Origin of the sequence: Pseudomonas brassicacearum, assembly GCF_003732175.1 — a bacterium.
GTDB lineage: Bacteria > Pseudomonadota > Gammaproteobacteria > Pseudomonadales > Pseudomonadaceae > Aquipseudomonas > Aquipseudomonas brassicacearum_G.
This window is the reverse complement of sequence record NZ_MOBI01000024.1, coordinates 115,344-159,863: the sequence shown is the minus strand read 5'-3', so window position 1 is coordinate 159,863 and position 44,520 is coordinate 115,344. Positions and strand designations below refer to the sequence as shown.

Annotated in this window: 38 protein-coding genes (1 of these 38 cut by a window edge); 19 read left to right on the top strand and 19 right to left on the bottom strand. The window is 59.3% G+C overall.

The annotated features are described in order from the left end of the window. The 3 genes from BK658_RS23765 to BK658_RS23755 all read left to right on the top strand — a co-directional run. Positions 1-2,154, top strand: a 2,154-nt coding sequence (locus tag BK658_RS23765; RefSeq protein ID WP_148049741.1) for an RHS repeat-associated core domain-containing protein, incomplete at its 5' end; no start/stop codon positions are given. 5 nt (positions 2,155-2,159) lie between these two features. Next, positions 2,160-2,789, top strand: a complete 630-nt coding sequence (locus BK658_RS23760; protein WP_123584434.1) for a hypothetical protein — start codon at positions 2,160-2,162, stop codon at positions 2,787-2,789. A 191-nt stretch (positions 2,790-2,980) separates the two neighbouring features. Continuing rightward, positions 2,981-3,427: a hypothetical protein gene (locus BK658_RS23755; RefSeq protein WP_123584433.1), complete on the top strand. Its 447-nt coding sequence runs from the start codon at positions 2,981-2,983 to the stop codon at positions 3,425-3,427. Positions 3,428-3,797: 370 nt separating this feature from the next. Here BK658_RS23755 and BK658_RS23750 read toward each other — a convergent pair whose 3' ends face one another. The 3 genes from BK658_RS23750 to BK658_RS23740 all read right to left on the bottom strand — a co-directional run bounded on the left by BK658_RS23750 (position 3,798) and on the right by BK658_RS23740 (position 5,615). Next, positions 3,798-4,073, bottom strand: a complete 276-nt coding sequence (locus tag BK658_RS23750) for an HU family DNA-binding protein (protein WP_003195589.1) — start codon at positions 4,071-4,073, stop codon at positions 3,798-3,800. A 188-nt stretch (positions 4,074-4,261) separates the two neighbouring features. After that, on the bottom strand, positions 4,262-5,410 hold the full coding sequence (locus tag BK658_RS23745) for an NAD(P)/FAD-dependent oxidoreductase (protein WP_123584432.1): 1,149 nt from the start codon (positions 5,408-5,410) through the stop codon (positions 4,262-4,264). A gap of 34 nt (positions 5,411-5,444) precedes the next feature. Beyond that, complete coding sequence (locus tag BK658_RS23740) at positions 5,445-5,615, bottom strand: rubredoxin (protein ID WP_019694300.1); 171 nt, start codon at positions 5,613-5,615, stop codon at positions 5,445-5,447. A gap of 201 nt (positions 5,616-5,816) precedes the next feature. Between BK658_RS23740 and BK658_RS23735 the strand changes: the two genes are divergently transcribed. Together BK658_RS23735 and ubiA are read left to right on the top strand one after the other, a co-directional pair. Next, positions 5,817-6,380: a chorismate--pyruvate lyase family protein gene (locus BK658_RS23735; protein ID WP_123584431.1), complete on the top strand. Its 564-nt coding sequence runs from the start codon at positions 5,817-5,819 to the stop codon at positions 6,378-6,380. Next, positions 6,380-7,270: a 4-hydroxybenzoate octaprenyltransferase gene (gene ubiA / locus BK658_RS23730; protein ID WP_123584430.1), complete on the top strand. Its 891-nt coding sequence runs from the start codon at positions 6,380-6,382 to the stop codon at positions 7,268-7,270. The genes BK658_RS23735 and ubiA overlap by 1 nt, the downstream gene beginning before the upstream one ends. An 83-nt stretch (positions 7,271-7,353) precedes the next feature. Here the strand turns inward: ubiA and BK658_RS23725 are convergent, their stop codons facing one another. Beyond that, on the bottom strand, positions 7,354-7,737 hold the full coding sequence (locus BK658_RS23725) for a COG4315 family predicted lipoprotein (protein WP_123584429.1): 384 nt from the start codon (positions 7,735-7,737) through the stop codon (positions 7,354-7,356). Positions 7,738-7,888: 151 nt separating this feature from the next. On the opposite strand from BK658_RS23725, the gene phoB reads away from it, so the two are divergent. The 3 genes from phoB (at position 7,889) to BK658_RS23710 (ending at position 11,411) form a co-directional block, all read left to right on the top strand. After that, positions 7,889-8,578 carry a phosphate regulon transcriptional regulator PhoB gene (phoB, locus tag BK658_RS23720; protein WP_007896474.1) on the top strand — a complete coding sequence of 230 codons (690 nt, stop codon included), beginning with the start codon at positions 7,889-7,891 and terminating at the stop codon, positions 8,576-8,578. A gap of 81 nt (positions 8,579-8,659) precedes the next feature. Next, positions 8,660-9,946 carry a phosphate regulon sensor histidine kinase PhoR gene (gene phoR / locus BK658_RS23715; protein ID WP_259740126.1) on the top strand — a complete coding sequence of 429 codons (1,287 nt, stop codon included), beginning with the start codon at positions 8,660-8,662 and terminating at the stop codon, positions 9,944-9,946. 124 nt (positions 9,947-10,070) lie between these two features. After that, complete coding sequence (locus BK658_RS23710; RefSeq protein ID WP_123584427.1) at positions 10,071-11,411, top strand: hemolysin family protein; 1,341 nt, start codon at positions 10,071-10,073, stop codon at positions 11,409-11,411. 196 nt (positions 11,412-11,607) lie between these two features. Here BK658_RS23710 and BK658_RS23705 read toward each other — a convergent pair whose 3' ends face one another. The 9 genes from BK658_RS23705 to BK658_RS23665 form a co-directional block, all read right to left on the bottom strand. After that, positions 11,608-12,504 carry a M23 family metallopeptidase gene (locus BK658_RS23705; RefSeq protein WP_123584426.1) on the bottom strand — a complete coding sequence of 299 codons (897 nt, stop codon included), beginning with the start codon at positions 12,502-12,504 and terminating at the stop codon, positions 11,608-11,610. A 221-nt stretch (positions 12,505-12,725) separates the two neighbouring features. Further along, a complete protein-coding gene (locus tag BK658_RS23700) occupies positions 12,726-13,115 on the bottom strand; it encodes a DUF6124 family protein (protein WP_123584425.1) in 390 nt (129 codons plus the stop codon). Between the two features lie 447 nt (positions 13,116-13,562). Continuing rightward, positions 13,563-14,477, bottom strand: coding sequence for a response regulator (locus tag BK658_RS23695; protein ID WP_123584424.1), 915 nt, complete (start codon positions 14,475-14,477; stop codon positions 13,563-13,565). A 180-nt stretch (positions 14,478-14,657) separates the two neighbouring features. Beyond that, positions 14,658-15,419, bottom strand: coding sequence for a phosphate signaling complex protein PhoU (phoU, locus tag BK658_RS23690; RefSeq protein ID WP_054594760.1), 762 nt, complete (start codon positions 15,417-15,419; stop codon positions 14,658-14,660). Between the two features lie 74 nt (positions 15,420-15,493). After that, on the bottom strand, positions 15,494-16,327 hold the full coding sequence (gene pstB / locus BK658_RS23685; RefSeq protein ID WP_054594761.1) for a phosphate ABC transporter ATP-binding protein PstB: 834 nt from the start codon (positions 16,325-16,327) through the stop codon (positions 15,494-15,496). Between the two features lie 130 nt (positions 16,328-16,457). After that, complete coding sequence (gene pstA, locus BK658_RS23680; RefSeq protein WP_123584423.1) at positions 16,458-18,128, bottom strand: phosphate ABC transporter permease PstA; 1,671 nt, start codon at positions 18,126-18,128, stop codon at positions 16,458-16,460. A 15-nt stretch (positions 18,129-18,143) separates the two neighbouring features. Continuing rightward, positions 18,144-20,177 carry an ABC transporter permease subunit gene (locus BK658_RS23675; RefSeq protein ID WP_185019887.1) on the bottom strand — a complete coding sequence of 678 codons (2,034 nt, stop codon included), beginning with the start codon at positions 20,175-20,177 and terminating at the stop codon, positions 18,144-18,146. Between the two features lie 544 nt (positions 20,178-20,721). Continuing rightward, positions 20,722-21,726, bottom strand: a complete 1,005-nt coding sequence (locus tag BK658_RS23670; protein ID WP_054594764.1) for a phosphate ABC transporter substrate-binding protein PstS — start codon at positions 21,724-21,726, stop codon at positions 20,722-20,724. A gap of 194 nt (positions 21,727-21,920) precedes the next feature. Next, positions 21,921-23,219 carry an MFS transporter gene (locus tag BK658_RS23665; RefSeq protein ID WP_123584421.1) on the bottom strand — a complete coding sequence of 433 codons (1,299 nt, stop codon included), beginning with the start codon at positions 23,217-23,219 and terminating at the stop codon, positions 21,921-21,923. Between the two features lie 366 nt (positions 23,220-23,585). Between BK658_RS23665 and BK658_RS23660 the strand changes: the two genes are divergently transcribed. Both BK658_RS23660 and BK658_RS23655 read left to right on the top strand, forming a co-directional pair. Then, positions 23,586-23,990, top strand: coding sequence for an acyl-CoA thioesterase (locus BK658_RS23660; protein ID WP_019694314.1), 405 nt, complete (start codon positions 23,586-23,588; stop codon positions 23,988-23,990). 73 nt (positions 23,991-24,063) lie between these two features. Then, positions 24,064-24,963, top strand: coding sequence for a D-hexose-6-phosphate mutarotase (locus BK658_RS23655; RefSeq protein ID WP_123584436.1), 900 nt, complete (start codon positions 24,064-24,066; stop codon positions 24,961-24,963). Positions 24,964-25,112: 149 nt separating this feature from the next. On the opposite strand, the gene BK658_RS23650 is transcribed toward BK658_RS23655, so the two are convergent. The 5 genes from BK658_RS23650 to BK658_RS23625 form a co-directional block, all read right to left on the bottom strand. Then, on the bottom strand, positions 25,113-25,649 hold the full coding sequence (locus BK658_RS23650) for a DUF3299 domain-containing protein (protein WP_019694316.1): 537 nt from the start codon (positions 25,647-25,649) through the stop codon (positions 25,113-25,115). Between the two features lie 88 nt (positions 25,650-25,737). Next, complete coding sequence (locus BK658_RS23645) at positions 25,738-25,986, bottom strand: GlsB/YeaQ/YmgE family stress response membrane protein (protein WP_123584420.1); 249 nt, start codon at positions 25,984-25,986, stop codon at positions 25,738-25,740. 106 nt (positions 25,987-26,092) lie between these two features. Next, positions 26,093-27,175 carry a 5-(carboxyamino)imidazole ribonucleotide synthase gene (locus BK658_RS23640; protein ID WP_123584419.1) on the bottom strand — a complete coding sequence of 361 codons (1,083 nt, stop codon included), beginning with the start codon at positions 27,173-27,175 and terminating at the stop codon, positions 26,093-26,095. A gap of 11 nt (positions 27,176-27,186) precedes the next feature. Next, positions 27,187-27,678 (bottom strand): 5-(carboxyamino)imidazole ribonucleotide mutase, encoded by a 492-nt coding sequence (gene purE / locus BK658_RS23635; protein ID WP_019694319.1) that lies wholly within the window; start codon positions 27,676-27,678, stop codon positions 27,187-27,189. A gap of 321 nt (positions 27,679-27,999) precedes the next feature. Beyond that, positions 28,000-28,926 carry a LysR substrate-binding domain-containing protein gene (locus BK658_RS23625; protein ID WP_123584418.1) on the bottom strand — a complete coding sequence of 309 codons (927 nt, stop codon included), beginning with the start codon at positions 28,924-28,926 and terminating at the stop codon, positions 28,000-28,002. A 180-nt stretch (positions 28,927-29,106) separates the two neighbouring features. Here BK658_RS23625 and BK658_RS23620 point away from each other — a divergent pair, with 180 nt between their 5' ends. The 7 genes from BK658_RS23620 (at position 29,107) to BK658_RS23585 (ending at position 42,017) form a co-directional block, all read left to right on the top strand. Next, positions 29,107-30,531 (top strand): aspartate ammonia-lyase, encoded by a 1,425-nt coding sequence (locus BK658_RS23620; RefSeq protein ID WP_123584417.1) that lies wholly within the window; start codon positions 29,107-29,109, stop codon positions 30,529-30,531. Positions 30,532-31,003: 472 nt separating this feature from the next. Then, positions 31,004-32,455 (top strand): alanine/glycine:cation symporter family protein, encoded by a 1,452-nt coding sequence (locus BK658_RS23615; protein ID WP_123584416.1) that lies wholly within the window; start codon positions 31,004-31,006, stop codon positions 32,453-32,455. Between the two features lie 164 nt (positions 32,456-32,619). Beyond that, positions 32,620-33,624: an asparaginase gene (locus BK658_RS23610; protein WP_123584415.1), complete on the top strand. Its 1,005-nt coding sequence runs from the start codon at positions 32,620-32,622 to the stop codon at positions 33,622-33,624. A 164-nt stretch (positions 33,625-33,788) separates the two neighbouring features. Beyond that, positions 33,789-34,784, top strand: coding sequence for an AraC family transcriptional regulator (locus tag BK658_RS23605; RefSeq protein WP_123584414.1), 996 nt, complete (start codon positions 33,789-33,791; stop codon positions 34,782-34,784). Between the two features lie 302 nt (positions 34,785-35,086). Continuing rightward, positions 35,087-36,118, top strand: a complete 1,032-nt coding sequence (locus tag BK658_RS23595; protein ID WP_123584412.1) for a histone deacetylase family protein — start codon at positions 35,087-35,089, stop codon at positions 36,116-36,118. A 12-nt stretch (positions 36,119-36,130) separates the two neighbouring features. Next, complete coding sequence (locus tag BK658_RS23590; protein WP_123584411.1) at positions 36,131-37,231, top strand: polyamine ABC transporter substrate-binding protein; 1,101 nt, start codon at positions 36,131-36,133, stop codon at positions 37,229-37,231. A 160-nt stretch (positions 37,232-37,391) separates the two neighbouring features. Beyond that, a complete protein-coding gene (locus BK658_RS23585) occupies positions 37,392-42,017 on the top strand; it encodes a coiled-coil domain-containing protein (RefSeq protein WP_123584410.1) in 4,626 nt (1,541 codons plus the stop codon). A gap of 126 nt (positions 42,018-42,143) precedes the next feature. Here BK658_RS23585 and pdxR read toward each other — a convergent pair whose 3' ends face one another. Next, a complete protein-coding gene (gene pdxR, locus BK658_RS23580) occupies positions 42,144-43,688 on the bottom strand; it encodes a MocR-like pyridoxine biosynthesis transcription factor PdxR (protein WP_123584409.1) in 1,545 nt (514 codons plus the stop codon). Positions 43,689-43,793: 105 nt separating this feature from the next. On the opposite strand from pdxR, the gene BK658_RS23575 reads away from it, so the two are divergent. Continuing rightward, entirely contained in the window at positions 43,794-44,423 is a 630-nt protein-coding gene (locus BK658_RS23575; RefSeq protein WP_123584408.1) for an FMN-binding negative transcriptional regulator, read from the top strand. Between the two features lie 2 nt (positions 44,424-44,425). Continuing rightward, positions 44,426-44,520, top strand: partial view of a GNAT family N-acetyltransferase gene (locus tag BK658_RS23570; protein ID WP_123584407.1) — the start only. Its footprint extends 352 nt past the window's final position; 95 of the gene's 447 nt are visible here — the first part of the coding sequence; the start codon lies at positions 44,426-44,428; its stop codon lies beyond the right edge, outside the window.

The following is a 44,520-nucleotide window of genomic DNA, read 5'->3' as shown; positions in this document are numbered from 1 at the left end:
CGGTTGATCAGCAGCCAGTTGCCGGACGGCCGCACCGAGCAGTATCAGCGCGATGTCGCCGGCCAGTTGATCGGCTACACCGACCCGGCCGGGCATACCACCCTGTATCAACATAACCGTCGCGGCCAGGTACGCCAGCGCACCGACGCCCATGGCCGGCAGGTGCAGTTCGGGTATGACAGCTACGGGCGGCTGCAAGCGCTGACCAATGAGAACGGCGAAAGTTATCGGTTTGCCTGGGACGCAGGGGATCGGCTGACCGAACAACAGGATCTGGATGGCAGCGCCAAACGCTACACCTATGACCTGCTGGATAACGTCGCGGCGGTCACGGCTGTTCCGGCGCCTTACGGCAACGGCCTGGCCGTGGTCCCCGAGACGCCCCCCGCTCCCATCGTTCATCAACTGGAACGCGACGCCGTTGGCCGGCTGATCGCCAAAGTCACCGACGATGGCCGCACCGACTACAGCTACGACCCGCTGGACCAGCTCACCGCCGTCACCTTCACCGACCACCACGGCAACGCACAAACCCTGAGCTTCGCCTACGACGCTCTCGGCCAGTTGCTCGCAGAACAAAGCACGGCCGGCAATCTGCACCACCACTACGACGAACTCGGCAACCTGATCCAGACCCAACTGCCTGATGGCCGCTGGCTCAATCGCCTGTACTACGGCAGCGGCCACCTGCACCAGATCAACCTCGACGGCCAGGTCATCAGCGACTTCGAACGCGACCGCCTGCACCGCGAAGTGCTGCGCACACAGGGCCAAATCAGCACCCGCAGCGAATACGACCGTAGCGGGCGTTTACGCTCACGCCAACGCCGTCACACCAACCAGCCATCGCTGATGCCGGCCGCAGTGCAGAAACATTTCGAGTACGACCCCGCCGACAACCTGATCGGCAAACTCGACCAGCAACCCGCCGCGCAACACCGCCAACTGCTGCACTACGACGCCACCGGCCGCATCATCGCCAGCCAGGACAGCCTGCACGGCCAGCGCGAAACCTTCGCCTACGACGCCGCTGCCAACCTGCTGGACGGCCCACAACCCGGCGCCGGGCTGGTGGTGCACAACAAACTGCTGACCTATCAGGACAAGCGTTATCGCTATGACGCGTTTGGTCGGCTGATCGAAAAACGCAGCGCTAAACGGGGCCTGCAGCGCTTCGGTTACGACGCTGAGAGCCGATTGATTGAAGTGCGCAACGAAAACGGCAGCGTGGTCAGGATGACCTACGACCCGCTGGGCCGACGCATCGAAAAAACCGAGCACGACACCCACGGCTACCCGCTGGGCGAAACCCGCTTCACCTGGGACGGCCTGCGCCTGTTGCAGGAACATCACCATCAGCAGACCAGCCTCTACCTCTACGAAGACGAAGGTTACGACCCCCTGGCCCGCGTCGACGGCACCGGCCCGCTGCAAAAAATCCGCTACTACCACAACGACCTCAACGGCCTGCCGGAACAGCTCACCGAGGCAGACGGCCACAACGTCTGGCAGGCGACTTATCGGGTGTGGGGCAACACGTTAGAAGAGGGGCGCGAGCCGTACTACATTGAAGAGCAGAACCTGCGATTCCAGGGACAGTACCTGGACCGGGAGACGGGGCTGCATTTCAATACGTTCAGGTTTTATGATCCGGATGTGGGGCGGTTTACGACGCCGGATCCGATTGGGTTGGTGGGGGGAATCAACCTCTATCAATATGCGCCAAACCCTCTGACGTGGATGGACCCATGGGGATGGGCATGCAAAAGCGCAGTCAGTGGCAATAAAGGCCGAACCAAGGCGATCCATGACCTTAAGCGAAATGGGTTTAAGGTCGTCGCTGAAGAAGTCACCATGAAGGTCAATGGGAAACGTATTCGGGCTGACTTCGTGGCCAAAGACCGAAACGGAAAACTGCACGTATTTGAAGTGAAGCACGGCACCGGGAAGTTGACCCCCAACCAAACCGACTCCAAAGTCTTCGACATGACTAAGCCGGCCAACACCACACAACATTTGGGAGGGGGCACGATAAAACCTTCAGCCGGCACGCAGGGTACCTTCAAGGTTGATACCAAAGGAAAGCCGGGGGTGCCGCTGGGTGGGAAAGGCACACAGCACAATGCAACCTTCAATCTCTTAATCTACAAGTGAACATAATGAGCATAGAAACTCGTAAAAGCTTGGAAGTAGAATTACTGGCGGAGCTAAAAAAGATAACGTCGTCCCACTTGGACCTGAAAGCGAGCAAAAACAAACTTGGCCTACTTATCTCCAAGGAAAAGCTCGGAGAGATTTACATACAACACTTGACCAAGGCCGACGGCTACTATGCGGGCCTGGAGATTTATACATGCGAGGCATTTAGCTTCTGCATAAACAAATCACCGCCCTATCAGAGCCGACTATTGAACTCATCTTTTTTGTCGAAAAGTTCATTATCGGAAGAAACAAAACAGTTTGGTGACGAGCTGGGCGGCATCATTAGAACCCCATCGCCTGATGAAGTAAGCGCAACAGTCAAAAAAATAAACGAACGTCTGATAAAATTTTACTTATCAAAGGCAGAGAACGGCATTCTTGGTACGCCCTCATTAATTGATGACGTACTAGCTGAACCTGACAACTATGCGTACCCCTTTCTAACCGCATTATTTGCAGCGCAAAAAAATGACCTGAGCCTGGACTCAGACGTCTTCAAAAAAGTCCTCGCAACCAAATCAATATTTGGAAACAAACAATTTGATCTGGCTTTGGCAAATAAAATTCTGGGGGTAGGCAAAAAGTAAACCGCATCAGCCGGTTTACGACGGCTGCGCCGCCGAGCGGGAGTAAGCTCCCTCGCCACGAACCGCAGGGCTGACCAAAGCAACACCTTGGGGGCATGAGTCAATGGACAAGTACCGCCATACAGGATGGGACTTGGTAAACGTTATAAAAACCACCGGACAATGGTAAAGCAAGCTTTACAGGAGAGGACATGAGCGGGTTGACCGATTTCCACATTTTCTGGGGCGCTGCGATGGAGATCGCAGAAAAGCAATCCGCGTCGATGGAAGCCGAAGGTGCAGAAGATTTTGCAGGGAACCTTTACAACGAATACGTCGAGCAAGGCGCCCCAAAAAATAAAAATAAATGGTTAACAGAACGTCTAGAAAATGAGTTCCTGTGTTTGAATGAAAAACCTGTATGGGTGGGCGAACCAGCCTGGTTGTATCATCAGGGCCTACCCATGGTCTTCTTACATCAATTTTTAGTCTCGCCCTCAGCACAGCATATAAAAGAAAAAATTTCACTTGGCGACACCATATACGTGTTTAGCTCAAAACATATTCTTAAAAGATCGTCAGGGGACAGTTGGACGGTCATTTATCGAACGGCCGTCCAAACCGTTGAAGGAGAGACTGCAGTGGAAACCTTAGAGTAGGCTGTTATAAATCTGACGCCACTTATAGCGATCGAGTATCAAGCCGTACGTCTACCATAAATGCAGAACTATCATATGAAAGACTTAGCCAATGAAAATCCTAAACTGGCAGACGAGATAACGGCCATCATGGCCTCGGGCAATGAGCTCGATGAGCAAAAAAATCCGCTACTACCACAACGACCTCAACGGCCTACCGGAACAGCTAGGCTTCTACACCGTTAACCACTCATTCTCCCCCTATAAAAACCAAGCGTGATCTACCAGTGGAAGGCATTCGTTAAAATGCGCCAATCAGCGCAAACAAAAAATGGGCACCCGACCCAGTCGGCGTGCCCATTTTTTTACCGCCCCGAGACGGTGCTACCTGTTACGGGTTGACGCTGTCTTTCAACGACTTGCCCGGCTTGAACGCAACAGTGTTGCTGGCCTTGATTTTCACTGGCTCACCGGTTTGCGGGTTCTTGCCGGTGCGAGCGCCACGGTGGCGTTGCAGGAAAGTACCGAAGCCCACCAGGGTGACGCTGTCTTTACGGTGCAGAGCGCCGGTGATTTCTTCGAGGACGGCGTTGAGTACGCGGTTAGCCTGTTCTTTGGTGAGGTCAGCCTTTTCAGCGATTGCTGCGGCGAGATCTGGTTTACGCATGAGTGAAGCCTCTTTGACGGTTTTTTGTTGTTATGTCCGTGCTGTTCTTCCGGAACAGCGCCCAAGGCGCCGCAGGCTCTACTCTGCGGCAGACGGAGTGAGGATGGCATGCGGTTACGAGCGGCGCCAGTCTCGGGGCGACCTTTGTAGAGGCAAAAGCGGGATGATTCCGACAGAACGACCGGTATTTACGCCAAAAGCGCCGGAAGCTCCTTGTTTAGAGCCAGTTTCTCCATCACTGCCGCCCCGGTGAGCGCGTAACCCAGTAGTTTTCCGCTGGCATCACGGCACAGCGCCTTGATGTCGGCGCCCTGCCCTTCGACGGTCCAGACACCTTCAAAACCCCGTGGTGGCGGGGAAACCACCAATGGGCAGACCGGTGTTTTCACGGTAATCGGCATCGCACCGTAGCTGACCGCCGTCGGGTTGCCGGCCAGGGTTTGCGCCAGCGCACGCGCACAACTCATCAGGGGCATCACGTACAGCAAATTCAGCCCATCGACCTCGGCGCAGTCGCCCAAGGCGTAGATATTGGCGTGAGAGGTCTTCAGATGACGGTCAACGACCACACCGCGGTTGATCTGCAAACCGGCAGCGGCCGCCAGATCGATGCGCGGGCGCAGGCCAATGGCGGAAACCACTACGTCGCAGGGGATCACCTGGCCATCGGACAAATGCCCTTCGAGCCCGTCATCGGTACGTTGCAAGCTATTGAGTACCGGGCCGAGGTGGAACTGCGCGCCCAGGCTTTCCAGCCCGGCCTGCACGGCTGCGGCGGCCGCCGGGTGAAGCAGCGTCGGCATGACTTGTTCGCACGGCGCGACCAGTTGCACCTCATAACCACCGAGGATCAGGTCGTTGGCGAACTCACAGCCGATCAGGCCAGCGCCGAGCAACAACACCCGACGCTTGCCGGCAGCCGCCGCCCGAAAGCGCGCGTAGTCTTCGAGGTCGTTGATCGGGAAAATCGCCTCGGGCGCATCGCCCTGCACCGGCACGCGCACGGTTTCAGCGCCCCAGGCGAGGATCAGGTCGCGATAGGCCACGGCTTCTTCGCCGATCCACAGGCGTTTGTGGCCCGGGTCGATGCCGCTGATGCGCGTGTGGGTCCGCACTTCAGCTTTTAGTTGTTCGGCCATGGCGCCGGGCTCGGCCATGCTCAGGCCATCGGCGTCCTTGTTCTTGCCGAAACCGGTGGAGAGCATCGGTTTGGAGTAAGAGCGTCCATCATCTGCGGTAATCAGCAGCAGCGGTGTTTCGCCATCGAGTTTGCGAAACTCCCGGGCCAGGTTGTAGCCAGCCAGCCCAGTGCCGACGATCACGACAGGTGCGTTCATTCGTTACTCCTCTTCAATTCATGAAAATCTGTGATCAGGCAGCGATTTCGATCATTTCGAAATCCATTTTGCCGACGCCACAGTCTGGACACAGCCAGTCTTCCGGTACGTCCTGCCACAAGGTTCCGGCCGCGATGCCGTCATCCGGCCAGCCGTCGGCTTCGTTGTAGATCAGCCCACAGACCACGCATTGCCACTTTTTCATTACTTGTTTCCTCAGGTTCTCAGGCTTTTACTGGCGCGAATGGTCACCCGATAAGGGGCTGCCGTCCGGCTCAAGGCGTTTTGTACTGATCGGGCGCAACAGATGCAAGTCTGTTCGCGGCCATTACCCGGTCTGATCAGTCAATATCACCGACCGACATGGTAAGCTCGCCGCCTCATTTGCTGCCAATACTGACTCACTGTGCCGCACTCAAAACCCCTCGCCCCTGCTCTGTTCTGGCTGCCACAAAGCCAGCTGACCCCACTACCCGACGCGCAAACCCTCGACTGGCTATTCGATGAGGGCTCGCTCACCCGCCGCCTGACCCGTTTGTCGGATGACGGCTTCAGCGTGACGCCGCTGTTCGAAGGCTGGCAGCCTTTGCGTGCAGACGAATGCACTGCACTGGAATTGCCCGAAGGCAGCGAAGGCTGGGTTCGCGAGGTGTATTTGCGCGGTCATGGCGAAGCCTGGGTGTTTGCCCGCAGTGTGGCGGCACGCAGTTCGTTGCAGGATGGCGGGTTGAATATGGATGAGTTGGGCAGCCGCTCCCTGGGCGAGCTGTTGTTTTGCGATCAGGCGTTCCAGCGCCGCGCCATCGAGGTTTGTCACTATCCCGTCGAGTGGTTGCCGAGTGAGTCTCAAGCACCGGAACTGTGGGGCCGGCGCTCGCGTTTCGACCGGGGGAACCTGAGCGTGCTGGTTGCAGAAATATTCCTGCCAGCCCTGTGGCGCGCTGCCGGCGCGAATACGGAGAACTGCTGATGTACCAAAGCCTGCTCAAGTCATTGAATCGCGTGAACCCGCGCGCCTGGGACTTCATCCAGTTGACGCGCATGGACAAGCCAATCGGCATTTACCTGCTGCTGTGGCCAACGCTGTGGGCACTGTGGATTGCCGGCAAAGGCTCGCCGTCATTGGCCAACATTGCGATTTTCGTCCTTGGCGTGGTGCTGACCCGCGCAGGTGGCTGCGTGATCAATGACTGGGCCGACCGGAAAGTCGACGGTCACGTGAAACGTACCGAACAACGGCCGTTGGTCAGCGGCAAGATCAGCTCCAAAGAAGCACTGGTGTTCTTCGCATTGCTGATGGGCGCGAGCTTCCTGTTGGTGCTGTGCACCAACGCGGCCACGGTCTGGCTGTCGTTCGGCGGTCTGGCGCTGGCCGCCACTTACCCGTTCATGAAGCGCTACACCTATTATCCGCAAGTGGTACTGGGCGCGGCGTTCTCGTGGGGCATGCCGATGGCATTCACCGCCGAAACCGGTGAACTGCCGGCCATCGCCTGGTTGCTATGGATCGCCAACCTGCTGTGGACCGTGGGTTATGACACCTATTACGCGATGACCGACCGCGACGACGATTTGAAGATTGGGGTGAAATCCACGGCGATTCTGTTTGGCGATGCCGATCGGGTGATCATTCTCACCCTGCAAGGCCTGGCCCTGGGGTGCCTGCTGCTGGCCGGATCGAAATTCGAGCTGGGCGGCTGGTTCCACCTCGGGCTGCTGGCCGCGGCCGCGTGCTTTGCCTGGGAGTTCTGGTACACCCGCGACAGGGACCGATTGAAGTGTTTCCGGGCCTTCCTGCATAATCATTGGGCCGGGTTGGCGATTTTCGTCGGGATCGTGCTGGATTACGCGTTGCGTTGACCGGTTTGAAAGATCGCAGCCTCCGGCAGCTCCTACGGGGCGTCGCGTGCAGGAGTTGCCGAAGGCTGCGATCTTTTACCAGGTTACATAGGCTTGGCGACGTGCCAGGTGCCATCCATTTTCCCTTCACCGGTCATGTCACCGGCCTTCTTGTCCATCACAAAGGTGTACAGCGGCTTGCCGTAGTAGGCCCATTGCATCTTGCCGTCGTCGCGTTTGATCACCGTCCAGTCGCCCATGGACTTGGCGCCGCTTGCAGCCGCGAGCGGCGGCCAGTTGGCGGCGCACTTGTCATTGCACATGGACTTGCCAGCAGCATCCTTGTCAAAGGTATACAAGGTCATGCCCTTGCTATCGACCAGCGTGCCATTCTTTACCATCGCCGGATCAGCGGCGAAGGCCATTGCCGGTAATGCCAGGGCAGCGGCCAACATCAGGGCTTTAAACGATTGAGCGTAGTGAGTCATAGAAACCTTCCTTTGTGGTTGTCAGGATCCGGATTTAAAGCGTAGCTCAGGATTGCGCTGCTTGCCGCACGACTAAAATACTGTCACACGACTGCAATAATTCCGTTATCTAATGCGGCGCAAGACAGTTAAATGACAAGAGGATTAAGGCATGGTTGGCAGGAGCATTCTGATCGTCGACGACGAAGCGCCCATTCGCGAAATGATCGCCGTTGCGTTGGAAATGGCCGGCTATGACTGCCTGGAGGCCGAAAACTCCCAGCAGGCTCACGCCATTATCGTCGACCGTAAACCGGACCTGATCCTGCTCGACTGGATGCTTCCCGGCACTTCAGGCATCGAGCTGGCCCGCCGTCTCAAGCGCGATGAACTGACCGGGGACATCCCGATCATCATGCTCACCGCCAAGGGCGAAGAGGACAACAAGATCCAGGGCCTGGAAGTCGGCGCCGATGACTACATTACCAAGCCGTTTTCGCCACGCGAGCTGGTTGCGCGCCTGAAAGCCGTGCTGCGTCGTGCCGGCCCTACCGACGGCGAAGCACCGATCGAAGTTGGCGGCCTGCTGCTGGACCCGATCAGCCACCGCGTGACCATCGACGGCAAACCCGCCGAGATGGGCCCGACCGAATACCGCTTGCTGCAATTTTTCATGACCCATCAGGAACGCGCCTACACCCGCGGGCAATTGCTCGATCAGGTCTGGGGCGGCAATGTGTATGTCGAAGAGCGCACCGTCGACGTGCACATCCGTCGATTGCGCAAAGCACTCGGTGATGCCTACGAGAATCTGGTACAAACCGTGCGTGGCACCGGCTACCGGTTTTCCACCAAGGCCTGAGCCGGCCCTTACCTGCTCGACACGCTGACAAGGACGCAAGTTTAAGTGAACCAAAACTGGCATGGCACTCTGATCCGCCACATGCTGTTACTGGTCACCGGCTGCCTGGTGATCGGCCTGATTACAGGCGCATACGGCTGGAGCCTGGCCGCAGGCCTGGGAATTTACCTGGCCTGGACCCTCAAGCAATTGCTGCGCCTGCACGAGTGGCTACGCCTGCAAAAACCCGACGAACCACCACCCGATGGCTACGGCTTGTGGGGTGAAGTGTTCGACAGCATCTACCACCTGCAACGGCGCGATCAACGCGTGCGCGGACGCCTGCAAGCGGTGATCGACCGGGTTCAGGAGTCCACCGCAGCATTGAAAGACGCCGTGATCATGCTCGACAGCGACGGCAACCTGGAATGGTGGAACCGCGCCGCTGAAACCCTGCTGGGCCTCAAGACCCCGCAGGACAGCGGTCAGCCGGTGACCAACCTGGTGCGTCACCCGCGTTTCAAGGAATACTTCGAGCAGGACAACTACGCCGAACCGCTGGAAATCCCTTCGCCAACCAATGACCGGATGCGGATTCAGCTGTACATCACCCGTTACGGCAACAACGAACACTTGATGCTGGTGCGCGACGTCACCCGCATTCATCAGCTTGAGCAAATGCGCAAAGACTTCATCGCCAACGTCTCCCACGAACTGCGCACGCCGTTGACGGTGATCTGCGGCTACCTGGAAACCCTGCTCGATAACGTCGAAGAGGTGAATCCGCGCTGGAGCCGAGCGTTGCAGCAAATGCAGCAACAGGGCGGACGCATGCAGACGCTGCTCAACGACTTGCTGCTGTTGGCCAAGCTCGAAGCCACCGATTACCCGTCGGACAACCAGCCGGTGCCGATCGACAGTCTGCTGCAATCGATCAAGAGTGACGCTCAGGCGCTGTCCGGGCAGCGCAACCAGCACATCACCCTGGAAGCCGATCCGTCGATTATGCTCAAGGGCAGTGAAGCCGAGTTGCGCAGCGCGTTCTCGAACCTGGTGTTCAATGCCGTCAAATACACCCCGGACGGTGGCAACATCCGCATCCGCTGGTGGGGCGACGAGCAAGGCGCACACCTCAGCGTGCAGGACTCGGGAATCGGCATCGACAACAAACACCTGCCGCGCCTGACCGAGCGCTTCTACCGCGTCGACTCCAGCCGCAATTCCAATACCGGTGGCACCGGGCTGGGCCTGGCCATCGTCAAACACGTTTTGTTACGTCATCGCGCGCGAATGGAGATCAGCAGTGTGCTGGGTCACGGCAGCACGTTCACCTGCCATTTCGCGCCGGCACAGGTGACAAAATCGCGGGTCAGCTCGCTGACCGACTAGCGCGAACGTTGACTGAACACTAGGCAATCGCCCTGTCAGCCGCTACATTGGCTGACTTGGGCCTGCCTTTCAGGCTCGGCAATCCCCCTTCTTTTCGAATATACGGAACCCGCAAAACTCCATCATGGACCCTTCCCCTGGCTTGACCCTCGCTTCACTCTTCGCCGATTTCGGCATGATTCTTTTTGCACTGATCCTGGTTTTGCTCAACGGCTTCTTCGTTGCGGCGGAGTTTGCCATGGTCAAACTGCGCTCGACCCGGGTCGAGGCCATTGCTGAGAAAAACGGCTGGCGCGGGCACATCCTGCGCACCGTACACAGCCAGCTCGACGCCTACCTGTCCGCCTGCCAATTGGGTATCACCCTCGCCTCCCTGGGCCTTGGCTGGGTCGGTGAACCGGCGTTCGCGCACATTCTCGAACCGTTGCTGAGCGCGGTCGGCGTCAACTCGCCGGAAGTGGTCAAGGGTGTGTCGTTCTTCACCGCCTTCTTTATCATTTCGTATCTGCACATCGTGGTCGGCGAACTGGCCCCCAAATCCTGGGCCATCCGCAAACCCGAGTTGCTGTCGCTGTGGACGGCGGTGCCGCTGTACCTGTTCTACTGGGCGATGTACCCGGCCATTTACCTGCTTAATGCCAGCGCCAACACGATTCTGCGGATCGCTGGCCAAGGTGAACCCGGCCCTCATCATGAGCACCATTACAGCCGTGAAGAACTGAAACTGATCCTGCACTCCAGCCGTGGCCAGGACCCGAGCGACCAAGGCATGCGCGTACTCGCCTCGGCCGTGGAAATGGGCGAGCTGGAAGTGGTCGACTGGGCCAACTCCCGGGAAGACCTGGTGACGCTGGAGTTCAACGCGCCGCTCAAGGAGATCCTCGCGCTGTTCCGTCGTCACAAATTCAGCCGCTACCCGGTGTACGACAGCGAACGCCAGGAGTTCGTCGGCCTGCTGCACATCAAGGACCTGCTGCTGGAGCTGGCAGCGCTGGACCACATTCCCGAGTCGTTCAACCTGGCCGAGCTGACCCGCCCGCTGGAACGCGTATCGCGGCACATGCCGCTGTCGCAGCTACTGGAGCAGTTCCGCAAGGGTGGTTCGCACTTCGCCGTGGTTGAAGAGGCTGACGGCAACATCATCGGCTACCTGACCATGGAAGACGTACTGGAAGTGCTGGTCGGCGATATCCAGGACGAGCACCGCAAGGCCGAACGCGGGATCCTCGCTTATCAGCCGGGCAAATTGCTGGTGCGCGGTGACACACCGCTGTTCAAGGTCGAACGCCTGCTGGGCATCGATCTGGACCACGTCGAAGCGGAAACCCTCGCCGGGCTGGTCTACGAAACCCTGAAACGGGTGCCGGAAGAGGAAGAAGTACTGGAAGTCGAAGGTTTGCGGATCATCATCAAAAAGATGAAAGGCCCGAAGATCATTTTGGCCAAGGTGCTGATGCTCGATTAAGCATCGCTACGTCCAGGAGAGGTGCTTTTGTGGCGAGGGGGCCTGTCGGAGCGCCGCATCGCCCCGTTGGGTCGCGTAGCGGCCCCAAACCCTGCAACCGCATTTTTCCCGACACGCCGCATTCATTGATTTCAGGACGGCTTCGCCGTCCAACGGGGGCAAGCCCCCTCGCCACGGTTGATCGCAGTGACCTGGACTATTGTTTGCCGAGCGCAAAGTTCGGCAAGCTGCCCACCGGCTGGTTGAACTGGTACGGAATCGACACCAACCCCAACCCGCTATTGCGCTGCACCACGAAGTGCAGATGCGGTCCGCTGCTGTTGCCGGTATTGCCCGATAACCCCAGCGCACTACCGACCGCCACCCGCTGACCTTCCCGTACACACACCGAGCCGCGCTTGAGGTGCAGGTACACGCCCATCGTTCCGTCATCGTGCAACACCCGCACGAAATTGCCCGACGGGTCGGTGCCGCGTCCGCTCTGGTTGTTTTCGGTCTTCACCACCATCCCGCCACGCGCCGCGATGATCGGCGTGCCTTCAGGCATCGCGATGTCCATGGCATAGCGGTTCTTGACCCCAAAATGGCTGTATCGGCCATTAGGGCCCTGAGTCAGGTGGAACGGTCCGCCACGCCACGGCAGCGGATACCGATAGGCCAGCGTGGTATCTGTGGGGTTGCCCAGGGAATAGTTGAACGTCGGGGTATAGGCCAGCGGCTTGCCGGGCGTAATCGCCGTGAGCAACGCCAGACGCATAGTGCTGCGCGCCGGCAACACCCGACGGATCGCTTGTGCCGGTGCACCACTGACATTCTTCAGCCCGGTGAAACTCAGCTCGACCTCTACCGGCGCATACAAATCGTTGCGCACAAACACACTGTGCGTGTCCCTCTGCTTCTTGATATCCAGAAGTACCTGGCGCTCAAGGTGCTCTTCCATGCGGTCGCGGAACACAAAGATCCGTGCGCCATGGGAGGGACGGTCACTGTAGGAGACCACACCCGTCACGCTCGTGGATTTGTAAATAGTGATGGCCACAGCCGAGGTGGAGGCCATGAACAGACCACAGAAAAACAGCAATCGCGCGAACATGGGCAAGGTTCTGTCGAGGAAGGCCTGAAATCAGCCTAGCAGCCAGAATGGACCCGCGTAGTCGGCAGATGTTTCAAATGAGTGTAGGCCTGTGATGATCGTTCCCACGCTCCCGCGTGGGAATGCATCCTGTGACGCTCTGCGTCACGCGCCAAAGCGGACGCGGAGCGTCCGGGGCGGCATTCCCACGCAGAGCGTGGGAACGATCAACTAACGATCAACTACATCTTGACCCGGTACTCCGTTGGGTTCGGTGGGTCGAGGTTATCCATGGCGCGGTCGATCAGCAGTTGGGCGCCTTCGGCCATGCGGTAAATGGCCAGGGCGACGTTGCGGCGGGAGCCTTCGATTTCGAAGGCGAGGTCGCCGGCGATGGCTTTGATGGAGGCGATGTCTTCAGAGGCGTTGGCCAGGAGGCTGTCGGTGTCGACGCCGGGGGCGACGATGAAGAGTTGGCCTTTGCGGGCGTCGGCCAAGTGGATTTTGGGTGGGGGCGTGCCGAGGTGGTGGTCTAGGGCGCGTTCGGCAGCTTCGTGGAGTTTTTTCGAATCGGGGGATTCGTAGGGGGATGTTGCTGGGTCTTCTGGTGGATTTGGTGTGGCCTTGAACATTGGTGTATCTCCCTGGAACTAAGGAGCTGACACCGTTTCGCTTGCGCTTCGAAAGAGGTGGCAGCTGTGCGTTGGTGTGCAAGACCGGTCCAGGAACCCGGCAGACCCGAAGGTCTCCGACGCACAGCCGCCATAACGATTCGCGAGCATAAAAAAACGCTCGATGAATAGCCATCTACGATTGTGCACCTGGACCGGACTTGCACGTCCGAGTCACCGTTTTTTGGTGACAGGGTGAGACTAGCCCTGACGCACAGGCCGGGATAGTTACCGAACACCGCTACAACTTGAAGGAAATGTCCGAGGAAGTGGGGCTGTGATGATCGTTCCCACGCTCTGCGTGGGAATGCATCCTGTGACGCTCTGCGTCACCTCATGAAGCGGACGCGGAGCGTCCATGGCGGCATTCCTTTGCTGCGCGTGGGAACGATCAAAGGGGTGAGGTACTTACGCACCCGGTACGAAATGCTTCTGCGCCGTGCCGCGGGCGATCAGGCGGGAGATGTAGTCGAGCTTTTGCGCATCCTGGTCGACGAAGCGGAAGGTCAGTTGCAGCCAGTCGCTGTCGGGTTTCGGCTCATGGGCGACGATGGCGTGCAGGTAGCCGTTCAGGCGGGCGACTTCGGCGTTGTCGCCCTGCTCCAGGTCAAGCACGGCGCTGTCGAGCACTTGCGGCAGGGTGTCGGTGCGCTTAACCACCAACAAGGCTTCCTTGATGCTCAACGCTTTGATTACGCAGGGCTGAGTACCACTGGGCAGGCGCAGTTGACCTTGGCCACGACCACCGGTCGGGGCCGCGGACGCCGCTGGTGCCTTGACCGGCGGGCTGTTGAGCAGACCACGAGAAGGCGCTGCAGCAGGGGCCGGCGCGGCGGCAGGGGCGACGACAGCAGCCTTACCGCCCGTGAGCGCGCTAAGGGAGTCGTTGCCGAACGCCGAATTCATCTTGGTGGGTGCGCTGTTCATCAAGGTGTCGAGTTTGCCGACCTTGTTCAACGCCTGCTTGACCTTGGTCAACAGCTGCTCGTTGGTGAACGGTTTGCTGACATAGCCAGAAACGCCGGCCTGAATCGCCTGAACCACGTTTTCCTTGTCGCCACGGCTGGTGACCATGACAAACGGCATGCTCTTGAGATTGTCCTGCTCACGGCACCAGGTGAGCAGTTCGAGGCCAGACATTTCCGGCATTTCCCAGTCGCACAGGACCAGGTCGAATGCTTCCTTGGCCAGCATGGCCTGGGCCTTTTTGCCGTTGACGGCATCTTCGGTCCGGATACCCGGGAAGTAGTTGCGCAGGCACTTCTTTACCAGATCGCGAATAAACGACGCATCGTCCACGACCAACACACTGATCTTGCTCATCCAACACCCCTATAGAAATCCCGGCAAGCATAACGCTGGCTGATGGCACTTTGCCAAAACTCTTCAGTCACGCCGGGACTTTTCGTTCGCGGGTGCTGCTTTTTTATTCGGCTTTTCAATTCGAAAGCCACCCAAACAAAAACGCCCGACCAAAAGGCCGGGCGCTTTACTTGGGCAATCTTACTTATCGTCAGCTTTGCCCGGAACATTAGCGCTTTCGGCACTTGTGCCTTCAACTTCTTCCTTCATGCGCTTGAGGCCCAGGTGACGGACATCGGTTCCGCGCACCAGGTAAATCACCAGCTCGGAAATATTGCGTGCGTGGTCGCCAATCCGCTCCAGCGAACGCAGCACCCAAATGATGCTCAAGACCCGCGTGATAGAGCGCGGATCTTCCATCATGTAGGTCGCCAGCTCGCGCAGGGCGGTCTTGTATTCACGGTCGATGACCTTGTCGTACTGGGCCACCGACAATGCCAACTCGGCGTCGAAGCGAGCAAAGGCGTCCAGTGCATCGCGAACCATATTGCGCACCTGGTCGCCAATGTGCCGAACTTCGACGTAACCCCGCGGGGCCTCGCCTTCTTCGCACAGCTGAATGGCACGACGGGCGATTTTGGTCGCTTCATCGCCGATGCGTTCCAGATCGATCACCGACTTGGAGATGCTGATGATCAAACGCAAGTCCGACGCGGCCGGCTGACGACGAGCCAGAATGCGCAGGCATTCTTCGTCGATATTGCGTTCCATCTGGTTGATCTGGTCGTCGATCTCGCGCACTTGCTGGGCCAGGCCCGAGTCCGCTTCGATCAGTGCAGTGACCGCATCATTGACCTGCTTTTCGACCAGCCCGCCCATGGCCAGGAGGTGGCTGCGCACTTCCTCGAGCTCAGCGTTGAACTGCTGGGAGATGTGGTGGGTAAGGCCTTCTTTGCTAATCATGTTGGCGTCCTTGGAGCGTCCGGTAAGGTGCGGTCTACCGCAGCGATGGTTAAGCGAGCAACGCTAGCGGCATCCTAGCCATAACGACCGGTGATGTAGTCTTCGGTCTGCTTCTTCGCCGGATTGGTGAACAGGGTATCGGTGTCGCCGAATTCCACCAGTTTGCCCATGTACATGAAGGCCGTGTAGTCGGAAACCCGCGCGGCCTGTTGCATGTTGTGGGTCACGATGACAATGGTGAACTTGGATTTCAGTTCGTAGATCAGCTCTTCGACTTTCAGCGTCGAGATCGGGTCGAGTGCCGAGCACGGTTCGTCGAGCAGCAGCACTTCCGGCTCGACCGCAATGGTACGAGCAATCACCAGACGTTGCTGCTGACCACCGGACAAGCCCAGGGCCGATTCGTGCAGACGGTCTTTCACTTCATCCCACAGTGCCGCGCCTTTCAACGCCCACTCAACGGCTTCGTCGAGTACGCGCTTTTTGTTGATGCCCTGAATACGCAGGCCGTAGACCACGTTTTCATAAATGGTTTTCGGGAACGGGTTCGGCTTCTGGAACACCATGCCGACGCGACGACGCAGTTCGGCCACATCTTCGCCCTTGCGGTAGATGTTGTTGCCGTACAGGTTGATCTCGCCTTCCACACGGCAGCCATCGACCAGATCGTTCATCCGGTTGAAGGTGCGCAGCAGCGTTGACTTGCCGCAACCGGACGGACCGATGAACGCGGTCACGCGCTGCTTGGGAATGTTCATGCTGACGTCGAACAGCGCTTGTTTGTCGCCGTAGAACAGGCTCAGGCTTGGCACTTCGATAGCCACGGTTTCCTGTGCCAGGTTCAGGCTCTGTTTGTCGCGACCCAGGGCCGACATGTTGATGCCGTGGGTGTGTGTTTCGTGCTGCATGGGAAACTCCCTGTGCTAACAAATTCGGTTCGGTTTTTGTGGGAGCGCGTTTGCTCGCGATGGCATCACTGCGGTTTCAAACTTGAACCGCGTCGCCCGCATCGCGAGCAGGCTCGCTCCCACATAAAAATCAGCTATCCAAAGCTTTGTATTTCTCGCGCAGGTGGTTACGAATCCACACTGCCGACAGGTTGAGCGTGGCGATCACCAGCACCAGCAACAGCGCCGTGGCATACACCAGCGGCCGTGCGGCTTCGACGTTCGGGCTCTGGAAGCCGACGTCATAAATATGGAAGCCCAAGTGCATGATTTTCTGGTCGAGGTGCAGGTACGGGTAGTTGCCGTCCACCGGCAGCGACGGCGCCAGTTTCACCACACCCACCAGCATCAGCGGCGCCACTTCACCCGCGGCGCGAGCCACGGCGAGGATCATCCCGGTCATCATCGCCGGGCTGGCCATTGGCAGCACGATCTTCCACAAGGTTTCAGCCTTGGTCGCGCCGAGGGCCAACGAGCCTTCACGCACGGTGCGAGGAATCCGCGCCAGACCTTCTTCGGTCGCCACGATCACCACCGGCACTGCCAGCAGTGCCAGGGTCAGCGAGGCCCAGAGCAGGCCCGGCGTACCGAACGTCGGTGCCGGCAGGGCTTCAGGGAAGAACAAACGGTCAACCGAGCCGCCGAGTACGTAAACGAAGAAGCCCAGACCGAACACGCCGTAAACGATCGCCGGAACGCCCGCCAGGTTGTTCACCGCAATACGGATCAAACGGGTCATCGGCCCCTGGCGTGCATATTCACGCAGGTAGACCGCTGCCAGTACGCCGAACGGGGTGACGATCATCGCCATGATCAGGGTCATCATCACGGTGCCGAAGATCGCCGGGAAGATCCCGCCTTCGGTGTTGGCTTCACGCGGGTCGTCGCTGAGGAACTCCCAGACCTTCTTGAAGTAGAAGCCCATTTTGGTCAGGTAGCTCATCGCGTTCGGCTGGTAGGCGTGAACCACTTTGCCGATACCGATTTCGACTTCTTTGCCATTGGCATCGCGAGCGGTCAGGCTGTCGCGGTTGAACTGCGTGTGCAGGTCGGCCAGGCGTGCCTCGACGTCTTTATAACGAGCGTTCAGCTCAGCGCGCTCAGTGTCCATGTCGGCTTGCGCGGTCGCGTCGAGTTTACCTTCCAGCTCCAGCTTGCGGCCGTGCAGGCGAATACGCTCGAGGCCTGCGTTGATCGCGCCGATGTCGGTTTTTTCCAGGCTCTTGAGCTGCGCTGCAAGCCCGTTGACCCGGTCCACCCGCGCTTGCAGCTCTGGCCAGGCCGCTTCGCCTTCAGCGATGACCTTGCCGTCCTGCTTGACGTTGAGCAGGTAGCCGTAGAAGTTGCCCCACTCGCGGCGCTCGATGGTCATCAGTTCACGCGGCGTGCTCTGGTCGGTCAGCCACTCGCCGACGATCCAGGTGAAGTCATTGCCGTTGATGTCACGGTTACCGACCTTGATCAGCTCGCGGGTCATGAATTCCGGACCTTGATCCGGCACTGGCAAACCCGCGGTTTTCAGACGCTCGCGTGGTACTTCTTCCTTCTGCACCACTTCGCCAATGACGACATGGTTGGCCTGGCCCGGCACGTTGTAACTGGCATGCATCAGGTCTGCCGGCCAGAAGTGGCCCAGACCGCGCACGGCAATCACCGCCAGCAAACCAATGGTCATGATGACCGCGATGGACACCGCGCCACCGCTGATCCAGACGCCGGGGGCGCCGCTCTTGAACCATCCTTTCAGGGAGTTCTGTTTCACAGACTTCTACCTTTCTTAAAGCGACGAGTATTTCTTGCGCAGACGCTGACGGATCAGCTCCGCGAGGGTGTTCATGATGAAGGTGAACAACAGCAGCACCAGCGCCGAAAGGAACAGCACGCGGTAGTGGCTGCCGCCGACTTCCGATTCGGGCATTTCTACCGCCACGTTGGCGGCCAGGGTGCGCAGACCTTCGAACAGGTTCATTTCCATGACCGGGGTGTTACCGGTAGCCATCAGCACGATCATGGTTTCCCCGACCGCACGGCCCATGCCGATCATCAGTGCCGAGAAAATGCCCGGGCTGGCGGTCAGAATCACTACGCGGGTCATGGTCTGCCATGGCGTAGCGCCGAGGGCCAGGGAGCCCAGCGTCAGGCCACGTGGCACGCTGAACACGGCGTCTTCGGCGATCGAGTAGATGTTCGGGATCACCGCAAAGCCCATGGCCAGACCAACCACCAGTGCGTTGCGCTGGTCGTAGGTGATGCCCAGGTCGTGGGAGATCCACATGCGCATGTCGCCGCCGAAGAACCAGGTTTCCATGTACGGGCTCATGTACAGCGACAACCAGCCCACAAACAGAATCACCGGGATCAGGATCGCGCTTTCCCAGCCGTCCGGCACTTTCAGGCGAATCGACTCGGGCAGGCGACTGAAGATGAAGCCGGCTACCAGAATGCCGATCGGCAAGAGCATCAGCAGGCTGAAGATGCCCGGCAAGTGCCCTTCCACATACGGCGCGAGGAATAGGCCGGCAAAGAAGCCGAGGATCACCGTCGGCATCGCTTCCATCAATTCGATGACCGGCTTGACCTTGCGGCGCATGCCCGGCGCCATGAAGTAAGCGGTGTAGATCGCCGCAGCGACCGCCAGCGGTGCCGCCAGCAGCATTGCGTAGAACGCAGCTTTCAGCGTACCGAAGGTCAGTGGCGAAAGGCTCATCTTGGGTTCGAAGTCGGTGTTGGCCGCGGTCGATTGCCAGACGTATTTAGGCTCGTCGTAGTTTTCGTACCAGACCTTGCTCCACAACGCGCTCCACGAAACTTCCGGGTGCGGGTTGTCGAGCAGCAGCGGTTGCAGCTTGCCGCCCTGTTCCACAATGATGCGGTTGGCACGCGGCGACAGGCCGAAGAGGCCCGCGCCATCAACCACCTGGTTCACCAGCAAGGTGCGGTGGGCAGTGCTGTGGAACACCCCGAGCTTGCCGGCAGTGTCGAGGGCGACGAAGCCTTTGCGACGCTCTTCGGCGGTAATTTCAACGATCGGCGTGGTGCCCATCTGGAAGGTGCGGATCTGTTTCAGTCGTTGCTCGCCATCGGTATCGCGAGCCATGAACCACTGGGCCAGACCACCCTTGGAGTCGCCGATGATCAGCGAAATACCACCCACCAGTTGAGTACTGGCGGTCACTTGCGATTCGCCGTCATCCAGCAGTTTGTAGCGACCGTTGAGGCTCTTGTCGCTCAGGCTGAAGACGTCGGCCTGGGCGCGACCGTTGACCACGTACAGCCACTGCTGACGCGGGTCGACGAAGATGTTCTTCACCGGCTCGGTCATTTGCGGCAGCTCGATACGCTTCTGCTCGTTGGTGACCTCACCGGTCATCATGTTTTCTTCGCTGGTCAGCGACAGCACGTGCAATTGCGAACCGGTAGAGCCGGCGAGCAGCAGGGTCGAATCGGTCGCATTGAGGCTGACGTGCTCCAGGGCACCGCCCTGCTCGTTCAATGCGATCGGCGTTTCGCCGTACGGGAATTCGATGGCCGGCGAGATGGTTTTCTTGCCTTCCGGGTAACTGACTTTATAGGTGTGACGGAACACCAGCGCCTGACCGTTGGACAAGCCCACGACAACCAGCGGATGGCCGGGCTGGTCTTTACCAATAGAGGTTACGCTGGTACCGGCAGGGATCGGCAGGTCGATGCGGCGCAGCTCGGCACCACTGTCGACGTCGAAAAACAGCGCCTGGCCCTTGTCGGAAACCCGCATGGCGACCTGGTTCTGTTCTTCAAGGGAGATCATCAGCGGTTTGCCAGCGTCTTGCATCCAGGCCGGGGTGATCGCGTCTTTAGCCGTCAGGTTGGCGCCCTGAAACAGTGGCGCAACGACGTAGCCAAGGAAGAAGAAGATCAGCGTGATCGCGCCGAGTACGGCGAGGCCGCCGACGAGGACGTACCAGCGGGTCAGGCGGTCTTTTAGCGCGCGAATGCGACGCTTGCGTTGGAGCTCAGGCGTATTGAAGTCAATTCGCTTGGGGGGATTGGTAGTCATGGTGGAATTGGCCAGATCATTCATGCGCACACCCTAGCGGTCCTGTATGACAGAAAGATGACAATGCAGTGACGCAACAAATCCGCCGCCCGTGTGAACTGGCAGCGGACTGGAAAATTGGGAGGTAGGAGCAATCTGTGGCGAGGGGGCTTGCCCCCGTTGGGGAGCGAAGCGCCCCCGAAAATCAGTCACCGCATTCTAAGCATCGACCGATTTACGACTGCTTCGCAGTCGAACGGGGCGTTGCGGCGTTCCGACAAGCCCCCTCGCCACACCAGCCTCACTCCTACAGATCCGGGGCTAGCCCCGAATCAGGGTTTTACTTTTTTGCGACTTCAGCGCCGCCTTCTTGCAGACCCAGGTCAGCCAGTGCCTTGGCGGCAACCTTGGCTGGCAGTGGGATGTAGCCGTCTTTCACTACAACTTCCTGACCCTGTTTGGACAGAACCAGTTTCACGAACTCGGCTTCCAGCGGGGCCAGAGGCTTGTTCGGAGCTTTGTTGACGTAAACGTAGAGGAAACGCGACAGCGGGTATTTGCCGTTCAGGGCGTTTTCTTCGCTGTCTGCGATGTAGTCAGTGCTGCCTTTCTTGGCCAGAGCCACAGTCTTCACGCTGGCGGTTTTGTAGCCGATGCCCGAGTAACCGATACCGTTCAGCGAAGAGCTGATCGATTGCACGACCGAAGCCGAGCCTGGTTGTTCGTTGACGTTTGGCTTGTAGTCGCCTTTGCACAGGGCTTCTTCTTTGAAGTAGCCATACGTGCCGGATACCGAGTTACGACCGAACAGTTGAACCGGCTTGTTGGCCAGGTCGCCTGTCACGCCCAGGTCACCCCAGGTTTTGACTTCTGCTTTAGCGCCGCACAGACGAGTCGAGGAGAAGATCGCGTCGACTTGTTCCATGGTCAGGTGCTGGATCGGGTTGTCCTTGTGCACGAACACGGCCAGGGCATCCACGGCAACCGGGATAGCGGTTGGCTTATAGCCGTACTTCTGTTCAAAGGCCGCCAGTTCGGTGTCCTTCATCTTGCGGCTCATCGGGCCCAGGTTGGAGGTGCCTTCAGTCAACGCAGGTGGCGCAGTGGCGGAGCCAGCGGCCTGAATCTGGATGTTTACGTTCGGGTATTCTTTTTTGTAGTTCTCAGCCCACAGGGTCATGAGATTGGCCAGGGTATCGGAACCGACGCTGGACAGGTTGCCCGAAACACCAGTGGCTTTTGTATAAGCCGGGATGGCTGGGTCTACACCAGCGGCTACCGCGTTGGCAGTTGCAACGCCAGCAGCGACAAACGTCATTGCCGCCATCAAACGCTTCAGTTTCATGCCTTACTCCTAGCAAATAGGGTGTGTTAAGTCGGGGCCAAGTATCGGCAGGCCGTATGAACACTCTATGACCTGAATATGACAATTAGATGAAAGGCCAGCATTTGGCTTTTTACAGGAGATGATCGAGGCGGACGCAGAGCGTCCATGGCGGCATTCCCACGCAGAGCGTGGGAACGATCATCCAGGCAGATTTAGCGGTCGTTCTTCCAGAGGTAACCACCCACCAGGATGCCAATGCTGCAGATGATTGCCACATAGTAGGCAGGCCCCATCGGGCTTTCCTTAAGCAGCAGGGTGACGACCATCGGGGTCAGGCCGCCGAAGATCGCGTAAGCCAGGTTGTAGGAAAACGACAGGCCGCTGAAGCGCACCACGGCCGGGAACGCCTTGACCATCACGAACGGCACTGCGCCGATCGTGCCGACGAACAGGCCGGTCAGCGCGTACAGCGGGAACAGCCAGTCGGGGTGATTGAACAGGCTGTGGTAGAAGGTCCAGGACGTCGCCAGCAGCGCTGCGCTGCCAAACACGAACACCCGGCCAGCGCCGAAGCGATCCGCCAGCGCGCCGGAGATCACACAGCCCAGGCTCAGGCACACGATGGCCACGCTATTGGCTTGCAGCGCGGTCGTGGCCGAGAAGTGATAGATGGTTTGCAGCACGGTCGGGGTCATCAGAATGACCACGATGATCCCGGCCGACAGCAGCCAGGTCAGCAGCATCGAGATGGCAATGGCGCCGCGATGATCACGCAACACTGCACGCAGCGGCACCTCTTCGGCCAGCGCCTTGCGCAGTTGCAGCTCGGCGAACACCGGAGTTTCGTGCAGCCACCGGCGCAGGTAGACCGAGAACAGGCCGAACACACCGCCGAGCAGGAACGGGATACGCCAGGCGTAATCAGCCACTTGTTCAGAGGTGTAGAGGCTGTTGATTGCGGTGGCGACCAGCGAGCCGAGCAGGATGCCGGCGGTCAGGCCGCACGTCAGCGTGCCGCAGGCGTAGCCGATGTGCCGCTGTGGCACGTGTTCGGAAACGAAGACCCAGGCCCCCGGCACTTCACCGCCAATCGCCGCGCCCTGGATCACCCGCATCAGCAGCAACAGGATCGGCGCCCACAGGCCGATCTGCGCGTACGTCGGTAGCAGGCCCATGATCAGTGTCGGTACGGCCATCATGAAAATGCTCAGGGTGAACATTTTCTTGCGCCCCAGCAGGTCGCCGAAGTGCGCCATGACGATGCCGCCCAGTGGCCGCGCCAGGTAACCCGCGGCAAAGATACCGAAGGTCTGCATCAGCCGCAGCCACTCGGGCATGTCCGCCGGGAAGAACAACTTGCCAACGACCGTGGCGAAGAACACGAAGATGATGAAGTCGTAAAACTCCAGCGCGCCGCCCAAAGCGGAAAGCGACAGTGTCTTGTAGTCGTTAGCGGTCAAGGGGCGCGCAGGTTGCGTGGGTGTCGCTATGCTCGATGGCGCTGTGGTCATGGCAAGGGCTTCTCTTATAGTCAGATCCGCAACCCCAACAACGCTGGCAGGGGCTTGGGCAGGTTCGGCACGATAGCAAATTGTTCGAAAAAGCACAGGAAAGCGCGTATTTGGCAGTCAAAATGAGAACCCGATGGTCGTCTCGGAGTCTACCGACCGATATACTCGCAACCGTGCAACACTTTGTAAGGGGTTGCTGTGCGAAAACGTCGTTGGCCTTTGTCAGCCGGTTTCGCAGAGTTTCCCTTTAGCACGCCTTATGGAAAACGTGACGAACGTAGTATGTTCGGGGCTGAATCGTTTTTCCCAAGACGGCTATTCACCCGCTGCATATTCCAAGAGTCACGGCTCAGAGGCACCCCTGGCATGATAGAGCTCGAACAAGAAGATCCTATTCCGCAAGGCGATCTGGCCCTGCAAATCACCGCGCTTCCCCGCGAAACCAACGGCTTTGGCGATATTTTCGGCGGCTGGCTGGTGTCTCAGATGGATTTGGCCGGTACGGCGATGGCCAGCAAGGTCGCGGGCGGACGCGTCGCCACCGTGGCGATCGATCGCATGGCCTTCCTGGTGCCGGTCGCCGTGGGCGCGCAACTGTCCTTCTATACCCAGGCAACGGAAATCGGCCGTAGCTCGATCAAGATGATGGTCGAGGTCTGGAGCGACGATCCACTGTCCAGCGAATGGCGTAAAGTCACTGAGGCGGTGTTCGTGTTCGTCGCCATCGATGGCAGCGGCCGCACCCGCTCGGTTCCGCCCAGAGCTCGTTAAACCGGGCAAGCGTTAAACCCGGCGGCCATTTTACGGTCCATTGACGTCATTGATCCTGAACGAGATGCGCAACATGCCGACTCCCAACGTTGAAGCCGTGAAACTGGATGAACTGAACTGCTGGCGCATCCGCCACGGTCAGGCCGAATTGCTGGTGGCCCAACAAGGCGCGCACATCCTCAGTTATCAACTGGCCGGGCAACCGCCACTGATCTGGCTCAACGATGAAGCGGTGTTCAAAACCGGCAAAAGCATCCGCGCCGGTGTTCCAGTGTGCTGGCCGTGGTTTGGCAACCTGGAGCGCAACCCGCCGAGCGTTCAGGCGATGCGCATCAGCAACGAACCGCCGACCGCCCACGGTTTAGTGCGGGCGATGGACTGGGAACTGGGTGCGATTGAAGCCGAAGGCGAAAGCCTGAAGGTCGAATTCGTCCTGCCCTACCTCGAAGGCGGCTTGCCGGGTTGGCCGTATCCGGTGGACCTGAAACTAAGCATTCGCCTGGATGAGCAGCTGCATATCAACCTGACCAGCCAAAACCAGGGCAGTACCCCCGTCACCATCAGTCAGGCGCTGCACAGCTACTACGCGGTCAGCGATGTACGCAACGTACACGTCGAAGGCCTGGACGGGCTGAACTACATCGAAACCCTGGATAACTGGAAAACCGTGACTCAGAACGGCGACCTGCGTTTTTCCGGGGAAACCGACCGGATCTACCTGAATACACCGGCGCAATTGAGCATCGTCGATCCTGCCTGGGAACGACGCATCGAGCTGACCAGCAGCGGTTCGCGCTCGGCGGTAATCTGGAACCCGTGGATTGCGCGCGCGGCGCAGTTCAGTGACATGGCCGATGACGGCTGGCAGCGCATGCTGTGCATCGAAACGGCCAACGTGATGGATGACATCGTGACCCTGGCACCGGGGGCGAGTCATACGTTGGGCGTGAGCATCGCCAGCAAACCTCTATAAGCAACACTACAAAACCACTGTGGGAAGAGCCGGGCGACGTTCGTCTGCCCGCGATGAGGCCATAACGTCCAACATCTATGTTGACTGTTACACCGCCATCGCGAGCAGGCTCGCTCCCACATTTGATCAGTGCCAAGCCAGCTGGCGTGTTACAAATCCGACTCTTTGACCGCCCGCACTTTTGCCGCATCCAGTGCATAGGCCGCATCGGCCAGGTCGTTGTTGACCTTCTCGATCTTCAGCGTGCCGGTGACCCACAGCGGTGTGTAGATATCGTCCAGCTTCAAGCCCTTCGGATAGCGCACCAGCACCAATTGGTTAGGCGGTGGTGGCGGCACGTGGATGCAGGCGCCAGGGTACGGCACCAGGAAGAACAGCGTGCTGCGACCCTTGGCATCGGTTTCCAAAGGCACGGGATACCCGCCGATGCGGATGTTCTTGTCGTTCATCGACGCCACGGTCTTGGTCGAATACATCACCGCCGGCAAGCCCTTGCTCTGCTTCAAGCCACCCTTGTCGGTAAAGGTGCCGTTGGCTTCGGGCGAGTTGTGGTCGATTTCAGGCATGGCCTCGAGGGCCTTTTGGTCCGACTTGGGCATCAGTTCGAGCCAGTCGGTTTCCGGCAGTTCACCGGCGTGGGCCAGGCCAGTGCCCAGCAATAGAAGAGTCAGCAGAAGACGGCGCATAAAATGTGCTCGGCAAAGAGGAGTCAGTAAATCGTCGAGCATTCTAGCCCTCTCTGCCCGTGCGGCAGAGAGGGCTTTGTCGCTTGAATCAGGTGTTTTTCTTGATCAGACCGTAGATCACCAGCAAAACAATCGCGCCCACCAGTGCACCGAGGAAACCCGCGGCTTGCCCAGGTTCATAGATATGGAGCGCCTGACCACCGTAAGTCGCGGCCAGCGAACCGCCAATGCCGAGCAGGATGGTCATGATCCAGCCCATGCTGTCGTCACCTGGTTTCAGGAAACGAGCCAACAGGCCAACGATCAAGCCGATGAAGATGGTTCCAATGATGTGCATGGCGTTTCCCTCTGAATGATGTAGGTATGCCAAAGCCTAGTCAGACCTTGGCATCCTGCCATCAGAGAACGGCGGCGACCGAAGGTTCCGTCGCTGCCAGATGAAACTATTCGGCAATCAGCGCTTCGACCTTGAGGATCTGCTGCTCCAGCGTGGCTTTGTCGGCGCAACGCAGGTTGGCGTGACCGACCTTGCGGCCGACCTTGAACGCCTTGCCGTAGTGGTGCAGATGGCAATCGGCGATAGCGATGACCTTCTCCACCGGCGGTACCACACCGATGAAATTGAGCATCGCGCTCTCACCGACCTTGGCAGTCGAACCCAGCGGCAGGCCGGCAACGGCGCGCAGGTGGTTTTCGAACTGGCTGCACTCGGCGCCTTCAGTAGTCCAGTGGCCAGAGTTGTGTACGCGCGGGGCGATTTCGTTGGCCTTGAGGCCACCGTCGACTTCAAAGAACTCGAACGCCATCACGCCGACGTAATCCAGCTGCTTGAGCACGCGGCTGGAGTAATCCTCGGCCAGGGCCTGCAAGGGATGGTCGGTGCTGGCCACGGACAACTTGAGAATGCCGCTGTCGTGGGTGTTGTGGACCAGCGGGTAGAACTTCGTTTCACCATCGCGAGCGCGCACGGCGATCAGCGAAACTTCACCGGTGAACGGCACGAAGCCTTCCAGCAAGCAGGCCACGCTACCCAGCTCGGCGAAGGTACCGACCACATCAGCCGGGGTGCGCAGGACTTTCTGGCCCTTGCCGTCGTAACCCAGGGTGCGGGTTTTCAGTACGGCGGGCAGGCCGATGGTGGCTACCGCAGCCTCCAGGTCGGCTTGCGAGTGGATATCGGCGAAGGCCGGCGTCGGAATGCCGAGGTCCTTGAACAGGCTCTTTTCGAACCAGCGATCACGGGCAATGCGCAGCGCTTCGGCACTCGGGTAAACCGGAACGAATTGCGACAGGAAGGCCACGGTTTCGGCAGGGACGCTTTCAAACTCGAAGGTCACCAGGTCCACTTCATCGGCCAACTGGCGCAGGTGATCCTGATCGCCGTAATCGGCCCGCAGGTGCTCACCCAGCGCAGCTGCGCAGGCATCCGGCGCGGGGTCCAGAAAAGCGAAGTTCATTCCCAGCGGCGTACCTGCCAGGGCCAACATGCGACCCAACTGGCCGCCACCGATTACACCGATCTTCATCGTCAACAACCTCAGGCGATGCGTGGGTCTGGATTGTCCAGGACGCTGTCTGTCTGCTCAGCACGGAAGGTTTTCAGCACCGCGTGGAATTGCGGGTGCTTGGCGCCCAGGATACTCGCCGAGAGCAGGGCTGCGTTGATCGCGCCGGCCTTGCCGATGGCCAGGGTAGCGACCGGGATGCCCGCCGGCATCTGCACGATCGACAGCAGCGAGTCGACACCCGAGAGCATCGACGACTGCACCGGCACGCCCAGCACCGGCAGGTGGGTCTTGGCCGCACACATGCCAGGCAAGTGGGCCGCGCCGCCGGCACCGGCGATAATCACCTCGATACCACGGGCCTCGGCCTCTTCGGCATACTGGAACAGCAGGTCCGGGGTGCGGTGGGCAGAGACCACTTTCACCTCGTAAGGGATGCCGAGCTTTTCCAGCATATCGGCGGTGTGGCTAAGGGTGGACCAATCGGACTTGGAGCCCATGATCACGCCAACCAGTGCGCTCATCGTCGTGCCTCTTCTCTCTGGGCGCCCGCAGGCGCGTCAAAAAACAACAAGCCACGCAAAATGCGTGGCTTGATTGTACGAATTATGGCCAGTCAAACCGGCCGAAGGCCGCGCAGTATACCTCAATGAAGCAGATAAACAGCCCCCCGCGCGACCATCTGTCATATGGCGCAAAGTGCCGGTTTTATTGACTTTAAGGTCAATCCAATACAACACGAATCCCTTGTGGGAGCGAGCCTGCTCGCGATAGCGTCAGGACATTCAATATTGATGTTGAATGTTAGTCTGTCATCGCGAGCAGGCTCGCTCCCACAGGGTTCTTCATTGTGCTCCAGAGCCAGGCGTACCCTGCGCTGCGCTGCCTTCCAGCTTGCGCCACAACAGCCTTACGTTGGCCTTGCGCACCAGCGCGCAGCGGTACAGGCGAATCTCCAGTGGCACGTGCCATTGCGGGCCACCGCAGACCACCAGCTCACCGCGTGCCAGTTCGGCACGCACGCTGAGCTGCGGCACCCAGGCGATGCCCAGCCCTTCCAGCGCCATGCTTTTCAGGCTGTCGGCCATGGCGGTTTCATAAATGGTGGTGAAACGCAGCGCGCGCTGGCGCAGCAGCATGTTCACCGAACGCCCGAGAAAAGCCCCGGCGCTGTAGGCCAACAGTGGCACGCTGGCCTCGCCTTCGAGGTCAAACAGCGGCTTGCCATCCGCATCGGCCGCACAGACCGGGAGCATTTCGGTGTCGCCCAGGTGCAGTGACGGGAAAATCTCCGGGTCCATTTGCATGGCCGCATCCGGGTCATAAAACGCCAGCATCAGATCGCAGCCGCCTTCGCGCAACGCATGGACGGCGTCGCCGACGTTGGTCGCCACCAGCCGCGTGGCAATATTCAGGCCTTCATTGCGCAGTTGTGCGATCCAGCGCGGAAAGAAACCCAGGGCCAGGGAGTGAGCGGCAGCGACTTGCATCACTTCGCCCTGCCCGCCTTCGAGGTGATGTAAATGCCGCAGCACTTCGCCGAGTTGCTCGACCACCGTACGCGCCGTGACCAGAAACAACTGCCCCGCCGCCGTCAGTTCGATGGGTGTGCGCGAGCGATTGACCAGGGTCAGCCCCAGCGCGGCTTCCAGGCTGCGGATCCGCCGGCTGAATGCCGGCTGAGTCACAAAGCGCCGTTCGGCGGCCTGCGAAAAGCTGCGGGTGGCGGCCAGGGCACTAAAGTCCTCGAGCCATTTGCTTTCCAGATTCATCACGTCCTCCCGGACACGCACCAATTTAGGTCACACGCTCACCGCACACACGGCGTCACACAGACATTATGCCGAATGTGCATAGGGCAGTGCTTAACAGCATTGGCCCAAAATTTTCCACAAGCCTAGCATCCGTAGCGTTCCGGCACAGACCGGGTCCATATCGAGATGATTTCTATCATGTCTTCCGCTGCATCTTTCCGCACAGAAAAAGACCTGCTTGGCGTACTCGAAGTACCAGCTCAAGCGTATTACGGCATCCAGACCCTGCGAGCGGTGAACAACTTCCGTCTCTCCGGCGTTCCGATTTCGCATTACCCGAAGCTGGTTGTGGGTCTGGCAATGGTCAAGCAGGCTGCTGCTGACGCCAACCGCGAGCTGGGTCACCTGAGCGAAGTCAAGCACGCTGCCATCAGCGAAGCGTGTGCCCGTCTGATCCGCGGCGATTTCCACGAAGAGTTCGTGGTGGACATGATTCAAGGCGGCGCTGGCACTTCAACCAACATGAATGCCAACGAAGTCATCGCCAACATCGCGCTGGAGGCCATGGGCCACAGCAAGGGCGAATACCAATACCTGCACCCGAACAACGACGTGAACATGGCGCAGTCGACCAACGACGCCTACCCGACGGCCATCCGCCTGGGTCTGCTGTTGGGTCACGACGCCCTGCTCGCCAGCCTCGACAGCCTGATCCAGTCGTTCGCTGCCAAAGGTGAAGAATTCAGCCACGTTCTGAAGATGGGTCGTACCCAGCTGCAAGACGCCGTGCCGATGACCCTTGGCCAGGAATTCCGCGCCTTCGCCACCACCCTGAGCGAAGACCTGGCACGCCTGAAGACACTGGCACCGGAACTGCTGACCGAAGTGAACCTGGGCGGCACCGCGATTGGTACCGGCATCAACGCCGACCCGCGTTACCAGCACCTGGCTGTTCAGCGCCTGGCACTGATCAGCGGTCAACCGCTGGTACCGGCTGCCGACCTGATCGAAGCGACTTCCGACATGGGCGCCTTCGTACTGTTCTCCGGCATGCTCAAGCGCACCGCGGTCAAGCTGTCGAAGATCTGCAACGACTTGCGCCTGCTGTCCAGCGGCCCACGCACCGGCATCAACGAAATCAACCTGCCAGCGCGTCAGCCGGGCAGCTCGATCATGCCGGGCAAGGTCAACCCGGTTATTCCTGAAGCCGTTAACCAGGTGGCCTTCCAGATCATCGGTAACGACCTGGCACTGACCATTGCGGCCGAAGGCGGCCAGTTGCAACTGAACGTGATGGAGCCGTTGATCGCCTTCAAGATCTTCGACTCGATCCGCCTGCTGCAACGCGCCATGGACATGCTGCGCGAGCACTGCATCGTCGGCATCACCGCCAACGAAGCCCGCTGCCGTGAACTGGTCGAACACTCGATCGGCCTGGTCACCGCGCTGAACCCGTATATCGGTTATGAAAACGCCACCCGCATCGCCCGTATCGCCCTTGAAAGCGGCCGCGGCGTGCTGGAACTGGTGCGCGAAGAAGGCTTGCTCGACGACGCCATGCTCGCCGACATCCTGCGCCCGGAAAACATGATTGCTCCGCGTCTGGTACCACTGAAAGCCTAACGCTGTAGTTACTGCTCACCAGGTCGAGGGACTAGACACCTCTCACCTTTTGAGGGCCTGGAGTTCATTCTCCGGGCCCTTTTTTTTAAATCTTTTGCGGATTTTCCAAACATGTCGTGTGTTTTCAATACCGCCAAGATCGCAGCCTTCGGCAGCTCCTACACAGGGATTGACGTGCACCCGTAGGAGCTGTCGAAGGCTGCGATTTTTTGATCTTGCAGCCCCTTGTTTTATCGTTCGCACCACAACCGTGCAGACGGACGCCGCACTGATAGGTATAGTGCCGCCCCTCTTCGCGTGAGCGGTCGTCGGTAACGAGACCCAAACCCATGCGAAACCCGAACTAATAACAAACCCGCGATATGGATCCGGGACGAACATCGCCCCATCCGTTGTGCCGTGCACAGACCGGTGTAACGCGATGTTTCGACCGCCAACAATCGCCTACACAAAAAACAGCGAGGAATACTCCATGCTCGAAGTCATCAACGACTTCCTCTCAGGGAAAGTACTGATCGTGCTCATTGTCGGGCTCGGTAGCTACTTCACGATCCGCTCGCGTTTCGTCCAATTGCGTCACTTCCTACACATGTTCTCGGTCTTCAAGGACAGCCTGCGTAGCAGCAGCGAGCAACTCAGCTCCTTCCAGGCCCTGATGCTCAGCCTCGCCGGCCGCGTCGGCGCAGGCAATATCGCGGGTGTCGGCATCGCCGTGACCCTCGGTGGCCCGGGCGCAGTGTTCTGGATGTGGGTAACCGCACTGGTCGGCATGTCCAGCAGCTTCTTCGAATGCTCCCTCGGCCAGCTCTATAAGCGCTGCGACTCCGAAGGTCAGTACCGTGGCGGCCCGTCCTACTACATCCAGCACGGCCTGCAGAAGCGCTGGTTGGGCATGATCATGGCATTCCTGTTGCTGGTGACCTTCGGGTTCGCCTTCAACGGCCTGCAATCCCATGCCGTGACCCACTCGCTCAATAACGCCTTCGGTCTGAACACCACCTACACCGGCCTGGGCCTGGCGGTGCTGTTGGGCCTGGTGTTTATCGGCGGGATCAAGCGGATCGCCAAAGTGGCCGACCTGCTGGTACCGGTGAAGACCCTGGTCTACATCGGCGTGACCATCTACGTGATCGTGCTGCAATTCGACCATGTGCCGGGCATGCTGATGACCATCGTCAAGAGCGCATTCGGTCTGGACCAGGCCTTCGGCGGTCTGATCGGCAGCGCCATCGTCATGGGCGTGAAGCGCGGCGTGTTCGCCAACGAAGCCGGCCTGGGCAGTGCGCCTAACGTCGCAGCCGTGGCTTCGGTCGAGCACCCGGTCGCACAAGGCGTGGTTCAGGCGTTCAGCGTGTTCCTCGACACCTTCGTGATCTGCACCTGCACTGCGTTGCTGATCTTGCTGTCGGGTTTCTACACACCAGGCTTCGAAGGCGACGGCATTGCCCTGACCCAGAACTCCCTGGCCGCCGTAGTCGGTGATTGGGGCCGGATGTTCATCAGCGTCGCGCTGGCGTTGTTCGTGTTCACCTCGATCCTCTACAACTACTACCTGGGCGAGAGCAACCTGCGCTTCCTGATCGGTGAAAACCGCAAGGTGCTGATCGGCTACCGCGCAATGGTACTGGCGTTGATCTTCTGGGGTGCCATCGAAAACCTGAGCACCGTGTTCGCCTTCGCCGACATCACCATGACAATGCTCGCGTTCGTGAACCTGATCGCCTTGTTCCTGCTGTTCAACGTTGGCATGCGCATCCTGAATGACTACGACGCTCAACGCCGCGCCGGGATCAAGACACCAGTGTTCGACTCCAGCAAATTCCCGGACCTGGACCTGGACCTCAAAGCCTGGCCAGCCAACCCGCCAGCCGCCTCCCCAAAGGCCGAAGCCGAGCCTCAAGGCGTGACCGCAGCGCAACGCTGATCGGTAAACGACGGGCGCATCCTCTGCGCCCGTCAGCTAAAGTGAACTACTTGTGGGAGCGAGCCTGCTCGCGATAGCGGACTGACAGTCGACATAGCGGTGTCTGACATACCGCTATCGCGAGCAGGCTCGCTCCCACAGTCATCTCTTGCGGAGACCACCTGATGATTTCCAATTCCTACCCTGCTGCGCAGCACGTCATGGTGCTCTACACCGGTGGCACCATTGGCATGCAAGCCAGCGCCAACGGCCTGGCCCCGGCGTCCGGTTTCGAAGCCCGGATGCGCGACTACCTGCATAGCCAGCCTGACCTGGTGGTGCCGAACTGGCGCTTCCGAGAAATGACCCCGCTGATCGACAGCGCCAACATGACCCCGGCCTACTGGCAGCGCCTGCGCGACGCGGTCATCGAAGCGGTCGAAGTCGACGGCTGCGACAGCGTGCTGATCCTGCACGGCACCGACACCCTGGCCTACAGCGCCGCCGCCATGAGTTTTCAATTGCTCGGCCTGCACGCACGGGTGCTGTTTACCGGTTCCATGCTGCCGGCCGGCGTGCCCGACAGCGATGCCTGGGAAAACCTCGGCGGTGCACTGGTCGCCCTCGGCCAAGGCCTGGCGCCGGGCGTGCAGTTGTACTTCCACGGCGAGCTGCTGGACCCGACCCGTTGCGCGAAGATTCGCAGCTTTGGTCGGCACCCGTTTGCTCGCCTGCAACGCCAGGGCGGCGGCGTTAAAGCGCCTGCCCTGCCGACAGCGCTTGAGTACCGTCAGGCCAAGCAACTGGCCAAGGTCGGCGTGCTGCCACTGTTCCCCGGCATCGGCGCGCAGCAACTCGATGGCGTGCTGAACAGCGGCATCCAGGGTCTGGTGCTGGAATGCTTCGGCAGCGGCACCGGGCCGAGCGATAACCCTGAGTTTCTCGCCAGCCTTGCGCGTGCGCGGGATCAGGGGGTCGTGGTGGTCGCGATCACCCAATGCCATGAAGGCGGGGTTGAGCTGGACGTCTACGAGGCAGGCAGCCGCTTGCGTGGCGTGGGCGTGTTGTCCGGTGGCGGCATGACCCGTGAAGCCGCGTTTGGCAAATTGCATGCGCTGTTGGGTGCGGATCTGGATACCGCTGAGGTTCGGCGGTTGGTTGAGCTGGACCTCTGCGGCGAACTGATCTGACACGGTACACAACCTGTGGGAGCGAGCCTGCTCGCGATAGCGGTCAACCATTCAACACTGATGTTGACTGATACACCGTCATCGCGAGCAGGCTCGCTCCCACAGGTTTGTAGCTAGGCATACAACTTGCTCCCCTTTCCGGCACTCCCAAGCTGGAATCGCCCATGCTCCACTCCCACCTCACGACCCTCAACGCCGTCTCCCTGGTGCTCAACACCTTCAAGGCCGAAGGCCTGTCCAGCGAAGCGCTGCTGGCCGGCAGCGGCATCAGTGCAGCGGATCTGAGCCGGGCCGACATGCGGATCGCCACCAGCCAAGAGATGCAGGTCTGCGTCAACGCCGTCGCCCTCAAGCGCGACATCGGCCTGGAACTGGGCAGGCGCATGCACGTTTCCTCTTACGGCATGCTCGGTTATGCCTTGCTCACCAGTGCCACCTTAGGTGACGCTTTGCGTCTGGCGCTGCGCTATCCGGCGCTGTTGGGAACACTTTTCGAGCTGAGCCTGGAGGAGGAGGATGGCGAGCGCATCTGGCTCACCGCCGGCGACTATAGGGAAAACCCGGCGCTGGCGGTGTTCAACATCGAATTCTGCCTGGTCTCGATGAAAGTCATCTGTGATGACCTGCTAGGTCATCCGCTGCCGCTGCTGGGTGCCCGTTTCGAACATTCGGCACCGGACTATCAGGCCAGCTATGCGACGCACTTTGATTGCCCACTGCGCTTCGACTGCATCGATAACGCCTTCGCCTTCGACAAAAACTGGCTCGACCAGCCCTTGCCGCTGGCCGACATCATCACCCATCAGGCCATGGCCGAACGCTGTCGCAAACAGAACACCGAATTCACCGGGCGTCAGGCGTGGCTGGGCCGCATCCGCCAACTGCTCGCCGCTCAACTCGACGCCGCGCCAGGCCTTGAAGGTCTGGCCGAGCAGATGAACTGCTCGGCGCGGACCTTGCGCCGGCACCTCAAGGACCTGGGGTGCAGCTATCAGGAATTGCTCGACGAACTGCGCTTTGAGCGCGCCAAGCAGATGCTGTACGAAGACCAACTGCCGATTTACCGCATCGCCGAGGCGCTGGGCTTCAGCGAGACCGCAAGTTTCCGCCATGCGTTTGTGCGCTGGAGCGGCGTGGCGCCGAGTCAGTTCAGGCCTTGAGTGCTGTTGTGTCCGGAATACCGTCTTCGCGAGCAAGCCCGCTCCCACAGTGGATTTGCGTTGATCACAGATCCAATGTGGGAGCGAGCCTGCTCGCGATAGCGTCCTCAAGAACACTCGGAATCCCGCAGACAGCTCAGCATTCCATGCCCTTAGCTGGCGCACACTCGCGCCAATAAGGGGCGAATTCCGGTCACATGTTTTGGCCACATCGATCCCCTTTTGGCCTTTCCTGCCGTTCTCTGAATCGCCGCACGCCGCAAGACTGTGTTCAACCGAATCAGCCTGCGGAGAACAAGAAAATGCTGACGATCTACTCGGACGATCACCATCTGCACCACGGACGCTGCGAATTGATGGACGGGCAACTGATGCCCTGCTTCGAAATGCCCTCGCGGGCCGACCACGTTCTGGCACGGGTTCAATCCCGCAGCCTGGGGCCGGTGCAAGCGCCGCAGGATTTTGGTCTGGGGCCGATCCAGCGCATCCACAGCGACGACTACCTGACGTTCTTCAAAGGCGCATGGCAGCGCTGGACCGAGTTTGAACGCGACGGCGATTTGCTGCCGTACACCTGGCCGGCGCGCACCCTGCGCACGGTCATCCCGAAAAGTCTGCATGGCCAACTCGGCTATTACAGCTTCGACGGTGGTGCACCGATCACCGCCGGCACCTGGCAAGCGGCGTATAGCGCGGCGCAAGTCGCGCTGACCGCCCAAGCTGCGATCCAAGGTGGTGCGCGCAGTGCGTTTGCGCTGTGCCGTCCACCGGGACATCACGCCGCCAGCGACTTGATGGGCGGTTATTGCTACCTCAACAACGCCGCCATCGCCGCCCAGGCATTCCTCGATCAAGGCCACAAGAAAGTCGCGATCCTCGACGTCGACTACCACCACGGCAACGGCACCCAATCGATTTTCTATCAGCGCAGCGATGTGCTGTTCACCTCGATCCACGGCCACCCGGAAGCTGAATTTCCATTCTTCCTCGGTTACGAAGACGAACGCGGCGAAGGCGCAGGAGAAGGTTTCAACTTCAACTACCCGCTGCCCGCAGGTTCCGGCTGGGACACCTGGAGCGCCGCGCTGGAACAGGCCTGCAAAGAAATCGAGCACTACGGCGCCGATATCGTGGTCGTGTCACTGGGCGTGGACACCTTCAAGGACGACCCGATCTCCCAGTTCAAGCTCGACAGCCCGGATTACCTGGTGATGGGCGAACGCATCGGCGCCCTCGGCAAGCCGACCCTGTTCGTGATGGAAGGCGGCTACGCGGTGGAAGAAATCGGCATCAATGCCGTGAACGTTCTCGAAGGTTTCAAAAGCGCCCAATGAGGAATTAGAACAATGAACCGACTCAAGCGTTTGATCGTCCCTGCCTTGTGCGCCACGGTCCTCAGCGGCGCCGTACACGCCGAAGAGCGCACCTTGCGGGTCTACAACTGGTTCGACTACATCACCCCCAAAGCCCTGGAAGACTTCAAGGCCGAGAACACCAAGGTCAAACTGGTCTACGACATTTTCGACACCAACGAAGCGCTGGAAGCCAAACTGCTCACCGGCAATTCCGGTTACGACGTAGTGGTGCCGTCCAACGTGTTCCTCGCCAAGCAGATCGAAGCCGGGGTATTCCAACCACTGGACCGCAGCAAACTGCCGAACTGGAACCACCTCGATCCCAAGCTGATGAAGCTGATCGAAGCCAACGACCCAGGCAACAAATTCGCCGTGCCCTACATGTACGGCACTATCCTGATCGGCTTCAACCCGGACAAGGTCAAGGCCGCGCTGGGTACCAACGCACCGGTCGACAGCTGGGACCTGATCTTCAAGGAAGAGAACATCAGCAAGCTCAAGCAGTGCGGCGTGGCCCTGCTCGACTCGCCGTCGGAGATTCTGCCGCTGGCCCTGCAGCACCTGGGCCTGAACCCGAACAGCAAAAAGCCGGATGACTACGTCAAGGCTGAAGCGTTGCTGATGAAGATTCGCCCGTACATCACCTACTTCCACTCGTCCAAGTACATGGCCGACATCGCCAACGGTGATATCTGTGTCGCCGTCGGTTACTCCGGCAGCTTCTCCCAGGCCGCCAACCGCGCCAAGGAAGCCAAGAACGGAGTGATCGTCGACATGCGCCTGCCGAAAGAAGGCGCGCCGATCTGGTTCGACATGCTCGCGATCCCGAAAGGGGCGAAAGACCCGGAAGACGCCTACACCTTCATGAACTACCTGTTGCAACCGAAAGTCATCGCGCCGGTCAGCGACTTTGTCGGTTATCCAAACCCGAACAAGGACGCCACGGAAATGGTCGACCCGGCGATCCGTACCAACCCTAATCTGTACCCGACCGAAGCGGCCATGAGCACGCTCTACACCCTGCAACCGCTGCCGCGCGACGCGGAACGGGCGCGGACCCGGGCCTGGACCAAGATCAAATCGGGTACCTGAAACGCTCACTGAGCTGAACTCGAAGACCCGCACCTGTGCGGGTCTTTTTTTTGACTGTCCTAACTAAATACCACCAGGCCCCATCGCCAGCTCTCTACCTTGCGATTCAGCCAGTCGGCGGTGTACTCAACCGCCAGCAAAACGTCATAAGGAAATGACCATGCCCGACAGTTCAACGACCAGGCCGGTATCCGGCGCCTCGGCCCCCCTCTTCAGTGATTTACTAAGGCAACTGTCCTCCGGTCCCTCAATCCGCGAGGTTTCCTCAACCGCACTGCGGCCGGCACTCAAAGCGCTGTACCCTCAACTGGACATCAATCCCTCTCTCGTCTTCGTCGTGACGCCGACATGGCAAATCATCGAGGGGGAAGTGGTGCCCGGCATCAGTCGGGTTGAATCACTCACAGGTACGCTGGTCAGGCATGGCCTGCACAAAACAGCCGTGACCTATATCGATGGCGAACATTACCTCTCGCGGCAACCAAACGGCGGCACACCGATCCAGCTCCCAGTCAAAATCGATGCGATCGGACGCCTGATCAACGAGCTCGCGCCATTGCTGTTCGTGGCGTATCAAGAACAGCAGCTGGACTTCTGGAACCAGACCGGCAGCGCGGCAATGCCCCGTTGGCAGGAACTGTCTCGCTCGCTGCACAAGATCTGGAATGTCGACAACGTCAAAGGCTGGGACGACGATCAGTGCGCAATGGCCCGCAACCTCTTCAATTACCCGGACCTGGCGGTACGGCTACCCCACGACAAATACCTGAGCAGGAGCTATCTGATCGATCTGGATATTCAGGACGGCGAAACGTCGAAACACGTCCGCCTCCTTGATATCGCTGTGCTGATCGGTGTTGTCGGGACGCGCGCACTGATCCTCACGTATTCGATTGCCAACGACTTCCAGTCGTTCGACACCCTGGAGCAACTGGGCCAGTCATTGCTCGCCCACCTCGAAACGCCAGCAACTGCCATGCAATGGCGGCTGTTTGAGCCGAGCGGCAACTTTTTCGACCTCCTGGCTTGCACCATAATTGCCAGTCAAAACGACGCAATAGGCGTTATAGACCCCTCCACTCCACGTCCTGCATCCAAACCCGGGCATCACGTCAGCAGCGTCGCGAACGACTTCGATGGGGTGAGCGCCAAAGAGTATTCGCGCTATAACCGAATACACGACTTGCTACCCGCCTGGCTCGCGAAGGCCTCGTCAGCGGATCTCAGCTCCTACAGCCGATACTTGTTGGACCTGGCACAACTGCAAGGTGAAAACGCAGGCAGATCCTTTCAGGATGGCATTCCATCGATCCAGGACTTTGCCCTCCAGGCCATTCGGCGTCAGATGCTCATAGAACATCCCGACGCAGCGAAGCTGAAACTCGAAGACATCGAAATCGTCGTCACCAGCGCCGTCGTCTGGGGCACCTTCGTGCTTCCCGGCAAGACCGATATCACCAGAATTCCTCTTACCGAACTTGCACTGGAAAACCTGATTGCGATCCCTCTTGGCAACAAGATCGTGCATTGCAAAAACGCTGATGCGGTCCCGGTATGGATGACACCAACCTACCTCGAAGGCCTGGTGAGTCAGGTAAACATCGGCCAGACCTACCCCGCACTCATCAAGCGCACATTGATCGACGCCACCCTGGACACACCGCGCAGACAAAACCTCTACGCCCGTCATTTGCGCCTGCAACTGCCACTGCTGGCACTGCAAAACAAAATCCGCGGCGAGGCCGGCATCGATGAGCGGGGCTATCGATACGTGGCCGCTGTCATGGAGTCTTCCAGCGAGAACCGCCAAGTGGACGGGCATGAGATCGTCATGCGCCCGCTGGCCTTCTTCCCGAGTCTCGAGCCTGACGCTACGCCCGATGAGGTCGATAACATGTTCGTGATCGGCCCAAGTGTTCAGGGCACCGGACCGGTCTTGCTCTACCGGCCATTGCTCACCCCCGCGCTGATGCAGTACCCCTCTACCGAGAATCTGCTGTACGCGATCAAACATTCGAAAGAATTACGCCTGTCTGTGCTCGCCTGGTTACCTGACAGCGCCCGCACCAACTATGCCCGCTACGTTTTCCCTGGTGAGCTGCCCTCGGTCTGGAGCCTGTCGCAATTGCTGGTCGATCCACTGACGCCGCTGACGATGACAGGCTCGATTTCCTTCGGTGAAAGGGTGATCGAAGATGATCTGATGCCAACGCTCTTCAACGCCAATGCCAGCGCGTTGATCACTCTGGCGGACCGGCAATCGGTATCAAACGCTGAAAATCGTTGGGCCACGCTCAAGCAAAGTGCCTGGATGATCTTTAATGCCGCGTTGCCTTTCCTCGGACGCACGGTGGGCACCGCTGCCTGGATCTGGCAGATCATGGATGACCTGCAACAGGCAGCCGATGCCAGGGAAAATGCCGATGGCCAGCACGAGTGGGCCGCCTTGACCGACGTTTTCCTGACCCTCGCGATGGTGCTCGTCAGTCACGCAACCGCACCGCGCGAATCCGCACAGAAAACCACAACACCCCATAGCAGCGGGCCACGAGAGACAGCTCTTCCAGACAAAGTCAGCGTGACCCGCAAACCCGATGTCGCCACTGACACCCTGCCTGCCTTACACGAAACATCGCTGCACTCAGACACTGCACTGATCCGTTCTCGCTTGAGCCTGGGACACCTGCTCGATAGCTTCAAGATTCCAAAACCCAAAGGCCTTGGCCAACCCGCGATCGAGCAAGGTCCGCACCAACACCTCTCACCCCTCGGGCAAAAATGGTACGCCAAGGTGAGCGAACGATGGTTTGAGGTCACCGTAAACGATAACGACGATGTGCTGATCACTGACTCCCGACAATCGCCTGTACGTACAGGCCCGTTGTTGATCAGCAACACAGCCGGTGAATGGTTCATCGATACCCGGCTACGACTGCGTGGCGGCGGCTTGAAAAGTCGCAGGGAGCAGATGCAGCGCGAGAACAAAGCACGCATCGCCGAACTTCGCACACAACTGGCTGCATTCGACCTGGAAATGGACAGCAAACGCGCCGAGCTGGCGAGTGCCCATACAGCCCTGAACAATGCACCCGGCACATCCGCTGAAGCCAGGCGCCAGCTGTTTCTCGACAAACTGGACACGCGCCTGAAGGACTATGACGTTGCGCTCGACCGGCTGAAAACCCTGAACAGGCTCGATACGGTGCCCAATTACCGTACCGCCATGGTCGAACTGCTGGGTACTCAGCTGTTCTTCAATCAAACCCGGATCGATCAACAGCAAACCACCTATAACCAGACGCTACGACGTACTTTCGAACTTCTTGAACAAGCGGAGACAGGAGGAAAAGAGCTGGATCGCGGCACGCTGCAGAAAATGACGGATCTGACCGAAGAGCTCATCAACAAGATCGAATTCGCTCATTCGCGCTTCGAGGAACTGAGCGTGCTCGGAAAGAATGCCGCCGAACTGACCCAAGAGTACAAGCAGAAATTACCCACCTTTGACGTGCAGGATCTGAAAGCATTCCAGGTCACCCTGGCCAAGGAGCTGTGCTTGAAAGACAGCAATACCCCCCTCATGACCGAGGCCAGGATTGCCATGAACAGTATCGGTGAGGATGCCGATCTGACCATTCAGGCATCCCTGGATGTGACCCTTGAGGATAACGAGCTCAACCTTGGTGAACGCATCGAGACCCTCAATACCCTGGTGAGTCAGTTCGCAGCCATCGACCAGCGCCTTGAAGACTTCGCAACCGACTACCCCGAGCAGCTTGCTCAGCAGCAGTTTGACCGTCTGCGCAAGCGAACCAATGAGTTCGATCAGGCGACGGTCAACTACCTGGTGCAGTTGCTGCGCGAGCGAGAGGCCCTGGAGCCCAAGCCTGGTCCCTCACGAGTCACTGCACCGCCGCGCAAAAAAATCATCAAGACCCGTTACAAGGGCATAGTCGTCGGTGAAGTCCGCAAGGACACGCCGATCGATGAGGTTCTGGTCGACGTCACCGAGCCGATGACGGGCAAAGTCATTGCTACCTTTCATGAGAAAACGCCCGGCGTCTGGCTTGAACGAGAGACCGGAAAACCCGCGCCGACAACAGATCCGAAGCTGGATCTGGGTGCCCGGATAACGCTCGGACAAGCGCTATTCGATGGTCTGGAAGCCTTCATCCAACGAACCAGAGCACACGCAAAGCGCCCGAACCGGATTCCGGTGGAAATAGAGGACATGTTCCAACAGCAAGCCCGGAAGCTGAAGCGCGCAGCCGACGGTATTGAAGAGGCCTTGCGTACCGGCAACACCACGGACACTCAATCGGATTCAGCCAAAACCCTGAAAAAACAGCTCACTGAAGCGGTCGCACGGCTTTACTCGGAGGGTCATATAACCCGGCTGGAAATGATCAAACTGCAACCTCCCACTGCCGCACGCATCGAGTGGCTACGGAGCAAAAACGCTGTCGACATCATCCGCAACGGCGAACGCAGACGACTCAAAAGCCCTGGGAAGGATTACCTTCAGGAATACGAAATTCTTGACCGAAAAACCCGGAAACCGCTGTGGTACGCTCACTTCCATTACGCCGGGCTGGCGGGCCCTGCCGATTCGTTTACGGCGGCTCACCTGAAAACCCGTGACCAACGATTATTGAAGGGGCGCTTCGACTGGCGTGCGACAACCAGCAATCACGAGCTGATTGCGGTCTATCGCAGTGAGATCAGCCCGCAACAGGCCAAAGAATTGTTCTTCACGCAGACGCCACCCTCTGCCTCAGGGTCGTGAGCCACACGTCCGACTAGAACCCGAGACCCGCGCTGATGCGGGTCTTTTTTGCACACATATTCAGTTACCGCCTGGGGCTCTCAGCGTCCCCACCTGCCTCACGACTCAGCCCTCCAAATCTCGGCATCACCAGACCTTTTTCAACCGCACGAGCGCTGCGCGGATCGCCTCCTCGGGCACCGCCGCGAAACCCAGCACCAGCCCGGCGCGCTGGTCTGGCGGGGTGCATGACTCCGGCAACCAATAGTTGCTCAGGCCATTGATCTCGACATCAACACTCGCGGCGGCGTTGATCAATTCATGTTCGCGAGCCAGACTCTCGACCGCCACCGTCAAGTGCAGCCCTGCCGCAACACTCGGCAGGCTGCCAACGCCTGGGATATCCATAGGCCAACCCGCCAACAGCGTGTTGCGCCGACTCAATGCCGCGCGCCGCATACGGCGGATATGCCGCTGAAAATGCCCGGCAGCCATGAACTCGGCCATCACCGCCTGAGTGCTCACCTCGGAATGGCGCACATCCACCGCACGACGCTGGGAGAATGCGTCTACCAGGCCCATCGGTAACACCAGATACCCCAGACGCAACGCCGGAAACGCGACTTTGCCGAAGGTGCCGACGTAAAGCACTCGACCCTGTCGATCCAGCGCCGCCAAAGGTGCCAGTGGGGCGCCGCTGTAGCGATACTCGCCGTCGTAGTCATCCTCGATGATCCAGCCGTCAGTGCGCTCAGCCCAGGCAAGCAATTCCAGACGCCGCGCCAGGCTCATGATCACTCCCGTCGGATACTGATGAGACGGCGTGACATAAGCCAATCGACAGTCGCTCAACTCAGCCAGTTCGGCACAATTGATGCCGTCGTTGTCTACCGAGACCCCATGCAAACGCGCCCCGGCTACGGCGAAGGCATGCCCAGCCGCGCGATAGCCGGGGTTTTCCACAGCCACCCCATCGCCGGGCTCCACCAGCAGCTGTGCACAAAGACTAATCCCCTGCTGTGCGCCACTGGTGATCACAATTTGCTCAGCGCTGCACTGCATGCCGCGCGCGCTACGCAGATAGGCCGCGATCAATCCGCGCAAGCGTTCGTCACCTTCGGGCGCGCCATAACACAGTTGCTGTAAATCCGGCTTACGCCAGAAAGCCGCATTCAGCTTGGCCCAGACCTCAAACGGGAACAGGTCAAAGGCCGGTACACCCACCCGAAACGCCCTCGGCGGACCACTTGCCGGTCTGGGTAAATGGTTCTTCTCGACCCTCTCCAGAGCACCTCTGTGGATAACTTTACTGGATGTAATCACAGGTAAATCCAGCCAATTTGTGGATAACCCTGTGGGTAAGCCTGTTGGTAACCCTGTGGATACTTTTGTGGATAGTTTTTTCGTCGGCAATGCCGTTTGCGGCAATTGCGCCACATACGTGCCGTCACCCACCCGGCCTTCGATGAAACCTTCGGCGTAGAGTTGATCGTAGGCACGGACCACGCTATTGCGCGAAATCGACAACGCTGCAGCCAGATCGCGGCTGGCAGGCAAGCGTGTGCCACTCACCAGCCGACCATCGAGCACACGCAGGCGTAAGGCCTGATAGAGCTGACGACTCAAGCCCTGACGGCGATCGAGTTCGATACCCGCCGGGTTGAACGACAGGGACAGCGGCGGGTTGTTCATGGCAACGGAGTCTCGCTAATGGACCTACGAAATTTGCTATTAATGGCTCTTACAACAGACCAATAGCCTGCCTAGGATAAAGGCATTCCGCCAAGGAAAATATCTATGTATACCCCCAGCGCATTTGCCATCGACGACCTCCCCGCACTGCATCAGCAGATCCTCGACACACGCCTGGCCGTGTTGGTTACCCATGGCGAGCAAGGCTTGCAGGCCAGCCATGTGCCGCTGCTGCTCAGCCCGGAACAAGGCCCGAATGGCACCCTTTACGGCCACCTGGCCCGAGCTAATCCACAGTGGCAGGAGCTGGAGGCCGGGGCCGAGGCGCTGGTGATTTTTGCCGGGGCCGATGCTTACGTCAGCCCGGCGTTCTACCCCAGCAAAGCTGAACACGGCAAAGTCGTGCCAACCTGGAACTACGTGGCGGTGCACGCCTATGGCAATGCCGAGGTGATCAGCGATGCTCATCGTCTGCGCAATCTGGTCAGCGACCTGACCGATCGCCATGAGCGCGGCCGCCCCCAGCCGTGGAAGGTTGACGATGCGCCGGCCCATTACATCGAAGGCATGCTCAAGGCCATTGTCGGCTTCGCCCTGCCGATCCACCGACTGGAAGGCAAGCGCAAGCTCAACCAGAACCGCAGTACCGCGGACATCGCCGGCGTGCGCGAAGGGCTGACTGCCAGCACTAATCCGCACGACCAGGCCCTCGCCCACCTGATGCCAAAGGAATGATCATGAACCAGATCGAGATTCGCCGTGTCACCGCCGACGACCACGCAGCCTGGCTGCCGTTGTGGCAAGCCTACCTGCGCTTCTACAACACCGAGCT

Bases quoted from the DNA above. Each gene is read 5' to 3' on its own strand.
- pstB (WP_054594761.1), bottom strand. From the start codon at position 16,327: ATGCAGCACGAAACACACACCCACGGCATCAACATGTCGGCCCTGGGT.
- BK658_RS23755 (WP_123584433.1), top strand. From the start codon at position 2,981: ATGAGCGGGTTGACCGATTTCCACATTTTCTGGGGCGCTGCGATGGAG.
- BK658_RS23625 (WP_123584418.1), bottom strand. From the start codon at position 28,926: ATGAATCTGGAAAGCAAATGGCTCGAGGACTTTAGTGCCCTGGCCGCC.
- BK658_RS23700 (WP_123584425.1), bottom strand. From the start codon at position 13,115: ATGTTCAAGGCCACACCAAATCCACCAGAAGACCCAGCAACATCCCCC.
- BK658_RS23615 (WP_123584416.1), top strand. From the start codon at position 31,004: ATGCTCGAAGTCATCAACGACTTCCTCTCAGGGAAAGTACTGATCGTG.
- phoU (WP_054594760.1), bottom strand. From the start codon at position 15,419: ATGATTAGCAAAGAAGGCCTTACCCACCACATCTCCCAGCAGTTCAAC.
- phoR (WP_259740126.1), top strand. From the start codon at position 8,660: ATGCTGTTACTGGTCACCGGCTGCCTGGTGATCGGCCTGATTACAGGC.
- BK658_RS23595 (WP_123584412.1), top strand. From the start codon at position 35,087: ATGCTGACGATCTACTCGGACGATCACCATCTGCACCACGGACGCTGC.
- BK658_RS23750 (WP_003195589.1), bottom strand. From the start codon at position 4,073: ATGCGTAAACCAGATCTCGCCGCAGCAATCGCTGAAAAGGCTGACCTC.
- BK658_RS23605 (WP_123584414.1), top strand. From the start codon at position 33,789: ATGCTCCACTCCCACCTCACGACCCTCAACGCCGTCTCCCTGGTGCTC.
- BK658_RS23665 (WP_123584421.1), bottom strand. From the start codon at position 23,219: ATGACCACAGCGCCATCGAGCATAGCGACACCCACGCAACCTGCGCGC.
- BK658_RS23760 (WP_123584434.1), top strand. From the start codon at position 2,160: ATGAGCATAGAAACTCGTAAAAGCTTGGAAGTAGAATTACTGGCGGAG.
- BK658_RS23585 (WP_123584410.1), top strand. From the start codon at position 37,392: ATGCCCGACAGTTCAACGACCAGGCCGGTATCCGGCGCCTCGGCCCCC.
- BK658_RS23575 (WP_123584408.1), top strand. From the start codon at position 43,794: ATGTATACCCCCAGCGCATTTGCCATCGACGACCTCCCCGCACTGCAT.
- BK658_RS23745 (WP_123584432.1), bottom strand. From the start codon at position 5,410: ATGAACGCACCTGTCGTGATCGTCGGCACTGGGCTGGCTGGCTACAAC.
- BK658_RS23710 (WP_123584427.1), top strand. From the start codon at position 10,071: ATGGACCCTTCCCCTGGCTTGACCCTCGCTTCACTCTTCGCCGATTTC.
- purE (WP_019694319.1), bottom strand. From the start codon at position 27,678: ATGAGCGCACTGGTTGGCGTGATCATGGGCTCCAAGTCCGATTGGTCC.
- phoB (WP_007896474.1), top strand. From the start codon at position 7,889: ATGGTTGGCAGGAGCATTCTGATCGTCGACGACGAAGCGCCCATTCGC.
- BK658_RS23740 (WP_019694300.1), bottom strand. From the start codon at position 5,615: ATGAAAAAGTGGCAATGCGTGGTCTGTGGGCTGATCTACAACGAAGCC.
- BK658_RS23655 (WP_123584436.1), top strand. From the start codon at position 24,064: ATGCCGACTCCCAACGTTGAAGCCGTGAAACTGGATGAACTGAACTGC.
- BK658_RS23675 (WP_185019887.1), bottom strand. From the start codon at position 20,177: ATGCAAGACGCTGGCAAACCGCTGATGATCTCCCTTGAAGAACAGAAC.
- BK658_RS23670 (WP_054594764.1), bottom strand. From the start codon at position 21,726: ATGAAACTGAAGCGTTTGATGGCGGCAATGACGTTTGTCGCTGCTGGC.
- BK658_RS23620 (WP_123584417.1), top strand. From the start codon at position 29,107: ATGTCTTCCGCTGCATCTTTCCGCACAGAAAAAGACCTGCTTGGCGTA.
- BK658_RS23660 (WP_019694314.1), top strand. From the start codon at position 23,586: ATGATAGAGCTCGAACAAGAAGATCCTATTCCGCAAGGCGATCTGGCC.
- BK658_RS23590 (WP_123584411.1), top strand. From the start codon at position 36,131: ATGAACCGACTCAAGCGTTTGATCGTCCCTGCCTTGTGCGCCACGGTC.
- BK658_RS23640 (WP_123584419.1), bottom strand. From the start codon at position 27,175: ATGAAGATCGGTGTAATCGGTGGCGGCCAGTTGGGTCGCATGTTGGCC.
- BK658_RS23645 (WP_123584420.1), bottom strand. From the start codon at position 25,986: ATGCACATCATTGGAACCATCTTCATCGGCTTGATCGTTGGCCTGTTG.
- BK658_RS23610 (WP_123584415.1), top strand. From the start codon at position 32,620: ATGATTTCCAATTCCTACCCTGCTGCGCAGCACGTCATGGTGCTCTAC.
- ubiA (WP_123584430.1), top strand. From the start codon at position 6,380: ATGTACCAAAGCCTGCTCAAGTCATTGAATCGCGTGAACCCGCGCGCC.
- BK658_RS23695 (WP_123584424.1), bottom strand. From the start codon at position 14,477: ATGAGCAAGATCAGTGTGTTGGTCGTGGACGATGCGTCGTTTATTCGC.
- BK658_RS23650 (WP_019694316.1), bottom strand. From the start codon at position 25,649: ATGCGCCGTCTTCTGCTGACTCTTCTATTGCTGGGCACTGGCCTGGCC.
- pdxR (WP_123584409.1), bottom strand. From the start codon at position 43,688: ATGAACAACCCGCCGCTGTCCCTGTCGTTCAACCCGGCGGGTATCGAA.
- BK658_RS23705 (WP_123584426.1), bottom strand. From the start codon at position 12,504: ATGTTCGCGCGATTGCTGTTTTTCTGTGGTCTGTTCATGGCCTCCACC.
- BK658_RS23725 (WP_123584429.1), bottom strand. From the start codon at position 7,737: ATGACTCACTACGCTCAATCGTTTAAAGCCCTGATGTTGGCCGCTGCC.